Source organism: Gemmata sp. SH-PL17 (assembly GCF_001610855.1).
In the GTDB taxonomy this organism is placed as follows: Bacteria; Planctomycetota; Planctomycetia; order Gemmatales; family Gemmataceae; genus Gemmata; species Gemmata massiliana.
This window is the reverse complement of record NZ_CP011271.1, coordinates 1,323,739-1,380,746: the sequence shown is the minus strand read 5'-3', so window position 1 is coordinate 1,380,746 and position 57,008 is coordinate 1,323,739. Positions and strand designations below refer to the sequence as shown.

Below are 57,008 nucleotides of genomic sequence, written 5' to 3'. Positions count from 1 at the left end.
GCGCCCAGTGGGAGTCGAACCCACACATCCGCCTTGGCAAAGCGATAGGCTACCGCTACATCATGGGCGCGGATCAAACCGTCACAAACAGTGGAAGCGGTGGGAATCGAACCCACGTAAACCTGCTTAAGAGGCAGGCCCCTAGCCAACGTCGGACACACTTCCGTTTACCCGGTACCGGGTAGCGATCAACTGCGTCGAATTGATGTTTGGGGTTCTTGGTTTGGTGGCACGGGCCTCTGGCCTGTGTGAGTGCCTCCACAGGCCAGAGGCCCGTGCCACGAGCAAAACACCAATTTTCAACACAGCAGCGATCCCGAGGGGACTCGAACCCCCGTTCTTCTCCGTGACAGGGAGACGGCCACTCCACTGGCCCGCGGGACCATTCACAATCAGCAGGTGGGGGAGGAATCGAACCCCGCAGGACAAGCCGTCGGTTTTGGAGACCGAGCGCGTTCCCAGACGCAATCCCCACCTGTGTTTCAGTACCCCGTGCGGGAGTCGAACCCGACCTAAGCGGCTTGAAAGGCCACCGACCTCACCGGAAGTCGAACGGGGCATTTATCCGTCACCCGGGCGCCTCAAAACGAGAACCGGCCGGGGGTCACTTGTACCCCCGGCCGGCGCGGTTGCCATAACATGGCTCGCCAGGGGTCACCCACTCGTATCGCTCGTACCGCTCATGCCGGCTTCAAGCTCGACGCGCGCCGCGGTATCAAGATCCAGACCTAACGCATAACCCGTTTCCAGGCCGGCGGCGGTATAGAGCGTCTTCGCGGCGACCGTTGCGGTCGTCAGGTGAAGCTCGTTACTCGTGTGCCAGCGTGTCATGGTTGTATCGCGTGTATGTTGACTGCCGTGTTGGTGATTCACCCGCGGTTGTTGATTCCAACTCGCGGTGTACGCTAGATAGACGCGGGACTCATCAAAGGGTTCGCACAGAATCGAATTTATTTTGCGCGGTTATTGAGAACTGAACCGTGAACGATCTAGAACCCTGGATGCGACATGCCCTTACGCTCGCGGCGCGGGGGCGCGGATTCGTCGAACCGAACCCGATGGTTGGGGCCGTGGTGCTCGACGCGAGCGGCCAAATGGTGGGCGAGGGCTGGCACCAGAAGTTCGGCGGCCCGCACGCGGAAGTATTCGCGCTGGCCGCGGCTGGGGATCGTGCGCACGGCGGAACGCTCGTGGTCACCCTCGAACCGTGCTGTCACCACGGAAAAACGCCCCCCTGTACGGACGCGGTCCTGAAGGCCGGCGTTGCCCGCGTAGTGGTAGCGATGGCCGATCCGTTCCCGAAAGTCGCCGGCGGCGGGCTTTCTATTTTGCGGAACGCGGGGAAAGAGATTCACGTCGGACTGCTCGAATCAGATGCGCTCGCCCTCAACGCCCCTTATTTGAAGTTGATCCGGACCGGGCGCCCGTGGGTCCACGCGAAGTGGGCCATGACACTCGATGGGAAAATCGCCACGCGGACGGGTGATTCCAAATGGATCAGCGGTGAGGAGTCGCGTCGCCGGGTTCACGAACTGCGCGGGAGGCTGGACGCGATCATCGTGGGGCGCGGAACTGTTGTTGCTGATGACCCGCTACTTACGGTTCGCCCACCGGGGCCACGAACACCTGCGCGGGTGGTGATCTCGGCATCAGGTGAATTGCCGGAACGCAGCCAGCTTCGGAGTACCGCGCGGGAAGTGCCGGTTGTGGTGTACACGACCAGCGCGAACGCCCGGAGGCTCGACGGCTGGGTGGCGGACGGTGTGGAAGTAGTCGCGCTTCGTGAAGAAACGGTGACGCTCGACGCGGTTCTCGCGGACCTCGGTCGTCGGCGCTTTACGAGCGTGTTGATCGAAGGTGGGGCGGGGATACTCGGTTCTGCGTTCGACGAACGTGTTGTGGATGAATTTCACGTCTTCATTGCGCCGAAGGTGATTGGGGGAACTGAAGCCGCACCCCCATTAGGTGGGACCGGCGTTGCGAAAATGGCCGAGGCGCTCGCGTTGCAGGGCGTCACGTTCGCGCAATCCGGTGCAGACGTTTACGTCCACGGGTTCGCGCGCGGCATGTAATCGGTACAAACCGCCCGGTACCGGCGCGCGGCACGAAAGAAGTACGCCCCGAGGAGCGTAAGACTTGCAGTCGGTTTTCGCACCCGCTTATACTGTCGCTACTCAAACACCCTCAACACATTAGGTCTCCGCATGACGGCCCGGGCGGTTCACTGGCACGAGGGGATGTTCCTCCAGCCGCACCAGTTCCAGGCCGAGCACCGGTATCTAACGGCCCGGGCGCATCGTGCCAATAGCTGGCCCACGCACCACGTTTGGGGGCTGCGTACCGTCGAAGTCGATCCGGACGCGCTCGCGAACAACCGCTTCGTTGTGCGGTCGCTGCGTGCGGTGTTCCGTGACGGCACCCCGATCGAAGTCCCCACCGACGGTTTACTCCCCACACTCGAACTCAAGGGGCTGTTCGAGCCGGGGCAACCGCTGATGGTGTATCTGGCGACCCCCGCCCTTAACCTCGGCAAAGCGAACATCTCGGAAGACGTGCCGGACCCGAACGCCCGCTACCGGCTCGATACGCAGGAACTCGAAGACGAGAACACGGGCGTGAACCCGCAACCGATTCGAGTGCGGTTGCACAACTTGCGACTCCTCGTCGGCGATCAGGACCAAACGGGGTTCGCGACGCTCCCGCTCGTGCGGCTCGTGAAGTCCGCACTTGCGAACGCGCCGCCCGAAATTGACGTGTCGTACATCCCGCCGGTGCTGGCGTGTGACACGTGGCCCGCGTTGCACGGCGACATCCTGCAAGGGCTCTTCGACCGCATCGGGCGGAAGCGCGAACGGCTCGCGAGCGCGCTGGCGGCTCGGGGCGGGGCGCTCGTAGGGACCGACCCGCAGGACGCGGTTTCGGCCGCGCACCTTCGCGAACTGAACGAGTCCTACGCGGTGCTGAGCGTGATCGCGTTCACGCCGGGAATCCCGCCGCTCATGGCTTACACCGAGTTGTGCCGGCTCGTCGGGCAGCTCGCGATCTTCGACCGCTCCGGGCGCTGGCCCGCGATCCCGCCTTACGATCACGACGACCTCGGCGGGTGCTTCTACCGCGTGAAGGTCTACCTCGACACGCTCCTCGACATCCTGCCGGAGCCGGAATACAAGGAGCGGCCGTTCATCGGGATGGGTTTGCGGATGCAGGCCGCGATCGAACCGACGTGGCTCGATCCGGCGTGGGAACTGTACCTCGGGGTACGCTCCGAGATGGACCCGGACGAGATGATGCGGTTGCTCACAGTACCGGGGCAACTCGACATGAAGATCGGGTCCGGCGACCGCGTGGACGCGATCTATCAACTCGGTCAGGCGGGGCTCCGGTTCGAGCCGTGCCCCCGACCGGGCTTGCTCCCGGACCTCGCGGGGCAGCGCTACTGCCGCTTGAGCCGGTTGCCGGAACGCGAGTGGGGCGCCGTCACGCGGTCGCTTACGGTCGCTGTGCGGTTCAATGAGACGCGCGTGGTGGGTGCGATCCAGGGGCAGCGCACGGTCACGGTTCGCGCGGGCGGCGGGCGCACGAACACGATGCAGTTCACGCTGTACGCGGTGCCCGCGGGGTAGGGGACGAGAGATTCTCAGATGCTCGAAGACTGGCAAAAGCGATTCCCGAATTGTGAGCCGGTTGGACACTGGTTACGTGTCGCGTTTCCTGATCGCTGGGTGCGGTTCCACAGTTTACCGGAGTCGAAACGCTATCCAGAAGACGAAAGCGAGTACGAAACGGTACTGGAACGCCACAATTGTATTCTCGGCGAACTGACTGGGACTGAGCGGAGAATCGTTCTCCTGACTGCTGGATACTCGGAAGATTTGGTGGCGGTGCGAGGCCCCCGATTCGACGCAGTCGATCCGAACGCGACACTGTGGCGAAGTGTCGTGACGCACGAATTCGACGGTGATTCGTCCCCGCCGGGTTACTGGCACGTGTTCGCGAGTGTATGGGATTGGCGACCGAAGACGTTTGACCCAATCGTCCGATCGGTTGCTGATTGCACGCTCGCAAACGTGATGATCGTGGCGCCGGACTGCCGATGGCTTCTGCACCCCTACGACGGCGGTATGGATGTCATCACAGAATCGCCGACTAGTCGGGACCGGCTCAAAGCCGCTCATAAGGAGTGGCTTTCGGTGTACGACAGTGGTTTGTGACTCGGCGGAACGCAAAAGCGGAGAGCGTAGAACAAGCGAATGCGCGACCAACTGCTATCCGTGGTGAACCCGATCGTGCGCACGGCGCTAAAGTTGCGCGACGACTGGGCGACCGGTTCGGGACCGCCGTTTGACGCGGGGCGCGAGTTGCTCATCGCGCGGTTCCGCGAACTGCTGCTGACGTTCGCCCCGCCCTCCGCGCGGCCGGGGGTATCGAGCTTCGAGATCGACCTGTCCGCCGCGAGTCTCAGTTCGCCGGAAGCCCGTTACCTCGGCATCGGGTACGCGCTCGCGAGCTGGATCGATGAACTGTTCACGCTCAATTCGCCGGTCGCGGGTCAGTGGAACGAGCGGAAGTTCGAGGTCGAGTTCTACGAAACGAACGACCGCGCGTGGCGCTTCTGGATCCAGGCTCGCATGGCCGCCGAACGCGCCACTGACGACGACCTGGAAGTGTTTTACTTGTGTGCGGTGCTCGGGTTCCGCGGTGAATGGGTCGAAGACCAAGCGCAATTGCGGGCGTGGCTCGGTTCCACGCGCGAGCGCCTGGTGAAAGCTCTTCGCACCGAGTGGGTCGGCCCGCAAGCGCTGGAGCCGCCCGCGAGCGTGCCACCCCGATACGGCAAAGCGCGACTGGCGCGGATGGCCGCGTTCGCAGGGCTGTCCGTATTGGTGTGCATTCCGTTCGGGGCGCTTTTAGTGGCTCGGCAACTGATGAAGTGATGCCGCGTTTCCTCGGTCGTGTGAACAGGCCAGCAGAAAGAGATAATTTTACTGAATTTTGGTATACTAGTGGCGTATAATGCCATGTGAGCCGGTAGTCGCCGTAAGTGTCCAAACTGGCGCATCAATTGGAAGATGTGCTCCAGAAGGGTGAGAGGTTAGCGAGTGTTAGTCGATAATCGCCAGATTTGACAACGCGAGGTACACAAAACGTGGAAGTGACCGAAGCCGTTTTGGAAGGTTGCCTCGGTCAAAAGGTAGGCGATGTGGTTCAGCGGCTCGGCCTCGCAGAATGTCGATGGGGTTGGGCGGATGAACCGCCGTGTGTCCTGCGCGGGGCTTTCTATCGTCCTGCTGACAGCGTGAGGGTGGCGCTTTACGTTGCTACAGACGAGACACTATTTCGCCAGTTCAATGTGCGCCGCGACTGGGATTACGACGCCTTTTTGAAGTGCCGGGTTGGTGGCATTCAATACCGCTCTGGGGTGGCTTGTTTCGATGTTGGATCGGCTATTCCGTGGCAGTGGCGGCCTTGAAAGACGTTCCCAAAACCGAGTGGATATTAATACCGCGGCACACCCCGTGAGCCAATTGCCTGGAAATCTTGGTGCTTTTGCTACGAACGGCCCGGTTCTGAACCCTTATCGGGCCAGAATGTTAGCAATTGTTAGCCGGCATCGGACGGTTTTTTGACCTAAAGGCTTCGCCGAACAGGGTTTTCGTGCGGACGTGCATGCGCTCGGTCGTTCAGTAACACGCTACGAAGACAAAGTCACGTAATCGGACGCGGCATGTTCACAGACTTCTTCACTTGGCTCACGTCGCGCAAGGTGTTGCGCGTCATTGTGTGGACGTTACACATTCTGATCGTGATCCTAGTTACGCTCGGACTGTACGCGATCAACCAGCGATACCACCTCGAAACCGAACTGCTCTCGCCGTTCCCCGGACTGTACGCCTACTGGCTGCCGCTGCTGTTCCTGTTGATGTACACCGGCGCGTGGTTCGGGTACTGGTTCTTCCGGCTACTCACCGATCCGCGTGACGGTTCGCACCCCGACATCGACGATGCGTGGGCTGGGGCGCTCAAGGCACTCGACGCGGCCGGGATCGACCCGACCGAAGTACCGCTGTTCGTTGTGATCGGTAAGCCGCGAACCGATCTCGCCGACTTCTTCGCCGCGACGAAGCTCCCGTTCGCCGTGCGCGCGGAACCGCGCACGGTCGGCGCGCCGGTGCAAGTGTACGCGACACGCGACGCGGTGTTCGTGGTGTGTCCCGGCGCGTCGGTTTTGTGCCGACTGGCCGACATCTTCGTGAGCGAAGCCCGCGCCGCTGCGCCCCCACCGCCACCGGCCGGGTTCGACCTGCTCGACAGTACGGAGCGCCCGCTCGAAGTGCTGCCCGGCTCGGCGCTTGTCGTCGTACCCGAAGCCGGGAGCGCATCGATGGATGTGCTGGACGAGTGGCTCCCGCGTCCGGGCGTTTCGGACGTGCCCGCCGTGCCCGCGGACGAGGCGGAACGGCTCGCGGGCCGTTTGAAATACCTGTGCCGGCTGATCGCCGAGCGCCGGCGCCCGTACTGCCCCGCGAACGGGATCATCTGGCTGATTCCGGTGGCCGGTACGTCGTCCGAAGCGGTCGCGGACCGCACCGCGTTGGCGTGCCGCGACGACCTGCTCGCGGCCGAAGCCGGGCTGCAAGTTCACTGCCCGGCTGCCGCGGTGGTCTGTGACGCGCAAGACCTTCCCGGGTTCCGCGACCTGCTCCGCGGTTTGCCGGAACCGCTCGCTCGGGAACGGCTGCTCGGGCGGTCGTTCCCCCTCGTACCCGCGGTGCCGGCCGAAAAGCGCCCCGACGTGCTGTTCAACGGCATGGACTGGGTGGCGCGGAGCCTGCTGCCGGGCGTCGCGTACCAGCGGTTCGGCAGCGAAGCAGAGGGGAACGGCGAGCGCTGGTCGGGCGCGAACGCCCGGCTGTGGGCGCTTTTGTGCGAATTGCACTCCCGCCGAGCGGCTCTCGTGCGCTTGCTGGGACGCGGGATCACCGACGGCGCGGATCGGCTCCCCATGTTGGCGGGAGCGTACCTCGGGGGCACCGGTCCCGCGGAACAGGATCAAGCGTTTGTCGCGGGCGTGGTGCAGCAACTCATCGGCTTACAAAACAACGTCGGCTGGACCGCGACCGCGGTCGCCGAGGAACGCGACTACCGCCGCATGACCGCCATCGGGTACGCCGCGTCGCTCGCGCTCGTGATCGCCGTTGGGGTGTTTGCGTACCAGTCGTGGCTGAGGTGAACTCGGTGATTTCAACCCACGCGCTTCAGCAGTTCGTTTAGCACGTCGGCGTCGCTGGGGTAGTTGGTCGGTAAGAGCACGCGGAGCGGGATCGGTACTTCGTCCATGCGGTACGCGGTACCGGGGCGGTGGATACCGTACACGGCCGTGGTGAACCGTACCGCCGCCGGTACCGGAACTTCCGCACCGGGCGAATCGAGCGCGATCACCGGGATCTTCCGTAAGTGCTCCAGTGCCGCGGGCGGGAAGTCGGCGACCGTTTCGCTCCCGACCAGCAAGACCGCATCCGCTTCGCCGCGGGCGAGGATGTTCGGTCCGGTGAATTCACCCGGGTTGTACCGCGGGTATCCACGGCTGAGGTTCACACCGAACGGATAGCCGGTTTGCCACGCGAGTACGGAGTCTGCACCGGCCACGTCCCCGAACCGACGCATGCGGCGCGCGTAGAACCGCCCGCGGTCGTTCAGTTCGGAGACCAGTTGCAGCAGCGCCTCGACGGTGCGGTGCGCGAGTTTCCCGCGCGTGAGTCCGGAACCGAAGAAGAACATTCCGCACCGCGCGGATGAGATGCGGTCCGCGAGTTGGGAGAGCGCGGGTGAAGGGGTGAAGGGGGGAGTTTCGGTCTGCAACCCCTCCCCAACCCCTCTCCCCTTGGGGGAGGGGCTTAAGACTGATACTTGCGGCGCGGCTGTTTGTGTATTCGGTTCTGTTCCCCCTTCCTTCTTAGGGAAGGGGGGGAGGGGGTTAGGTTCTGTCTCCCCCCTCCCTTTAGGGAGGGGGGCCGGGGGGGTAGGTTGTCGCAACATCATTCGCAGGGTCCAGAGCGCGTCCCAGTTCCGGGCGCCCGGCACCTGCACAAAGAGGTCGGCGCGTTTCGCGGTCTCGGTTTCCTCTTCGTCCACCACGACCACGAACCGGTCGGCGCGCCCGTTGGGGAGCCAGCGCCCGACCGGATCGGCCGAATAGCGCTCCATGTGCCGCGGGTGCGTCACGACCGGGTCGCTGCCCCAGAACACGATGAGGTCCGCGCGGTTCTTGCCCTCGCCGAGCGTGCAGGTGGATTCGCCCACTTGCTGGAGCGCGACGATGGACGGCGCGTGACCGGTACTGGCGGTGGTGTCGATGGTCGCGCCGATCCGGTCCGCGAGCGCGACTGCGGCGCGCTGGCCCTCGGTTGTGCTGCGCGACAGCCCGTAGATGAGCGGGTAACGCGCGGTTCGCAGGATCTCCGCGGCGCGGTCGAACGCGGCTCCCGGTTCGGCCGGCTGACCGTCGAGTAGAACCGCGGAGGGAGACGTGGTGTTTTGTGCGCGGAACCACGGCTCCGCGAGACGGCACGCGCCGCGTGCTTCGGTGACGCGGCCCTGATCCACCGTCACCGTGAGATCGTCGCACACGCACCCGCACACGGTGCAGCCGACACTGGTGAAGGTTTGCATGGAGAGTTGTGAGGCGGACACCGCTCCGCGCCGCCTCATTTCGGTTGGTGTGGCGTGCCGGTACAGAAACCGGCCCGCCGATTGAGATTACTTCGAGAAGCCGCGGGGCTGGTCTTTGAACGGCTTCAGGAGGGCACCGTCGATGGTGAACACCGGATCGCTCGCGGGCAGCAAGCTCGTTTCACCGTAGTAAGTGGCGCCATTGTCCGGGCTGGCACCGAGCCGGAAGGTCGCGTTCCCGCCCGGCCACTCGAACCGGACATCGAAAAGTTCGTTCGGGTTGGCGAACCCGTGCTTGGCTTCGGGTTTACCCTTTTCGAGCGTCTTCACCTGGGCCTTGGTGACTATGTCAATGAACGCCGACACCTTGGCCGAATCGACCGGGAACCCGGCCAGGGTGTTCGGTGCGCCGGGCGCGGCCGGTGCCGCCACCCACACGCCGTCCTTGTTTTTCTCAAGGTTCAGCGTCGTTGGGACGCCGAGAACGCCGCCCCAGCCCTGCAGAACCACCTTGTTAACTGTGGCCGCGGGGACGGTGCGGAAAACGAGCCGGTCGCGGAGGTCGGGGTTCACGAACTTGTCGAGCACCGCTCGCGGGAGCGTGAACACCGCGGACCGACCGGGGATTTTTGCGTACACTTTGTCCGGGTCGTTGGGGTAGTCCTTACCGAACTCGAACGCGACCTGCTTCGGTTCCGAGTTCGGCGGCAGGTCGACGACCACCTTGAGGCGCGGCGGCGCAAGGCCGTACTCGGCGAGCTTCTCCGGCTTCGGATCCTCGTCCACGAACCGGCCGAACCGCGAATTCAGGTTCGCCAGGTTGTAGATCAGGTCGTTGCGCACGATACCCCCGTCGGCCACTTGGCCCTTTCGCGCGTCCGGCGCTTCAAAGCGCCACAACTGTTCCGGCGACTGGCCCGGTTTTTCGTCGCGCGCGAGGGTGTAGGTGCCCGCCCCAGTCACGGTGATGCGCACCGGGGTCGAATCGGAGAACGACGGCAAGTCCCGGTCGAGCAGGTCGAGGCGCGAGAGACCGACTGTGGTGGCCACGTCGACGGTCTCGGTGGCCGCACCGACCTTCATTTGGGCGGGGATGGTGAACTCGTCGGGCGGGAGCCCAAGGCGCGTGCGCCGGACGTAGATCGTGTCGCCGTCCTTGCGCCCGAACTCGAGTTTGGTCGGCTCGGTCTTGGGGTCGGTCGGGGCGGCGAACCCGTCGGCCCACACGGAGAGCGTCGCGGAGATCGCCGTGAAATTGGCCGGGTTCGGGGCCGGGAATTCCTTGATCGACCGGCGGGCCACGACGACGTCGAGCAGGCGCTCGACCGCGCTACCGAACGCGGGTTGCGGGGCGCCCGGTTCGCTGAGCAACCGCCACCGTTCCCCTCGGGACCGGCGGAGCTTCGTCGGCTTGTCGGCCGGTTGGCCCGCGAGCACGATGTCGATGCCGTCGATCTTCGTGCGGTCCGCGTTCACGAGGGCGCGATCGCGGAGCGGGGCGGGATCGAGCACAACGGCGCTCAGCCCGCTGAGGTCGCCCGCCGTGGCGCGGATCACCCCGGGTTGGCCCTCGACGCGCGCGTACACTTTGGCCCCCGGTGTGACCGGGGGCACTCCCGGCGCGGCCGCCTCGCGCTTGCCGAAGTACACGGTCGCGGTCTGGTTGTCCTTGGTCTTCATCTCGACCTTTACGAGGTCCGGGTTGCCCGCGTCCAGGCCGTACTCTTTGAGGTCTTTCGGGTCGTCGATGAAGTCGGCCGGGGTCGCCGCGGTCACGCTGGTGAGCGCGCCGAGCAACCGGCGCACACCGGTGAACGTGTTGGGCGCGCCGGCCGCGTCGCCCTCCACATCGGCGTCGCCCCACCCGGCGGGGCTATCGAATTTCCACGCGCCGCTCGGAGTGCGAGTCAGCGCGAGGGCGGCTTTCTTGTTCGGGAGCTCCAAGCGAACCGACGTGACGTCCTCGCCGGCGGCGCGAGCATCGGAAGGGAAGACGGCCGGCGAGCGGTAATCCGCGGTCCACTTCGCGAGGTCGCCCGCCTTGCCCCCGCCCCCGACCTGGTCCTGGCGGAAAAGGGCGTCGAGATCCCGGCGCCCGACCGCGACGGGGCGCTCGGGTTTGGCCGTCGTGGTTACGAACGCCACCGCTTCGCGCCCGCCGATGCTGACGTTACCAACGTTCAGCGCCGCGGACCGCTCCCCCTGGCGCAGCGTGACCTTCAAGCTCGGCGGCTGGAGGCCGTGGAACGCGGGGGTCGAACTCAGTTCCGCGAACACGGTCGGTTTGGCTTTGAGCAGGGACTCGACGACGGCTTTGACGGCGGCCCCGTTCGCCTTCGCGCGGATCGGTTCGACGATCTCCCAGTCGTCCCCGCTGACGCGCTTGAACTTGAGCGCGGTCTGCGCCTCGGGGCGCTCGATGACGACCTCGTCGATGTCCCCGGGCTTGGCGTCCCCGAGCCCGACCAAGAGCGTGTCGGGGGCCGGCGGTTCGATGAAGAACGTCCGAACGAGGAGCACGGCGCCGACGAGGAGCACCGTGCCGATCAGAACCGTTGTCAATCGGAAATTCATACCCCAGCTCCCAGTCGTTCGTCGGTGGTGCGGTCGGGTTCGCGGTCACGCCTGTTGTCGGCGGATGGCCCACACGCCCAACCCGAGCGAGGCGACCACGAGCAGCCCGAAGACGACGGGCACGTATTTGAGGCGGGTGCCGTCGATCGTCTTGGCCCCGGGCAGGGCGTACACCGCGTAGGTCTTGGATTCGACGCCCTGGGGGACCGGCGGGCGGTCCCGGAGCCAGTCGATGGTGGCCCCGAGCAGGTCGAACGCGGGCGGGCTCTCCGCCCCGAACTGACCGGCCAGGGCGTCGCACACCATGAGGCCGTTGCCGAACACCGCGACGCGCCCGGTGCCGCCCTCGGTGACGACGACGCCCACGGTCCGGCGCCGCGCGACGGGCGCGTTCCCCGGGCGCACGTTCGGGTTGGCCGGGAACTCGTCGGTGAGCCACGCCCCCCCCTCGGTGTCCGTCATCAGGAGCGGCGTGGCCGTCAGCCCCGGCGCCGTGGTCAGGGCCGTTACTTCACGGGGGAAGGGCATCTGGAGGCTGAGCCGGCGGAACAACCGGACGATCGGGTTCTTGGCGTCCGCCGCGGCCTGGGTGAACTCGACGGGCGGGGTCGTGACCGGGACGCGCCGGTCGGCGGACAGCGCGAACAGGTACTTGTCGCTCAGCCCGACGTTGAACTGCCCGAGCACCGGTTCGAGCCCGGTCGGGGACACCTTGCGCACGGTCGGGCCGGGTAGCGTCGCCCCGGCCAAGACGACCAATTTCCCCTTCCGCTCGGTCATGTACTTGCGGACCGCGTCCACGGACTTCGGACCGAGCGGCTTCTGCGGGTCGGCCACCACGAGCACGGCGCAGTCGTCCGGAACTTTCGGGCTCTCCCCGTCGAGAACCAGCGGCTGCACGTCCAGGTAGTTCTTTTCCAGGAACGCGCGGAGCCGGGTCGCCCCGCGCTCCGGGTCCGTCCGGGCGGTGAGGTCCAGCTCCTCGGTCCCCTGGGTGAAGTACACCTTCGGCTTCTGCTTGTTGTCCGCGAGGAACAGTAGTTCCTTGACCAGCCGGGCCTCGCCCGTGAAGACCGACCGCGGGGCGTCCCCACGCCCGCCCGATTCGGTGGTGAAGAACTCGTTCACCGGGATGAACGAGAACCGCTTCTTGTCGCTCGGGAACGTGAGGAGGACGCCCAGTTCGCCGTCCTGCACGGGCGGGTAGTTGGCCTTGAGTTCGGTGAGGTCAACGGTCCCGGAGACGGGGCTGATGAACTTGATCGTCAGCTTGTTCCGGCTCGTCTCCTGGAACCGCGTGAGCACGTCGCGGAGGTCGTTGACCTCGCGCTGCCCCGAGTCCGGGATGATGGCGTACACCTGGATCGGTTCCGGCAGGTCGCGCAGGTACTCCTCCGTCTGCGGGCTCATCGCGTAGAACCCGCTGCCGGTCATGTCGATCTTGTTCGACACGCGGTACGCGAACACTACGTTAGCGGCGATGAGGGTGACCAGCAGTACCAGTGCGGTGATCCCCAGGTTGGACCCGTACACGAGTTTGCGGAGGGACGGGTTGTTCCGCTCCTCGGCCCGGGCCGGGGCGACAGCGGCCAACCCCAGTGCGGCCCCGAACGCGACCGCCAGGACCGGGATCAGGACGTACCGGGCCTCCTCTTCCTGGTTCTTTTCGAGCCAGTTAACGATGCTCTCGCTCCACCGGTAGAAGAACAGGCCGCCGGCCGCGATGAGCACCAGCGCGAACCCGCCCCCGACCGCTAAGATGAGCGTGAGCGCCTCGGTGCGCTGCTGCGTTTCCGTCGGCTTGGGCAGGGCCGCGACCAGCCACCCGCCGCCGACCGCGGCGATCAAGAACGCGCCGAGGGTGGCGATCGCGCCCAATGCGTAATCGTTTTGCTTTGACAGCGCGACCCCTTTGGGCGGCTCCGGGCGCTCGGGGTCGAGCGGGTTCACCGCCGCGGGCTTGTCCGGTTCCGGCTCCGGGGGCTTCCGGAACCCTTTGACGCCCAGGTACCCGGCGAGCGCCAGGAACACGACCGCGAGGGTCGCCAGCACGATCCCCGTGTTCTGGCGCTGGGTGCGCACGTACTCAACGATCGGGAGCCCCGCGCTCGGGGGCGGGGTGCTCGGGACGGGTGCGGGTGGCGTCGGTTGCATGGTTGGTTCGCGATCCTACGGTGCGTCGGGGCGGTCGGGCCGTTAGTTCCACTTGCGGGTTTCAAGAACCTTCGTCGCCAGGAACAGCCAGAACACCGTCAGCGACAGGGCCAGGAGGAGGTTCCGGACCGGGAGCTGACCGGACAACGATTCGAGCCACGTGTGGTAGAAGGACAGGCGGTTCGCGACCGCCAGCAGCGCGTCCGGGAGGTCCAGCAAGAGGGGCTGGCGGCGCAGGAACGCGAACGCCAGCAGGACCAACAGAACGGCGAACGTGAGCACGGCGGACACGATTTGGTCCCGCGTCAGGGCCGAGAAGAACAGCCCCATCGCGAGGAACATCGCCCCCTGCGCGGCCAGCGCCAGGTAGAACCCGATCATTGGGCGGTAATCGAACGGGGCGTCACCGACGGTCCGAAGGGCGATGAGGAACAGCCCGGCCGGGACCCAGCAGAGCATGAAGAAGATCCACGTCCCCAGGAACTTGCTGGCGACCACCGGGATCTCGTTGACCGGGGCCGTCAGCAGCACTTCGAGCGTACCGGTCCGCTTCTCCTCCGCGAGCAGCCGCATCGTCAGGGCCGGGATCTGGAGGATGAACCCGATCAGGCTCAGGATGTGGATACCGTAGTCCTCGACGATCGGTTCGGGCATCGGCTGACCGCTCTGGAGCGTCGCGACGAACTGGACGTAAGACGTTCCCTGGACCAGGAGCATCCCGGCCAGGACGATGAACCCGATCGGGGAGGTGAAGTACGCGGCGAGTTCGCGGCGGACGAGGGTGACGAACTGGTTGTCCGAGCACACACCGAGTGAAACGGCGAGGTACACCAGCCCGATACCGCCCAGGACCGCACCGCTCGGGATCAGGAACGGCCGCGGGGCTATTGTCACGTAGGTGCCCGTGCTGCCCAAAACGAACACGGTTCCCACCACGAGCCCGGTCCCCGCGAGGACCGCGCGCAGCCACACCGGGAACTTGCCCAGCGCGCCCGTCCCCACCAGGATCAGAGAGGCAACCACTACGGCCACCCGCCCGGCGACCTTCCAGTAGTCGAGGGCCTGCGACGGTTTCCGCAGGGCCATCGGACCGTCAAACAGGACCGTTGGGAACACCGTGCGGGCGAACACGTAGAACAGGGCCGCACCGCCGAACGCGCCCAGGGCCACCGCGACCGTGTAGCCGATCCCGTCGTCGGTCCCGACTTGGCCCAAGTAAACGCTGAGGAAGCCCAAACCGAGAACCGCGAGTGCCAGACCCGGACCCGCGAGCCAGTCCGGGTTCAGCGCGCCCGCCACGAGAGCGCCGACGCACGAACCCGCTCCCAGCACCAACAGTACCCCGCCGCTGATCGTGCGGAGCAGTTCGTCCGTCTCGTGTCGCACGAACGGGATGGCGAACAGGATGGCCAGAATCGCCGCCCCGATCCCCCACGGCATAAAGAAGTAGCCCGCCGTTTGGGAGTCGGCTTTGAACGGCCCCGGTAGCACGGCCGCGACCACGGACAAGACCAGGAACGCTACGAACAGCATCCCGTACAGCCGCCGAATTTCTTGCTCGCCGTCGATTATCGCGTGGTAGAGCATCAGCGCGATGCCCACCCCGGAGAACAGGAACCCCCAGTTCTCCGGAACGATCCGCGCTTGCCCGGTGACGCGCGTGGCGACCACCACGACCGCGCCGAGGACCAGTAGGAACAGACCGAGGAACCCGACGAACCGGGCGAACATCGGCCCCTCGAGCTTGATCGCCGAGGGCGCGGTTTCGATCGGCGCGCGGAGCACTCCCACATCGGGCGCTGCGGGGACCGGGGCGGTCGTTACGGGCGGGGTACTGCTCATGGGTAGTTCGCGCTCTGATTTCAGGCGAGCGAGGGCACGTGCCCCGTTCTCATTGCCACTGGTCGCGTCGGGCGCTCGAACTTTTACCGGAATATGGCCGTCACGAACTCTCACCGGGGCGCGGCCCGTCGTACCCGGGCGCTCCCGCGTACATTACGCCGCCGGGGCCTTGTCCGGCTCGGGAGCCGGGGGTGGTGCTTCGGGCGGGGGCGCGACTTGAGATTCCGTTTCCTGGCGCCGGCGCACCACGTCGTTGAAGATCGCTTCGAGGCTGGGGCGCTGAATGTCTACGCGGCGCACCCCCCAGCCCCTTGCGGCGATCCGGGCGGTGAGCGCTTCGCGGTGGTCCTTGCGGTCGCGCACGCGCAACTCAAACCCGGTCAAATCGCTCTCGATCGGCCGGGCTTCGACGGAGGCCAGTTCCGGTTGGTCGCGCAAGAACGTGGCCACCGCGTCGGCCGGTCCGCGGACTTCCAGGAGGTACGATGCCTCGCGAGAGTCGATGGCCTTCTTGGTCTCGTCGAACTTGATGCGGCCCTTATCGATGATGATGACGCGATCGTAAACCTTCTCGACTTCCGGGAGGACGTGCGTCGAGAACAGGATCGTGTGCTGGCCGCCGAGTTCCTTGATGGTGGCGAGGGTCTCGCCGATCTGCACGGGGTCGAGGCCGCTGGTCGGTTCGTCGAGGATCAGAATGGGCGGGTCGGCGAGGAGCGTATCAGCCAGGCCCACGCGCTGCCGGTACCCCTTCGAGAGCGTGTTGAGGAGGCGGTTTTGTACCTCTTTCACGCGGCTCTTCGCCATGCAGTGGTCGATGCGGGCGCCGCGCCCGTGGCGCTCGACGCCCTTCAGCTTGGCGCGGTAGGCGAGGTACTCGCGGACCCGCATCTCGCCGTACACCGGCACGCTTTCGGGCAGGTACCCGATGTTCTTGCGGACCTCCATCGACTGGTACATCACGTCGTAGCCGTTGAGCCACGCATACCCGCTGGACGCGGGGAGCCAGGTCGTGAGGATGCGCATGCAAGTAGACTTGCCGGCCCCGTTCGGGCCGAGGAACCCGACCAGTTCGCCGCGCGCCACCTGGAAGGAGACGTCGTCGACGGCCTGGACGGGACCGTAGTTCTTGCAGAGGTTCTGAACGTTGATCGCCGGCGTCTGCATGTTCGACCGTTGGTGTCGCGACTTAGGTGCAGAACAGAGACTAGGATTTCGCCGATTGGACGAATCACAATGATATGACGCCGAACCGCCCCGACAAGTTGGCGCGATCGCGTAAACTCGCCCGGCAGTCGTCGCGAGGCGGGAACGGCCCTAAAAGAACTTCATGCACACACACACCTGGACCCCGCCCGCGGGCACGACCGGACTCATCTTTGACTGCGACGGCACGTTGGCGAACACCATGCCGGCTCACTACCGGGCGTGGACCGCGCTGCTCGGGCGGTTCGGCATCCCGTTCCCCGAGCCGCGGTTCTACGCGATGGGCGGGATGCCCACGGCGAGCATTATCCGCATTCTCGCCGGCGAAGTGGGCGTCGCCGTGCCCGATGTGGACGCGATGGTCCACGAGAAGGAGCAAACGTTCCTCACGCTTCTCGAAGCGGTCGTGCCCATTGAGCCGGTCGTGGGCATCGCGTCGGCGCACCGCGGGAAGTTGCCCATCGCGGTCGCGAGCGGCGGGTACCGCGACACCATCACGCGCACGCTGGACCGGCTCGCGATCCGCGACTGGTTCGACGCGATTGTAACGGCCGAAGACACTGCGCGCCACAAGCCGGACCCGGACGTGTTTCTGGAAGCCGCGAAGCGTCTGGGGGTCGAGTCGGCGAAGTGTGTGGTGTTCGAGGACACCGATATCGGCCTCGAAGCCGCGCGCCGAGCCGGGATGCTCGGCGTGGACGTGCGCCCGTGGGTTACGCGAGTTTGAGTACCAACGGGCGCCGATTCTCGGCGCCCTCCCGATATTCACGAGACTTTTGCACTGTTCGCATCTGCGGATTTCTCGGCCGGCGTTGGTGGTGCATCAATGGCCGGCTCGCTCCGAGCCACGAAGACCGCGGTCGTCAGGTCCGCGGTCACGTTCACCGTCGTGCGGCACATGTCGAGAATGCGGTCCACGCCCAGCACCAGAGCGATGGCCCCGGCGGGAACGTGTCCCTTCGTTGCGGTGACGATAATCATCCCGATGAGCGGGAGCGACCCGCCCGGGACGCCGGCCATGCCGGTCGCGGTCAAAATGCACAGCAGCAGTACCACAAGTTGGTCGCCGAGCGAGAGCGTGATTTCTGGCGGCAGAAACGCTTGCGCCAGGAACAGGACCGTCACCGACTCGAACAGCGCGGTGCCGTTGTGGTTCATGCTCGCACTCAGCGGCAATACGAACCGCGACACGCTCGGGGGCACGTTCAACTCTTCTTCGGCGCACTTCATCGCTGTGGGGAGCGTGGCACTGGACGAACTGGTACTGAATGCGGTCAACATTGTGCCCCGCGCCCGTTTGAAGAATTCGAGCGGGGACATTCCGCCCAGGTATTTCACCAGTACCGGCAGCACGACGCACAAATGGATCGCGAGTCCACCCAGAACCGTGAACACGAACGCGGCCAGTGCGACCAGGATGTCGTACCCGAGTTCGGCCGTGGTGGAGAAGATCAGACAGAACACCGCGTAGGGGGCAATGGACATCGCGAGTCGCAGGACGAAATCGGCGATCTGATTGATCCCTTCGAGTAGATCGATGATGAGGCCCGCCCGCTTCGATTCGATCCGGGTGAGCGCGATGCCGACCACGAGCGCGCTGAAGATGACCGCGAGCATGTCACTCTCTACGAACGCCTTCAGTGGGTAGCGCGGGACGATGTTTACGAACGTCTCGACACCGAACGCCCCTTTCTTCGCCAGTCGTTCGTCCGCCTTCGACCCGAACGTCGCCATCAACTTTTCTTTCTGCTCCGGTGGTACGCGCTCGCCCGGCCGGATCACGTTCACCAGCGTCAGGCCGATGGCCGCGGCGCACGCGGTGGTCACGATGAAGTACGTGATCGTCTTCAGCCCGATGCGGCCGACGTTGGCCCCGCCGCCGAGTCGCGTCACACCGACCGCGAGCGACGCGAACACGAGCGGGATGATCGCCATGTACAGCAAATTGATGAAGATGTCGCCGACGGGCTTAGTGACGTACTTCACCGCTCCGGCGACGACCGCGTGGTCCAGGGTGCCGTTTTCGACGAGTGCGTTCGCACCGCACCCGAGTGCGGCACCGCCGATCAATCCGGCCAGGATGTGCTTGTACGGGACCGTGTGTGCGGCGGCCATAGTGTGCCCGGAATGGTGGATCGGCAGAATAAACGAAGTGCTGTTGTACCGCATCTAACAGGGGCACGCCATCCCGCGCCGCGGGCGTGATTCAACTGGTCCGCGTGTCGGGTCAGCGGTATTGTTCTTCACAACCCTCTCAACACGGCGCGACTCTCTCATGTTCGACTACCTCATCCGCAACGGGCGCGTCGTTGACGGTACCGGGCTTCCGTGGATTGCGGCCGACGTGGGAATCACCGGTGACTGCATTGCGGCTGTGGGCGCCCTCGGCGGAGCGAGCGCGAAGCAGACGATCGACGCGACCGGAATGGTGGTGTGCCCTGGATTCGTGGACGCGCACGTTCACGGCGACTTACCGCTGCTTGCCGATCCCGTCCACGAACAGGGCGTCCGGCAGGGCGTAACGACACACGTCATCGGGCAGGACGGAGTCGCGTTCGCGCCCGCGTCGCCGGCAACGATGGCGTACATGCGTCGCTACACCGCAGGGTTCAATGGGAACCTCCCAACACCCGGGCACGACTGGCATTCGATTGGTGAGTTCCTCGCACAGTTCGACGGGCAGTCTTCCATCAACGCCTGTGTTCTGATTCCCAACGGCAACGTTCGGATGGAGGTGCTTGGGCTTGACCCCAGAAAGCCCACAGCGCGCGAACTTTCGTGGATGAAAGCGCTCGTGCGCGAAGGAATGGAACAGGGCGCGGTCGGCCTTTCCAGCGGATTGGACTACGTGCCGAGTATCTACGCGGACGAAGACGAACTGACGGCCCTGTGTGAAGAGATCGCGCCGTTCGGTGGCATGTACGTGACCCACATGCGCGGGTACAACCGCGAGAAGGCGCCGGCCGCGTTACAGGAAGTGTTCAATATCGGGAAACGTGCCCGGTGCGGGGTTCACGTGTCGCACTTCAACTGCCTCGCCGACCAAACGGTTCCGCTACTCGATGCCGCCCGTGCCGAAGGCGTAGACGTAACCTTCGATCTGTACTGCTACCTCTACGGCAGCACCATTGTCGCGATGCTCACGCTTCCGCCGGAAACGCTTGAAGGCGGTATCGAGGCCACCGTTGAGCGATTGAAACTTCCTGAAACGCGCAAGAAGCTCGAAGCCGCGTTCGCGAACCCACGATTTCCGATCGAAACGATCCGGCTCGCGAGTTTGCCGCACGACAAGTATCGCCATCTCGAAGGGCACACGCTGCCGCGGGCCGCGGAACTGTGCGGGCAGTCGGTGCTAGACTTCACGTGTGATCTGCTCATCGCGACCGATCTCGCGGCCGGGTGTGTGATTCGGCACTTCGCCGAGCGCCAGGAATCGGACATTTTGAAGTTGATGAAGCACCCGCTGATGATGGCCGGTAGTGACGGGATTTACGTGGGTGGAAAACCGCACCCGCGCGGAACCGGGTGCTTCGCCCGCTACCTCGGCCACCACGTGCGCAACGGCGACTGGACGCTCGAAGAGGCCGTGATGAAGTGCTCGTACCATGTCGCGCGCCGGTTCGGACTGAAGGACCGGGGCTTGATTCGCGAGGGGCTGGCGGCCGACGTGGTGGTGTTCGACGCGGGCACAATCGCGGACCGTTCCACATACGATGACGGCAAGGCGCTCGCGGTCGGCGTGGAACACGTATTTGTGAACGGTACGCCCGTGCTGCTCAATGGCGAGCGCACGAACGCGCGACCGGGGCGCGGGTTGAAGCGGGGTTAGGCGAACGGTTGGCTGCCGATCGATCGCTCGGAGAGCTATATGAAGCACTTGTTAGGGCTAGAAGGGATGTCGGCGGCGGGGCTGAACCGCCTTTTCGACGCAGCGGAGAAATTTGCCGGTGTTGGCGTGGGAGACGTGCCGAAACGCGATGACCTCAAAGGAAAGGTCGTCGTCAATTTGTTCTACGAGCCGTCCACGCGCACGCGGATGAGCTTCGGTCTGGCCGCGCGCCGGCTAGGCGCGGACGTGCTCGATTTCTCGCCGAGCGGATCGAGCACGTCCAAGGGTGAAACGTTCATAGACACCGCGAAGAACATTGAAGCGATGGGGATCGACATGGTGGTCGTGCGCCACTCGTCGCCGGGGGCGCCACACGTGCTCGCGAAGCATCTTGCACCACACGTTCGCGTTGTGAACGCGGGCGACGGCGCGCACGAACACCCCACGCAAGCGCTGCTCGACATTTTCACCATCCGCAAGAAGCTCGGCCGCGTGCAGGGCTTAACGGTGGGGTTGGTCGGAGACATCGCGCACAGCCGCGTGGCCCGAAGCAACATCCACGCACTTACAGCCCTCGGTGCGAAGGTAATCGTGTGCGGCCCGACCACGCTGGTCCCGTCGGAGGTGGCTCAGTTCGGAGTCGAGATCGCGGACAAGCTCGATGACGTGCTCCCGCGTTGTGACGTGCTGAACCTGCTCCGTGTGCAATTCGAGCGGCAACGGAGCGGGCTGTTCCCGTCCATTCGCGAGTACCGGTTGCTATTCGGTGTGGACGGCGAGCGCATGCGAAAGGCAAAATCGAACGTCCTGTTACTGGCTCCGGGGCCGATCAACCGTGGTGTCGAGATCACGCCCGAGGTCGCAGACGGACCGAACTCCGCGATTCTCGATCAGGTCACCAACGGCCTCGCGGTGCGAATGGCGGTTCTGAGCGAGTTGAGCAGGGCCGCATAATGCTGTCTTAAACGAACGCGGCCCCGGAAATACCGGGGCCGCATTTTTTGTTGTTTTGGTTCACGCAGTGGCGGCTTGCGGAGCAATTTCCTTCTCGCGAATCAGATCCTGGATGCGTGCCATTTTCGAGCCAATGAACAGCACGTTATTTAGCTCAAAGTCGAGGTTCGCGGGACCGCCCGTCTTCACGTGCAAGTCCCCACTCCCAAGACCTAGTAACCAGTGACGGAACAGGTCGTCGCGTTTTTTCTCAAGCAGCAACCCAGATGTATCGACGGCGAGTTCACCGTCGCCGATTTCCCGCCGGATACGTACTTGTCCGCGGCTGACGATGAGGTACGTGTAGTGGTCGTAAATGAACGTCGAGAACGCCCAAATGAGAAATAGCGGAATGCCGATCGCGAGGTAGCCGCCCGCGTTCATGCGCACGTCCACGCCCCCGAGCCAGAAGAGCACCTGGTCCCACCAGCCGAACAGCGCAACCACAAGCCCGAGGATGACTAGAATTGCGATGGCAATCACTGAAGCCAATCCGCGCAGAGTTAAGTTGGTGATTGTGACTACGAGGAGCAGGACGCCGGTAAACACGACGCCGTAGTTGTTGTTGGCCGCCACTCGAAGACGTGGCGACGGATCGCTGCTGGTAGCTGTTGCGGGCGGAACCGTTTCACCCGGAGGCGTTAAGAGTACGTCGCGCGTTTTGTCGGTCCCGGGAGCCGTTTGCCCCTGTTCGACCATCGTTCCCCGCGGAACGATCGCCATGACGTGTCCGTCGAGAAACGTCAGGCCGGCCATGAGGAACGCGACCGCCCAAACGGGCCACCAGTAGAAGAGGTTACTGTGTCCGTAAACGCGGATCTCTTCGTCCGGTACCGGTCCTCCGCTGAGTGGTACCGCTGCGGGGGCAACGCCAGGGGGGACGGAACCGACCGGGTATGTGGGAACTGCGGAACTCATTGTGCTTTCTCCGGGACGCGCTGCCGTGGGGCGCGGAAACCGAAGCGCCGCGGCTACTTGAAGACGCAGTTCACGCAACCGGCGTGCCACTTTGGACCGGACTATTCCCCCTCTCCGGCGCGGTCGCTAAACTGTTCCCACCTGATCGCCCGGCTGAATGGCGGTTCGGGGATCAGAGTGTTTCAGGAGGAAGCATCATGAAGCGGTTCCTGTTCGCGGTCGCGGTGGTAGCCCTGGCCGCGTCCGTTGGTGGCGCTGAGGACAAGCCCGCGGCCACCCCGCCGGCCACCGCGACCCCGGTCGTCGTGGGCGCGCCGAGCCCCCCGGTTGTCGAGTACGGATCAGCGACGACCGCGTCGCCCCGCCGCGGGCTGTTCGCGCGGCTCCGCAACCGCGGAACGACCACCTACACGACCGGTCCGGTCACCACCGTTCCGGCGACCAGCGCCACGCCGATGCCGTCGACCACCCCGCCGGCCCCGATGCCGATGCCGGGTGCGGGCAAGACCAGCGCGGCCCCGATGCCGGGCACCAAGGACGCGAACGTCGTTGTGGCGAGTGGTACGACCAGCGGCGCCGTCATGACGGCCAGCTACAGCGAGCCGACCAAGCAGCGCCGCGGGCTGTTCGCGCGGCTCCGCAACCGCTAAGCGGCTACACGGCAACCCACGCGACGCCGGGGGCCGCACGGGTGCGGTTTCCGGCGTTTTTTCGCGCAGACAAGTGGCGCCCTGCTGGGCGCGGTTCGTTTTCACCTCATTTGCGATTGAGACTTACGATGTCGACCCCACTCCACCTTCGTAACGGCCGCGTCATCGATCCGTCGCGCGACTTCGATCAGGTCACCGATTTGTGGCTCGCGGACGGCAAGATCGCGGGCACCGGGGCGCGGCCCGCGGGCATCACCGGTGACGTGAAAACGCTCGATTGCACCGGGCTGATTGTGTCGCCGGGCATCATCGACATGCACGTTCACCTGCGCGAACCGGGGCGCGAGGAAGACGAAACCATCGCGACGGGGACAGAAGCCGCGGTCGCGGGGGGCGTCACGTCGGTCGCGTGCATGCCGAACACCGAGCCGGGGCTCGACACGCGCATGGCCGTCGAGTTCGTGATCCATCAGGCTCAGCGTGCAGGATTTTGCAACGTATTCCCCATCGGAGCCGTTACGAAAGAGCGCGCCGGGAAGGAGTTGGCGGAACTCGGTGGACTGGCCGAGGGCGGTGCAGTCGCGTTCACGGACGACGGTGCGCCGGTGTATTCGGCCGAGATCATGCGGCGGGCGCTCGAATACTGCAAGATGTTCGACAAGGCCGTTCTGGTTCACGCCGAGATCCTCGAACTCACGCAGGGTGGCGTGATGAACGAGGGGCTGGTGAGCACGCAGCTCGGCCTCCGCGGGATGCCGGGAGTGGCGGAAGACATCATGATTTACCGCGACATCGTGCTTGCGGAACTGACCGGCGGGAAGGTTCACATCCTGCACGTTTCGACGGCCGGTGGCGTCGACCTCATTCGGCAGGGGCGCAAGAAAGCGGAATCGCTGAAGGCTGCCGGGAAGCCGTCGTTCTGGATCAGCGGCGAAGCGTGCCCGCACCACTTCATCCTGACGGACGAAACGCTCCGGTCGTTCGACAGCAACTACAAGATGTCGCCACCGTTGCGCACCGAAGCGGACCGTCAGGCGATTCTCGACGGACTCAAGGACGACACGCTCACGGTGCTGGCGACCGATCACGCGCCGCACGCTCCTGAAAAGAAGGAGCGCGAACTCGACCAGGCGCCGAACGGTATTCTGGGGTTGGAAACGTTTCTGCCGCTGTGCGTGACGCACCTGATCGAGCCGGGGCACCTCACGTGGCCGCGTATGCTGGCGAAGATGACGTGTAACCCCGCGGCGGTGCTCGGGATCGACCGCGGCACGCTGCAAACCGGGAAGCCCGCTGACGTAACGGTGATCGACCCCAAAGCGAAATGGACGATCGACAAGACTGAGTCGAAGTCGAAGAGCCGCAACACGCCGTTCCACGGCACCACGGTCACCGGTCGCGCGGTGGCTACGATCGTCGGTGGCGCGATCAAAATGAGCCGTTTGGGGTAAAGCGATGGTCAGTTGCGAACAGTGGGTGACACCAACGTTCGATGCTGAAAGTTGGGACACGTGCGTTGAATTGTGGCGCCTGGCGAGATACTTCGGCGCCCCCAACCGCCCCGCGTCCGTTTCGGAAGAGCGGAAGTTCCGCCTCCTCGTTGTCGCAGCGCTGCGGCTCGTGTGGGCGCACATTCCGAACGAACTCCGGGCTGTTGTAGAAGCGATCGAGCAGTTCGCGGATCACCAGGATTCTGCGCAACTTCGTGAATCGCATGCCGTTGCCGAACGGATATTTCGGGAAGGTGCGACCGCTACCGGTAACGTGGCTCAGCTCGTCATGAACGCCGCGGGTGATACGGTTGTGACGGCCTATCATCCGCGGTGGTACAAGTTCGTGTCTTTAACTGCGAACCTTTCAGTGGCCGATCTCGATCGCGAACAGGTTGAGTCGTTGCATCTGAAATTGTTTCGTGACATCGTTCCTAATCCCTTTCACCCACTCACGCTCGATCCCGCGTGGCTCACGTCTGACGTACTCGCACTGGCGCAGGGCATTTACGCTGACCGCGCCTTCGATCGGATGCCGATTCTGGCCGACGCCCTCCAAGACGCGGGTTGCGACAATGCCGACGTTCTGACTCACTGTCGCGGTCCGGGGCCGCACGTGCGCGGCTGTTGGGTTGTAGACCTCGTGCTCGGCAAGACGTAACCCGGTGGTATAATTCGCGCTACTGCGGAGGGTTGCGAATGCCGTCGCCATTTCCCGGGATGAACCCGTACATCGAACGGCCGGACGTGTGGAACGACTTCCACGACAGCTTCATCCCCGCCGTTCGTGAGGTGCTGACCGCGCAAGTTCAACCGCGATACTACGTTCGCATCGAAGAACACCTCTACATTCACGAGCCGGCCGCGAAGGAGCGATTCGCCCTGGGGCGGCCGGATCTCTCCGTTCATCCCAACCCACATTCTGTTGTCGCGACCAGCGGTACAGCGATTTCCGCTCCGGCTTACGTCGGCATGCCGGTAATCGTGGAAGAGGAACGGCTGCCGTATCTCGAAATCCGCGACCGCGTTAAGAACGAGGTCGTCACGATCATTGAACTGCTCAGCCCCGCGAACAAGGCGACGGGTGGGGGACGCGAACACTATCTGGCGAAGGTGCAACGAATCCTCGCGAGCAAAACGAACTTCGTCGAGATCGATCTCTTGCGGGGGCACGCCAAAATGCCGTGGGATCGGCTCCCGGAGTGCGACTACTACGCGCTCGTCAGTCGACACGCGGACCGACAAGGAGACGATCCCCGCGCCGCTATTTGGCCCTGGAAAGTCCGTGATCCACTACCAACGATCCCGATCCCGTTACGGACCGGCGAAGCCGAGCCAACGGTCGACCTTCAAGCGATTCTCCACCGCGTTTACGACGCCGCCGGCTACAGTATGTTCCTGTACGATTCCGACCCCGAACCGTCGTTGTCGGCATCGGATGCGGTGTGGGCGGCTCAGCTCCTGCACCCGCAACCACCGTCTTCGTGATATCTTACGTCGCGGGTTGCTTTTCGGGGTGCAGGTAGATGAAGCTCTTCCCGAGCCGGCCCCCGTAGTTGCCCGCGGAGATCGTGAGCAAGTCCGGCGTGTCCTTCGCGGCAGCGATCGCGGCCTGCGTCGCCTTCACGATGGTCGGCAGGTCCGCGCCGTTGATGATGATCTCCTGCACGCTCGTGACGCCTTCTGGCAATCGCGATGTGATCCCTTCCTTGCCGCGAAGCGTCGGGCAGTATTCCGCGAAAGTGCTCGCGATACTGAACTTGTACTTGCTCCCCGCCTTGCTCCCACTCGATGCGACGCCGCCCGGGAACGGCAGAATCACGCTGGCAACGGTACTGGCTGCGGCTGCGGCTTTTGTGGCCGCGTCGAGGGCAGCGTCGGCAGTTGCGCCGAAGAACCACAGATTGCCGCCCATCAGCCCGTCGGCGAACCCGCAGCGCCGTTCGATCACGAACTCGCCGCTGAGGATCGGCACCACCCAGCACCGGCGCCCGAACCGTTCCGCGGTGAACTGGTGCCCGTCGCCGAAGTACGCGGTCTTTCGTCCCAGTGGGAACCACTTCGCGCCCGGTTTCGGGGGCTGCGTGCTCGCGTACCAGTTCCCGTCCGCGGGTAGCACGTTGAACACGGTGGTGGTCGGGCACGTCATCACGTTCTGCGACACGCGGACCAGCACGCTGCGTTCGAGCCGGGCTTCGCGGTCCTTGTGGAATCGCGGCACGTGGAACTGAATGATCGCGCCCGATCGGTTATCGGGCGTTTCGCTCGGCTCGACGTATCGGTCCAGACCGGCTTCGCAGTCACAGAGGATGGTACTGCTTGCGTTGCCGGTACTTGCGTTGATGGCCTTATCGAGCCAATATCGGTCGCGTGCGGTAATGAGGACGCTCGCGTAGATGCTGCGGAACGCTTCGGCGTAGGTGTCATCAATCGTGGCTGGCATCGAGCGCTACCTCTCAAGGCACTTTTCGCGCTGCATTGTGGGCAAGAACGGGAAGTTGGGTCAATCGAAAGAATCACAAAGTTAGCAATGCGCGATTGTTGGGCATTTCAACTGTTGAGATGCGCGGTATATGTGCTTTCGGCATATTAGATCGTTTCCTTCTGAAAAATTCTTTTACTTCAAATCGCCTTATTTCAGTGGCCTTTGCGACTTCATGCCGCACTCGTGAACGGAATTGGCACGGCACTCGCTATTGCTTAATACGGCGAGAGCCAATTAACCGCACGGCTAACTGACAGAGGGAGAGGCTGTCAGTTAGTCGTGCGGTTCGATCATTTCTAGCGACCGCTCATTTCGCACTACCAAGTTCCAGAGTTCCCAATCCCAAGCCAACCAAACTTTGGCGCCGCGTGGCGGTATCCCGTCGTTGCTTCCGAGCCAAGAGTAACAATTGCTAACCTTTTGGGACCGAGAAGCCCCCGCTCGGTCTACAACCTGCGCGGATGTCGCGTTAAGTGGCGACATTTCAAAGCCTTGAGAGCTGCGATGCCGATCTTTTGCTGTTGGTGGCGACCAAATCGCTGCTAACATCAGCTACGAAAACTCCAAAAATCACGATTTCCGGCTAACATGAGAATTGGAAATCGACTCTAAACTGCCGAATTTGACGCAGTATTGGGTTCGATTTTTGTCTCGCGCCAACCCAATCCCCAACACGTGCCGCACCAACACCGATGTGTGGGTGTTGCCTGAATGTGGCCCGACCCGCTACACACCGCGCAGTCTGGTGCACTCGGTGGGCGGTCTGGAAGTAACACGCGGAGTTCAGGCGCAATTTCGGCGACTGCGGTTCGGGCGAGCAATTGCCAACCGGGATCGTGCTCCCGTCGGACCTCTATCGAGTCGTGATCCAAGCAGTAAACCTCGCCGTCGGCCGCTACCAAAAGGGTGCCACCCATATCAGCGTACACGGGCAACGCGACCAACTCGCGGACAACTCGATCGAGCAAATCGTTGTGGCGCGCGGTCGGCTGTGAGAGGTAAGCTTTTGCCTCGCGGGTGATTCGCTCACGCGCCCACGCCGGGATTTCCATGAAGCCTCCGATGGCCGGAACCGAGGTTTTGCAACCGTCCTACTTCGACCTCGCCAGAATTATACCTGAGTGCACGAAAGTTCACAAATGGAAATCGGAATTTAACTCCGAGATGCTCGTGCGTGGAAGTGGGCAGGCGCGGTCTTGGCGTGCATTAAATAGATCGTCGCTCGATCGTACTGCGCTCCACATCAACTTCGACGCGGCGTTGTGAGCGCTCGGTGGCGCTTACACCTCGGAACGGAGCCACAGGTCGTCACCGAACCGCGCCTGGAGTTTCTTCTTGAACCCGCGCGGGAGCGGATCGCGGCTTCCGAGCGTCAGTTTGGTGAGCTTGGCGAACGTGGGACTGGTGAGCAGTGCGTCGGCGTCGCCGTCCGTCAGGTCGGCGTCGTCGAGCCGGAGTTTACGCAGGTTCGCGAGGTGCGGGCACGCGATCACGTCGGCCAGCTTCACCCGCACGCGGAGCGTCAGTTCGGTGAGTTTGGAGAGGTTCGGTGCGGCCAGGAACTCCTCTGTGCCGAACTTCTCGGCCGTAGGGCCGCTGACCTCGAGTACGGTGAGCGCTGGGAGCCGCGGGCTGTTCAGGAGCGCGAGAATCCCGGCGGCGGTGAACTTGGCCTTCGTGTACAGCAGTGGGCTCGCGTTCGTGATGGCGAACTTTCGCACCCGCGAGGTGTCGGTGGTTCGCGCAAACGCTTTCAGCCCCGAGTCGCTGATCTTGACCTGAGTGAACTCGATCGCGCTGATGTGAGCGAGGTGCGGAGAGGTACCGAACGCCTCTAATGCTGCATCGCCGACAGTGGGACACCCCATTCGGGCGACCCACCGGAATGCCGGCGACGCGGGCAACTCATGGACCCGCTTTGCCGAGGTGTAGAAGGACAGGGCTTCCAGCCCCACCGCCGCGAGCGCGTCCGGAAAGACCTTCTGATACTTCGCCTGAACGAACTTCGCGGCCTCGACGTAGAGTTCCCTGAGTAACCCGCGCTCGAATAACTCGAAATAGGAACTGCGGCCGATCAACTTCGGATCGGTCGATAGTTGATGAACGAACGCGGTGAGTGGGGCGAGCCACGCCGCGTGGTGCTCGTTGGCCAACTTCCCCGCGGCGCTCTCCAGTTTCTTCCGCTTCTTGTCGCGCTCGGGCAGTCGTGCGGCTTCGACCTGAAGGCGGATGAACTCGGCGCGCGCCCGGTCGTGCTCGTCGCCGTGCTCTTGGAGCCAGTCGGCGAACACGAGGCGCGGGGTGTCATCGTCCGGGTTCGCGATCATCGCGACCATCAGTGCGCGGCGCTCGTCCACGGGCGTAACTCCTCTCTGTTGCACCTGTGACCGTAGGGCGGCTCATCATAACCGCTGTGGCCTCTCTATGTGCAGGCTGACCCGTGACGAGTGTGGGGCCGTTGAGCGCGTTCTGTAGCCGGCCTCTGTCAACAGATTGCAAACGTGAAGCACACGAATTTTTTTGACTGTGCCCTCTCCGGCCCGGGGTTGAAACCCCGGGCTATTACCGGTGACCCCATTTGGGGTCACAAAGGCATTGCGTGCCAGGGGAGCGCCAACACCGTGCGTTGTTTTTGGACCCCGATAGGGGTCACCGGTAATAGCCCGGGGTTTCAACCCCGGGTGTGTATTTCTGCTTTAAACGGCCACGAAACCGGATTGAACTTCGGCGCGACTGTTTCTTCGAGCAGAGTCCGAAACTGAGAGCCTGAAACGGTCTGCGGCCGTTAGAATACGTACATGAAACTCAGCTCCGCCCTTGAGACTTTGGCGATCGATCCGCACGCACCGATTGACATCGCGCGCGTGGCGCTGCTCGTCGCACGCGACGCCTACAGTCAGATGAACCCGCGCGTGTACCTCCGCCGCATCGACCGGCTCGCGGACCAACTCCGCCCGCGGTTGCGCGGGTCGCTCGCCGCACGCACCGCCGAACTCTCGACGTTTCTCTTTGAAGAGTGCGGGTTCGCGGGGAACACCGAGAACTACTACGACCCGCGCAACAGTTATCTCAACAAGGTTCTGGACCGTCAGGTGGGGCTGCCGATCTCACTCTCGGCCCTGGCAATGGCGGTCGGCACGCGGGCGGGCTTGAACGTGGTCGGTGTCGGCTTGCCCGGCCACTTCATCGCGAAGGTAGTGGACGGGAATGAAGAGGTACTTTTCGACCCGTTCAACGGCGGGCAGTTCCTCGACATCGAAGCGTGTGAACTGCTGGTGAGCGGGGTGACCGGTCGGCCCTTCGAGGCGACGCCGGACGCGCTCGCCGCCACACCACCGGGGGCGATTGTCGCGCGGATGCTCCAGAACCTGAAGACCGCGTACCTCGCGGACCGGTCGTACACGCGGGCCGCTCGCGTCACGCGCAGGCTCACGCAGCTCGTGCCCGGCGACGCGACGCAGCACCGCGACCTCGGTGTGCTGCTCGTGCGCGCGGAACAACCGGGCCGGGCGATCGACCCGCTGCGTGCGTACCTGCGGGCCGAACCTCAAGCCGAAGACGCACGCGACGTCGAGCTGTTCCTGACCCAAGCGCTCACCGAGATCGCGCGCTGGAACTGATTCGCGCGACGCGCGGACCCTCCGCCGCGCACTATACGGCGGACATTCACTCGGAGGGGTCGGCTCATGTCCCGTTCCGCAGTCGCGCTCGCACGTTCCATCGTTCCGCGAATCGTGCCCGCGCCCGATGCCGCGCTACTGAAGACGTTCATCGCGTCCCGGACGGACGATGCGTTCGCCGAACTGGTCCGGCGATACGGCCCGATGGTGCTCGCGGTGTGCAATCGCGTGCTGGCGGACGAGCACGATGCGGAAGACGCATTTCAAGCGGTGTTCATCGTTCTCGCGCGCAAAGCGGGGACCATTCGCGGGACGAATTTGGCCGCGTGGCTACACGGAGTCGCGACCCGAACCGCAAAGGGAGTGCGCGTCACACGCAAGCGCCGGCGGAAGTACGAACGCGCGACCCGCGAGCGCCCACCCACAGAAGCTCCCGCGGATCACGAACTCGCTGGGGTCATTGACGAGGAACTCGCGAACCTTTCTGAAGCGTACCGCGAAGCGATCGTTCTGTGCGAACTGCGCGGGCTGTCGCGTAAGCGGGCCGCGGTCGAACTCGGTATCCCCGAGGGTACGCTGTCCAGTCGACTCGCAGGCGCGAAGCGCAAACTCGCCGAGCGCCTTTCTGCTCGCGGCCTTGCTCCGTCGATTGTGGTCGGCACACTTCTCGCGCCACACGCGGTTTCCGCGCAACTGCTTCAAGCAACTGCGGTCGCCGTTCGTGGAGCCGCTGGGAGTGCTGCGAGCGCGACCGCCGCGACCGTGGTCAAGGCGATGCTGTTCGACCAACTCCGGCCCGCTGTGCTGGCCGCTGCGGTGTGCCTCGTGATCGTTTGTGGCGGGCTGGCGTTTACTCACTCGTCCGATGCGCCTCCCGACGAAAGTGCTCACGTTCCCGTTGCGCGACTCGTCGCTGATCCAGGCGATCTGGTGAAGATGCTCGGCAGCGACGATTTCGCCGCACGCGAAGCGGCTCACAAGCGTCTGCGTGCAGTGGGGTTGAAAGCCGAACCCGCGCTCCGGACCGGACTGAAGTCCGAAGACCCCGAAATCCGCACGCGGTGCGCGGAACTCCTCACCGCGATCCGCAAAGACGCGCTCGATGCGCTGGTGAAGGACTTCGATCCGGCCAAAGACACCGAGCCGGATCACCCCATCTGGGCGCGGTTCAAGACGATCGCGGGGGCTGATCGGGCGGCTCGCGCGCTGTTCGCGGAACTCATTGCCGACCCGCACCGGCGCCAGTTGCTCGATGCCGCCGACCGTGACCCCGCCGGTGCGGGCAAGCTCTACGCGGCCGAGGTGAAGGCGTATTACGTGTACGTGCAGAAATTGTGGCAAAAACAGTTGGACCGGGTGAACAACTCAAAGATGCCGACGCCGCAGGAGCGACCGTGGGCCGACGAACTCGTTGTGCTGTATCTGGGAACGTATTCTCAGAGCGCCCGAGCGGTTCCCGATAACTTGGAGAACCAGCTCTTTCGCAAGTGGGACGCGGCACTCACGGGACCGGCCGGACCCGCAGTGCGCCGGGTGTTTACTGCATGGTTCGCGCTGCGGGACCACGAACTCGTTATTGAGGGCGGCTTGAATGCGATCGGGCGTGATCGCGTGGCCGAAGCACTGCCGCTATTGCGGAAATTGGTCGCGGACGAGAAGGCCGATCCGGACCGGCGCGCGCAAGCGATTCTGACCATCGGGATGATCGGCACCAGGGACGATCTTTCGCTCCTGCGTCGGGTCGCGGAAGCGCCGGCGGCGAACAAACCGCACACGAAGTGGAGTGTGATCCTGAAGGGCCGCGAGGAACTCGACTTCTTGTGGCACGGTGTCAAGTTCGGCGAGAAGGTATCGCAGGAACAGTGGGCCGAGGCGTGGAGGAAGGCCGACGTGCGTGAGGGCGACCGCAGCCTCGCGGACTGTGCGTGGGCCGCGGCCGTGAAGCTCGCGGGCGGCAAACCGGCGGAACTCGGCTTCCTGCACCCGCACATCCTCGACGGCGGGAAGCCCGACCCGGACTGGTTCTACTCCCCGCGCATCCACGGGTTCCCCGACGCGAAGGCGCGGGCCGTCGCGCACAAGAAGGCCCGCGAGTGGCTCGACGAGAAAAAGTAGTGGCGTTCCGCTACTCCAATCGCCGGCGGGCGCACGCGGCCGTATAAGTCGACTCCAGGTCGATGGGTAAGCACATTTCTGCGTTGAGTGCGAGTGGAAGCGTTGGCAATTCGCGCCCGACGGCGAGCGGCTCCGGCCATATCTCGATGACTTCCGCCCCGTCACGAACCACCGGGCGATACGCCACAGCGTACAACTCGGTTCCGTCGGGTAAGCTGGTGTCAGTGGGGCGGTCCAGCAAGCGCAAAATGTCCGCGTGCAAGTTCCCGGAGCGGCTCGTCACCACATCGACCACGATCACCGCAATCCCCTGAGCCAGATAGCCCGCGCACTTCGTTGTGAACGCCCGACGATGGGATTCGCGGTCCTTGTTCGCGGGGCTGACCAACTCCAGTGCCGCAACCAAACGTGCTCCCCCTTCCGCTTCGTAAACGCGGACCTCGAACTCATCTGTTTGCGTCACGTCGCCCGGCTCGGTCCTCGCGCCGATACGTGCGTATTCTTCGGAGTAGTAACCTTTCGGGAGTAGCGCCGTGTTTAGCGCATCGGCGATCGTGCCGGCCCAAGTGACGAAGAACGAATCCCAGTGCCGGCGCGGGCACAGCGGCGAATGGAAATGATCCAAGAGTGGCACGGCACGTCCTCAAGTGATTCTCCCGAATTGTAACCTCGATACGAACCAGATACGGCTGCTACCGCCCCTTCTCGGATTGGAGGAGATTTCGGTCGGTAACCGTCAGTAGAATGTCGCCATGTGGCCCAACCGCGAAGAAACCGACCGGTTGCTCGATCGCGCCCGTAGCGGCGAGCCGGGCGCCGTGGACCAGCTCCTCGGGGAGTTCCGCGGCCCGCTCCGTCAGGTCGTGGACCTGCGGCTCGACCCGGCCGTGGCGCGCCGCGTGGATGCGTCCGACATCGTTCAGGACGTGCTCGTGGAAGCGAACCAGCGGCTCACGGAGTACCTGAAGAAGCCGGACATGCCGTTCCACCTGTGGTTGCGGCACTTGGCCCAGGACCGCATCATCGACACGCACCGGCGGCACCGGCTCGCCCAGCGGCGCAGCGTGGACCGCGAACAGGCCATCGCCCGCCCCGCGTGGGCCGACGAGTCGAGCGCGTCACTGGTCGCGCACCTCATCGACCCCGAGCGCACCCCCGGGTCCGAGGCGATCCGGCTCGAACTCCAGCGCCGACTCACCACGGCAATCAACCAACTTTCGGACGACGACCGCGAAATCATTCTGATGCGGCACCACGAGGGGCTTTCCAACCAGGACGTGGCCCACGCGCTCCAACTCACCGAGGCCGCGGCCTCGATGCGCTACTTGCGCGCCCTGCGCCGGCTGAAAACGGTACTGGTTCCCGACGGGCAGGAGCCGACCGATGGGATCTGAATCCGCAGCCCCACCAGAACGCGCCTTCGCGTACTGGAACGGGTGGCACGCCGTCGGCTGTTCGGTGTTGTTCTTCGGCCTGCTCGGTTCGATCGGCGTCTCGCTGTTCCCGGCCGGGTACGAGAAGGTCCAGAGCGGGCAGTTGCCGACCGGCATCGCGCTCATGGTGATGGGGGTGTTCGGCGTCCCCACATTGCTCATGTCGTTCTGGTCGCTGTGGACCGGCGTGCGCGACACGCTGAGCCCGCCGCGCGTGCGCGTAACAACAACGAGCCTGTTCCTCCCAACCGGCGCACGCGGCGAGCCGCCCCAAGACGAACACGGCGAGCCGATCTCGCACGAACCGCCGCACCCGGCAACGATCCCGCTCGCCGCGATTCGCAGCGTGCGGCGCGCCGGCCCGGTGCATAATCTTGTTTTGGAAGTATTACACGACGCGAGCGCGGTGCCGCTCCGCCTCTCGCAGCACATGATGCGCAAGACCGACTTCGACGATCTCGAAGCCGTTCTGCGCGCCGCGATTCCCGGCGCATTCGCCGCGCCCTGACCCGACCGAGCGACCTCAACTGTTCTCAAGGAATCCCCGTGCTCGTTTACGAATCTGCCGATCAACTGCTCGCCGAACCGGACGCCCGACGGTTCCTGCACGTCGTCATCCTGAACGCGATCCGCGACAAGGCCACGCAGCTCGAAGTGCGGTTCGGTGACGCGGGCGGGCTGCTCTACTACCGCGTGGAGGGGCGCGACTGGGAACTCGCGCCTCCATCGGACGACGTGTACCCGCTGCTCAAGGACACCGTGCGCGACGCAGCGCAGTTGGTGTCGCCCGAGCGCCCGGAACTCACGGTAATCGCGGGCGTCCCCGGCGCCCGCTACGAGCCGCTCGAAGCGGGCTGGCTCACGTACCAACTCGGCGGGCGCTGGATCGACCTCGCGGTCCGCATCGACCCGCGCGAACCCTTCGGCTACATCCGGTTCGACATTGATGACGCCGAAGACTTCGTCGAAGCCGCTGGTGAAGCGCTCGCGGACTACGCGACGCGCTTGGCCACAGAGGAGGATGAAGAATGAAATACCGCCACGGATAAACACAGATAAACACGGATTTAAATACACGAGAAGAATGGAGACAGGGCAGAGGAGTGACTGAACGCTCGTCTTGCCTGGTTATTTCGTACTGGCATTTTCCGTTCTGATCCGTGCTTATCTGTGTTTATCCGTGGCGGTATTTCTCTTCCTGACTTATGCCCCACGACCGCGACGAACAGTTGGCCGCCCTCATTGACCGGCTCGCGGGCGAGCAGCGGGCCGGGCGCGTTGCGGACGTCGAGGCCGCGGCGCGCGAGCACCCGGACCTCGCGTCGGAGTTGCGCGAACTGTGGGCCGTCGCCCAATTCGCGCACATGGTCCGGCTGCCACCTCCACCAGCCCCGGCCCAGACGGTCACGGTCGCACGCACCGGGCCGCTCACGCCGTCGTTCAACGCGGACCACACCGCGCATACAACCTCCGTGCTCCCGCGCGACTTCGGCGACTTCGAGTTGCTCGAAGAGGTCGGGCGCGGGGGGATGGGGGTCGTGTACCGCGCGCGGCAAAAGAGCCTGGACCGCACCGTCGCGCTGAAGATGGTGCGCGAGGCCCATCTCGCGACCGACGCCGACCGCGCGCGGTTCCGCACCGAGGCCGAGTCCGCCGCGCGCCTCAAGCACCCGAACATCGTGACGGTGTACGAGGTCGGGTCCGCCGGCGGGCAAGCGTACCTCTGTATGGAGTTCGTCGGCGGGCAGACGCTCGCGGAAAAGGTCCGCTCCGGCGGGCCGCTCCCGCCGCGCGAGGCCGCCCGGCTCGCCGCTGTGATCGCGCGGGCCGTCGAACACGCACACGAATTCGGGATCATTCACCGCGACCTGAAGCCGTCGAACATTCTTCTTTTGGCGAACGGCCGGTGTGAGCCGGCCGGTGAATCCGGCGCCTCGTCGCTCTCGCATCGGCCGCTCGCCCTCGAACCAAAAGTCGGGGACTTCGGCCTCGCGAAGAAGATCGACAACTCCGAGAGCCTCACGCGAACGGGCGCCGTGGTCGGTACGCCGAGCTACATGGCGCCCGAACAGGCCGCGGGGCGCAAGGAGCTCACGCCCGCCGCGGACGTGTACGCGCTCGGGCGATCCTGTACGAACTGCTCACCGGGCGCCCGCCGTTCCAGGCCGCGCACCCGGTCGACACGTTGCTGCTTGTGCTCGAACAAGAGCCGGTGCCGCCGCGGCAACTGAACGCGACCGTGGACCGCGAACTCGAACTGATCTGCCTGAAGTGCCTCCAGAAACCCGCGGAGATGCGGTACCCGTCCGCCGGCGCGCTCGCGGCCGACCTCGAAGCCTACGCCGCCGGGCAGCCGGTCGCCGCGGCCCCGAGCGGACTGCGGTTCTTCATCGCGCGCCTGTTCCGCGAAACGCACCACGCCGACGTCCTCGAAAACTGGGGCATGCTGTGGATCTTCCACAGCATAATGATCTTCCTGCTGTGCCTGCTCACGCAGGTCATGAGTTGGGAGGGCCTGCGCGATCACGTGTGGTACATGAGCGTGTGGTCGGTGGGGCTGGTGACGTGGGGCGCCGCGTTGTGGCAACTGCGCAAGGCGGCCGGTCCCGTGTTGTTCGTCGAGCGGCAGATCGCGCACGCATGGGCGGCCGGGGTGTGCGCCAGTATCGCCATGTTCTGGATCGAGTGGCTGATCCCGCTCGAAGCCCTGACACTCTCACCGGCCGTGGCGGTCGCGGCCGGGATGGTGATGGTGTTCAAGGCGGGCATCCTCTCCGGCCGCTTTTACGGCTGGGCGGCGCTCAACTTTGCGGCGGCTATCATCATGCCGCTGGTACCCCGCGTGAGCATCCTCTTGTTCGGGGCGGTATCGGCGCTGTCGTTCTTCGTGCCCGGGGTGAAGTACTACCGCCAGCGGAAGGCCCGTATTACGTGAGGGCCGTGTCGCAGGTGCGTGAACCCCGCCCTTGCGGGCGGCGGGTGCTCTCCCGTGGTTGCTCGCCCACCGCTGCTCACCCACCGCCCTTGCGGGCGGGGTTCACCAGGAAGGGTTGCAATGAGTCGCAGGAAGCGTCGGGTGCTGTGGGTTCTGGCCGCGCTCGGGTCGTTCGTGCTGCTGGTGGTCGGGCTGTTCGCGCTAAACGGGCTGGTGCTCGCGGACCGGCAGACCCCGCGCATGCGCCACTTCGCGGACGTACACGTCGCGCCGACGCGGTCCGCGCCCGGTGAGGTCACGTTCATCAGTTACAACATCGCGAAGGGGTTCGCGCACAAGGGCGGGGTGCGCTTCGAGTCGCGCGAGTTCGTGGAGAACAAGCTCAAGCGGATGGCGGAAGTTCTCCGTGCTGAGCAGGCCGACGTGGTGTTCCTGTCGGAAGCGCTCACCGAACTTTCGGCGTGCGACATCGATCAGGTCGCGTACCTGGCGCGCGAGTGCGGGCTACCGTTCGTCGCGACCGGCGAGAACTACAACCTCGGGTTGCCGTTCTACCGCGTCGTCGGCGGGAACGCGGTGCTCTCGCGCACGCCGCTCACGCCCGTCGCGAACTTCGACCTCGCGGGGCGCCAGCCGTTCTGGGTGTCGAAGAACAACCGGCGCGCGCTGTTCGTGTCGGCGGAGTTCGGCGGCAAGCCCGTGCTGATGGGGGCGCTGCACAACGACTCGTTCGACATGCGGAACAACACGGTGCAGATGCAGCAGTTGCTCGATTTCATCGGCGACCGCCCCGCGATCCTGGCGGGCGACTTCAACAACCGCCCGAAGGACCGCTCCATCGCGCTCGTGCGCGACTCGGGCAAGTTCGCCGGTGAGTTCGACGGCGCCCCGTCGTTCTTCGAGGGCAAGCGGGCCGAGCGCCTCGACTACATCCTCGTCCCCGCCGGGTGGGAACTGATCGAGTCGCGCGTGATCCCCGATGACACCTCCGATCACCGACCCGTCGTGGGGCGGTTCAAGGTGAAGCTATGAATGAAGAAGAATGGCTTACGTGTGTCGATCCCAGCAGACTGGCCTACAGCGGTATCAAATCGAGTGATCGGCAATGGCGTTTGGCCGTGTGTGCTTGCGCGCGGCGAATCTGGGCGTTGATGGAAGACGAGCGAAGTCGGCGAGCAATCGAGGCATCGGAACACGTTGCCGACGGATTGGTACCTGCTCACACTCTCACTTCAATTACTGACGACGCAGAAAAGGCGTGGTATGAGATCAGCCGCAAGTACGAGGACGGTGCCGAACGAGCGGCGGCGGCAACGGCGTTTTATGTTTCGGGGCTTAACTGCTACCCAAACAGCGTTAGCAATGCAATGGGTGCGGGGACGGAAGCCGTTCCAGAGTCAGCAGAGGCCGAACGACTCGTTCAAGTGAGTGTGATCCGCGATATCTTCGGGAACCCGTTTCGGCCGGTCGTGTTCTCGGCTTCGTGGCGCACCGATACGGTGGTATCGCTAGCGCAACAGATGTACGAGTCGCGCGACTTCGGCGCGATGCCGATTCTGGCCGACGCCCTTCAGGACGCCGGGTGCAATAACGACGACATCCTGACGCACTGCCGCACGCCGGGCGAACACGTGCGCGGGTGCTGGGTCGTGGACCTCGTGTTGGGTAAGGAGTGACGCGGAGGTTCGTGGTTCGGGGAATCGAAAAACGCCCGTTGCGGTTCACACCGATTGCAACGCGCGGCGCTTGCGCCAGAGCCGCGTGCCCCACAGTCCGGCCAAAACGAGCGCCCCGGCGCCTATCTGTTGCGAGCGGCCCCGCTTTTGCTCGATCGCCGCCCGCTCGGTCACCATGTCCTGGTCGGCCAGGGCAATGTCGAAGTACCCGTTGAACATTTCGTCCCGCGTCTGTTCGCCCGTGCGCACGGTCACCGACGGGTCGGGGTTGAACGGGTTATCGGCCGAATTGTCGTACACGGCGGTACAGCGGATCACCGTACCGGCCGGCAACCGCTTCGGTTCGGCCAGTTCGTACAGGTGCTGCCAGTTGAAGTCGTACCGGGGGACGTCGAGCAGGATCTCGGTCGTCCCGTCCGGGTACTCGGCCGCGTACCGGAACGATTTCCCGCGCACGTGCATGTGCGGGAGCAGCGAGAGGAGCAGAACGTCTTGCGGCGCGGTCCACGTCCGCTCGGCCCGGTGGTTGGCGGTGTGCGGCGGGATCGCCAGGTCTTCGACGAGCAGGAGCTTCGTCGCCACTTCCTTTCGCACCGCGGTCGCGTCGAGGAACCGGAGCCCGATCTCGGTGCGGTCGGTTTGGGGCGAGCCGACGGGGGCGTAGTGGACGACGATGTGGAGCCACCACCCGGCCGGGACGCGCTTCGCCATCCCCGCGGGCAGTTGCACCGGCCCCACGCCCGGAACGAACCCGACGAGGAAGAACGACCCGAGCGCGCCCGTCTCGAACATCTCGTCCTTACCAGCGGCGCTCGGCGGCTGGAGGTACACGCTACAGTGGTGAACGACGCGCCGGTTCCCGGGCCGGACCTCGACCGCGTTCACCCACCTGTCGGTTGTGAACCCCGGGTCCACGAAGAAGTGCTGGTACTCGACCACGCCCTCGGCCGGCACCACGAAGTCGCGGGGAATTCGGAACACCGCGTCCGGCGTTCCGATGTGCCAGTCGGTCGGCGCGGGTGCGGGTTCGGAGGGCAGTGGTCGCCCCTCCGGGCACCCGAGTCGAACCCACTCAGCAATCAGGCGCTTCTGATCGTCACTCAAGAGCCGTTCGTTGCGGAACCGTCCGTGCTTCGGGTCCGCGTGCCACGGGGGCATAGTGCCGGTCTCGACGACCTCCGCGATGGTTCCGGCATGGGCTACCGCGTCCGAGTACGATAGCAGCGAAAACGGCCCGATCTCGCCGGGGCGGTGGCACGTCCGGCACTGGGCTGCCAGAATCGGCGCGATGTCGCGGGCGTAGGTCACACCGGGCGGAGGAGCTGTGCGACGCGGCTTGTCGATCACGCACCCGGTGCATTCCGTTCGGGGTACCGATACCGGGCGCCCCGCAAGTACGTCCCGCACGGCTTCGGCCAAATCTTCGCGCGTGGGTGCGCCGCGGTTCTTTCCGCCCGCCGCGTACTGGTCGTCGATCCGACCCCGATACCGGATTCGGCGCTGGGCGTCCAAAACAAACGCTTGTGGGGTCCGCGAGGCTCCCAAAAGCTCTGCAACGTGCCCGTCCGCGTCTTTGACGTATGGGAACGCGAGCGGGTGCTCGCGTAAGAACGCGGCCATTGAGGAAAGATCGTCTCCGGCGTTTGCGTTGATTGCCAGAAAGGTGACCGAACCGGCCGGGAACCGACCGGTCATTTCTTTCAAGCGAACCGAATACAACCGCGCCATCGGGCAGTCCGTACCCAAGAACACGATCACCATCGGGCGCGCGTCCGGGCCGGTGGGTGGGCGGATTGTGGCCCCGGTTGTGTCCCGAAGTTCAAATTCTGGAACCGGGAGCGCAGCAATCGCCGCGGTGAAGATCAGCTCAAACAGCAGAGCCATCGACAGGTCTCGCGGGTGGAAAAAGCCCGCAAGTGTAGAACACATTTCACGCCTGGGCCGAACGACGACCGTAGCGGGCGCTCAGACAATTCGCAACGATCGACACGCTTGGGTGTAGGTGAATTCGAGTTCCAGCGGTACAGCGAGATCGCGCCCGAGCCACAGCGGAACGGTGGGTAACTCGAAACCGGTGTTCAACTGGTACGGGGTTACTTCAATCGCCAGTGCCGAGTTCGTGCCGTCTGTGACGCGCGTGGGGCGGTATACGACGACCGACAATCCGGTGGGCGACGTCCACCGCAACGAATCGGCCCCGTCGATCAGGTCGCACAACTTGTCGTGCAGATCGGCCGAATAGGTCGTCACGGTGTCCACAACGACGACCGAGATACCCTTTTGAAGATAGTTGCCGCACTTCACAACGAACGCCCGGCGACTTTCTTCTCGGTCCTTGTTCGCTTCGCTCACCAACTCGATCGCCGCGACCAGTTCCCACCCGCCCGCGCCTCGGTACACCTTGACCTCGAACAGATCCGGGTCGGTGAACCCGACGGTCGCGGAAAGAGTGGTTGCGGGCGGCGAGAAGACTTCTGCGGTCGCGACGCCCCCCCCACTCTCGCTCAAACCCGCGAACAGTGACCCGCGTTCCGTGCGTTCGAGCGTGGCGACGTCGGCTTCGATTTGTGCCCCGAAGTGGCGCCCCGATTGTGCCTTGTACTTGGCGGAGAGCCGGTCCCCGTTCAGCCGGTCAACGATCTTGGTGGCCCAGTTCCCGTGGAAGACCGACCACGGGGTGTCGTTACTGAGCGGCGGGCGGAAGTGGTCGCGGAGCGGCATTGAGGCGCCTTTACTACGTTGAAGTCGGAGAGAAGAGTTTTTGACAGGATGAACAGGATCGACAGGATTCAAAAGGCGACGTTGCATTCGGTCTTGATCCGGTTGATCCTGTTCATCCTGTCAAAAACTCTTCTCCCTCGGCAACAGCCAGAGCGATTGCACCGAGTAACTTCCTCACCCAATGCGAAGGGATTCGCAGGTGCTCGTGTACGTCAGTTCGAGTTCGAGCGGCACCGCGAGGTTCGGCTCGAGCCAGAGCGGGACCGTGGGTAACGAGGCCCCGATGGTGAGTTGGTGCGGCCACACTTCCAACCGCTCCTTGCCGTCAACGCGCAAGAGGCGGTAGCACATCGCGCTCAACCCGGTCGGGGAGGACCAGTCGAACGTGTCCGGCAGGCGGAGCGCGTTGGCGACGTCTTCGTGCAGGTTCGCGTTTCGTTCCGTTACCACGTCGATCGTGACAACGGACACGCCCTGTTGCAGGTACGACGCCATTTTGGTCGCGAACGCGCGGCGCGCCGTGGAGCGGTCCTTGTTTCGCGGGCTGACCAGTTCGACCGCGGCGACCAACTTCCAGCCGCCCTCCTGTTTGTAGACGTTGATCTCGAACGTGTCCGCGTCGGCCATAACCACTTCGCCCGCGAGTGCCGCTACGGGCGGGGTGTAGGTCTGGGGGTGTGTCGCCACCCCGCCCCCGTTGTGCCCGTTCGCGCCGAACATCGGTAAATTGCGGTCTTCTTCGTAGGCCGCGAGATCAATTTCGATCTGCGAACCGTGATGAACCTTGGGCTCCGACTCGAATCGCGCGGAGAGCAGCGCGCCATTTAATCGCGTAACCATCATCACTGCCCAGGCGCTGTGAATGCTCTCCCACGATTTGCGTAACGAGAGCGGTGAGTGAAAGTGATCGTAGAGCGGCATCGGGTGAACCTCCGCATTCATGCTACCCGATGCCGCGTGCAAAGAAAAACGCCGGAGGTCTACGCACTTCGTCGCGCGCGGATTCGGGTTGTGGGCGGGATTGAATGTGGACGGACGTTACGAGATGAGCGCCGGTGACGGGCGAGAAAAGATGTGTGGTTGTGATCTGCCTGGTGAGTTCTGGCCCGACCGCGGATCAGCCGCGCGGGTCGTGAACGTACCCGGTTACGGTGACCGGCTCCGGGTCTTCGAGTTCGCTCCCGGGGAGCAGTTCGGCCATCGCCCGCACGATCTCTTCGCGGATGCCCAGGAACGCCGTGGCACACATCGGGTCAAACTGCTTACCGGCCTGGCGCTCCACTTCGGCGAACGCCCACGACGGCGGCTTGCCCTTCTTGTTCTCGTGGTACGGCCGGTTCGAGGTCATCGCGTCGAATGCGTCCGCGACCGCCACGATGCGCGCCAGCAGCGGGATCTCTTCCGCGATGAGGCCGTCCGGGTACCCGGCGCCGTCCCAGCGCTCGTGGTGGCTCCGCACGATCGGGATGATCGGTCCCATTTCCGGGATCGACGAAAGGATCTCGGCCCCCTTCGTCGTGTGCGTCTTCATGCACTCGTACTCTTCGCCCGTGAGCCGCCCCGGTTTGCGCAAGATCGAGTCGTCGATCCCGATCTTGCCGATGTCGTGGAGCGGGCCGCCGATCTTGATGAGTTCGAGCTGGTCGTCGGGCAGTTCGAGTTTTTCGCCGAGCATGGTCGCGTAGCGCGTCACGCGCTGCGTGTGGTTGCCCGTGTAGTCGTCCCGGAGTTCGACCGCCTGGGCGAGCACCGTGACCGTCTTGAGGAACTGTTCCTTTTGCCGGCGCAAAAGTTGCGCGCTCTCGATCGCCGCGGACACGTGCGCCGCCAGTGCGTCGGCGAGGTGCAGGTCGTCTTCGGTGAACGGGTTCTGCCAGAAGCTCCGGTCGAGGTGCAGCACGCCCAGGCGCTTGCGCGGGGTGCGGAGCAGCACGCACAGCACACTGGCCATCGCGCCGTCCGCGATGCTCTGGGTGAGCTTCGATTCCTCGGCGTCGGTGAGGGTGCTGTAGAGCAGCGAGACGCCGCTCGCGAAGCAGCGCTGGGTGAGCTTCTTCGAGTAGTGGAACCGCCCCGGCGGTTCGCCCTGGCCGACCGCCAGCGCCCGCAGGCGCATCTTGGGTTCGGGGGCGTCGCTCTCGGCCAGCACGATCGCGCCGCGCTGGGCTTCGAGTACGCTGACCGCGTCGTTGAGGACCGCGTCGAGGAGCTGGTCCTCGCTCTGCGTGTTGACGAAGTGGTGCCCGGCCCGGAGGAGCGCGAACATCTGCTCGCCGGCGCGGGGCATGTGGTTGCGGTCGAACGCGATCCGGCGCAGTCCTTCGTCGAAGCTCGACACGGCCGCGGCGACCACGTGCTGGTTCGACGGCGGACCGTCGACCGTCGCGTCCACCAGTTCGACGATGACCGCCACTTTACCGAACTGAACGATGTCGCGGGCTTTTAACGGCTGGTCGCCCTGGCCGATGCGCACGCCGTTAACGTAAGTCCCGTTCGTACTCTCCAGGTCGCGCACGAACCACCCGTCGTCGCCGCGCCGCACTTCCGCGTGGCGCCGGCTCACGGAGCTGTCGTCGAGCACGATTTCGAGCGACCCGAGGCGGCCGGCGCGCAAGAGCGAGTCCGATTCCCAGACCTGCCCTTTGATTTCGCCGCTGATGCCGCGGAGTCGTAGGGGACGTTTCACGACGCAACTCCTTCGTCGGACCGGGCCGCCCGGTCCGATATAGTTGGCCAAGTGTATCATGCGCCGCGACCGCGCGAAGGGGTGGAATGCTGTGAAATACAGCTTTCTGCTTAGTACAGTTTCTGTTGATACCTCAATCCGAGCGCTGCGCCTGCAGGAAATGAATTTGGTGGGGCGATAAGGGCGAATTTAGTTCTTCGATTAGTGCGTCACGTTTTGTTTTCCGTTTTTAGTTCAAATCGACTCGCGCCTTCTCGGTGCTCACGGTCGGTCGCCGGGGCGCCCGAGGACCGCGTCGGTGCGGCTGGCGCCCGCGCTCACCTGGCCGAATAAGTTGCGGTAGATGTCGTCGCCGCCCGGCCCGACGAGCGCCGACGTCGTGGGGCGCACGTTCCCGCCCACGAAGAGCACGTTCATGCAGCCCGAGTGCGGCGAAACCGGCCCGGCGAACGGGGCCGCGCTCGCGGTGGGGAAGTCGGCGGCGATCGGCATCAGGTCGTGTTCTTCGCCCGCGGGCGCCATCGCATCGGCCCGGCGCAGCCCGAGGATCTCGTCGTTCGGGGTGCGGAAGCCGAGCGTGTAGGCGTAAGCGATGTAGTCCGCGGCGGCGGGGCACCCGGGGCGGAACCCGGCCGGCAAGTGGCCCTGGTCGCTCAGCGACGCAGCGAACGTATCCGCGGTCGGGTGCGCGGGCGTTCCGATTTGCGGGTACCGCCCCTGCGGGTCGGAGTCCGCATAGCCGGCCAGCCCGACGTGCAGCGTGCGGAGGCTGTTCTGACAGGCGTATATCCGCTGTTGCTGCCGGGCCTTCGCGATCCCGGACGAAACCAGCCCGAACCCGACGAACGCGATGCACGCGGCCACGAGCAGGTCGGCGCGGAACCGGCGGCTGGGTTGCGGGTCCGGGCCGTCGCTTACGGGCGGGGCCGGGCGGGGTGTTCGTGGTGCGCCCGGCACCTTTGCGCGGGTGCCCGAGCCGAATTCGAGTTCGGTGGGGGGGCTGGAAGAGAACTCACGCAGGAACGCGGAGATCGCGTCGGAACCCGTCGGTTCGGGCGCACGCGGCTCGTGTTCCACGACGTGTTGCGCGACGCGGGCGAGCGCACGCAGTGCCAGACCCGGGGGCGGGGCGGGCATGTCTTCGCGCTCGGCTTCTGCGGTCGCGAGCACCGGGGCGACGCTGGCCCGGAGTTGTTCCAGGCGCGCGGCCGTGTGCGGGTCGGCGCTGATGCGCGCGGCCACCAGACTCCGGTCGGCCGGGTCGAGCACGTCAAACAGGTAGTCGATTAGGTCTGCGTCCGACATGGCTTTCGTATCCCGCTCCTGCTGGTCAGGGCTTCGCGTATAGAGGGCGCGGGCGGTGCTGGGTTAGACGTTCGGAATCTGAACCGCTTCCTGGGTGCCGGTCCCCGACTCCTGGCTCGCGTTCCAGTCTTCTGTGAGTCGTGCGAGGGCCGCGTGCAACCGCGACTTCACCGTGCCCACCGGGATGTCCAGCGCGTCGGCCACGTCGCGGTACTTCAGCCCCTGAAAGTACGCGAGAACGACCACCTGACGCAACAGGTCCGGGAGCCGGTCCACGGCGGCGCGAACTAACTCCCGCTGCTCGGCGCGGTCGGCCGACTCGGGCGGGCCGTCGCCGGGCGTCGGGAGCAGCTCGAACAGCGGCCGGTTCTGCCCGTCCTCGTCGGACGTCGTCACCGCGTCGGCGCGCTGGTCGGCCCGCCGGTTGCGCCGGCGCAAGGCGTCGATGGCCTGGTTCGTGGCGATCGCGTAGAGCCACGGGCGCACGGGGCGCCCGGGTTCGTACTGCTGGATCTTCAAATACACTTGTACGAAAGTGTTCTGGAACACGTCGTCCGCGAGATCGTCGTCACCGAGGTAGCGGCGCAGGTACCCGAACAGCTCGCGCTCGTACCGGCGCACCAGGGCGCCGAACACGTCCCGTTCCCCGGCGCGCAACCGGGCGAGGAGTTGTTCGTCGGTATCCGGCGGGAGGCGTATTGGGTCCAGCACAGCCCTGATACCTATACGTTGCGGGGCGCGGGAGCGTTCGCGCGATCAGTAGAACTGAGCGAGTTGTCGCGGAGCGAACGATTTTAGAAGTGTATCATACCGGACCGGGATCGTGGGGAATTGTCCCCACGCCCGCACTATCGCGGAATGCGCTTCGGTCCGCAAGCGTTGTGTGACCAAAGAGATCAGGCGAACCCGGCCCGCAAGGGCCGCGGGTAATGTTGCGGAGGGAACTGGACCCGCGGCCCGCAAGGGCCGGGTTCGCCTGCGACAAGGCACTGAGTGAACCCGGCCCGCAAGGGCCACGGGTGTTCGTGTTTGCGGTCGCGGCTCGTTGGCCCACCGGTTGGGCGAACCCGGCCCGCAAGGGCCGCGGGTAACGTTGTGAAGGGGCCGTGGGTTGTTCGTGCTGCGAGCGCTGTCGGAACTAGACCCGCGGCCCTTGCAGGCCGGGTTCGCCCAACCGGTGGGAATTACACCCGGCGCTGTTCGAGCCCGAACACGTTCCGCAACCCGATGTAGAGGATCATGCTCATCGACCGGGCGGCTTCCTTTTTGTTGACCTTGCTCACCCCCGCGCGGCGGTTCTCGAACAGGATCGGGTATTCGCCGAGCTTCGCCCCGGACTTATAGCACCGGAACAGCACTTCCTGCTGGAACGAGTACCCCCGCGAGCGCACGCGGTCCAGTTCCGCGTCGCGCAGCATGCTCACGCGGTAGCACCGGAAGGCGCCGCTGGCGTCCTTCACCGGCATCCGGAACGTGAGCCGCACGAGGGCGTTGACGGACTGGCTGATGACCCGGCGCGGCAGCGGCCAGTTCTCGGTCCCGCCGCCGTGAACGTACCGCGACCCGATCATCACATCGTTCTTGCTCATCCCGGCGAGGATGCCGGGGAGGTAGCGGGGCGGGTGGCTGAAGTCCGCGTCCATGTTCAGGAGGTAGTCGTAGTCCCGCGCCATCGCGAACTTCATCGCGGCGAGGGTCGCGGTGCCCAGCCCGAGTTTGCCCGGGCGGTGGAGCACCTGGATGCGCGGGTCCGATCCCGCGAGTTCGGCGACGATGCGCCCGGTCCCGTCCGGGGAGTTGTCGTCGATCACCAGCACGTCCGCGTGAGGCACGACCTTGTGAATATCCGCGATCAGCGCCGCGATGTTCCCGGCCTCGTTGTACGTGGCCAGTGAGATGAGGAGGCGCGGTTCCCCGGTGCGGGGCGAAGCGGCGGGCGCGGTCTGCGCGGGGGTGGGATCGATCGCGCCGGTGGCGGGCATCTCGAAACTCGGGTTATCGGACGCGAAGGTCACGGGCGGCTCAAGAGTGGCTTGCGACACAGCGGCACCGGGGAAGTTTGGGTTCAAGTTTCGGGTTCGGGTTCCGGGCGAGCGAACAGTTACAGTCAGAACCGGGCCGCGTCCGGCGGGTTCCAGGGGCGCTCACGTCGTGTTTGGAAATCGGAATTTGAACCCTGAAACTTGGAACTTTGCATTCCCCGCCTCTGGTAGAGTGCCGAGCGGATACGCTATTTTCTAGGATACTGATCCCATCCCGGCCGATTTTATGCCCGCGCGTTCGGGTTTTCGTCGCCAGGTCCGCCGGAAAAGGTCGAATCACTGCGTTGCAGCCGAGAGAACGAGGGGCGCTTATGCCGACCGTAACTGAGATCCCGTGCCCGAATTGCGACACGACGCTCAAGGTGCCGGACACGGTGCTGGGCAAGAAGATCAAATGCAAACACTGCGGCCACCCGTTCGTGGCGGAGGAGCCGGAGCCGGCCCGACCCGCGAAGAGCGCGAAGCCGGCGAAGCCCGGTGGAGTGGGGGTTCAGGCCAAGAAGCCGGAGCCGAAGAAAGAGGAACCGAAGCCCGCGGACGCCCCGTACAAGTTCCAGGACGATGACGACGATGACGGCGGCGCGAAGCCGAACCCGCTCGGCGTGATCGCCGAATCCGACGTGGCCCGGTGCCCGCACTGCGCCCAAGAACTCGACCCGCCCGACGCGAAGGTGTGCATCCACTGCGGGTTCAACAACGTGACCCGCGAGAAGGCTGAGCAGAAGAAGGTGTGGGCGCCGGAGTTCGGCGACTACATGAACCACCTGGGGCCGGGCATCATCGGGCTCATCATTTGTGTCGCGCTCATCGTGCTGGACGCCATTTGTCTGCTCAACATGCGCGACTGGATGACGGGCACGTTCCTGGAGTCCGATCAAGCGGACCCGACCGACCCCTCGCGTAAGGCGATGCTCGTGAAACCGGGGGCGTTCATCACGCTCATCTGGGCAGCCACAATCATGCCGATCATCCGAACCGGCCGGTTCGCCATCAAACGCCTCGCGATCGACAACAAGCCGATGGAGCGCCTCAAGAAGTAGTTGGCGGAATTGGCATTGGGCAAGCGGCCGGTTGTCTTGCGCCTGATGAAAAGGCAATTTTTGACAGGATTAACAGGATCGACAAGATTAAGAATGCAATTTGCATTTGGTTCTGATCCGGTTGATCCTGTTAATCCTGTCAAAAACGCTTCTTGTTTTCGCTTCGTTCATACCGGCCGTTCGCCCGTACCGGTGCATTGGAGCTGAACCGGATCACTTGCGGCTGATTTTGACACTCGCAATTCTGCGGGCTTTCGCACATCATATTGCATTCGGCGCTGGGGACTCACCGAAGGCAATCCATGCTCGCCCAATTGAACACATTCGCGCTGCTCGGGATCGATGCGGTTCCGGTTCAGGTCGAGGTCGATACGTCGCCGGCCCAGCAGCCCCGAACGGTGATCGTCGGGCTGCCGGAAATGGCGGTGCGGGAGAGTATTCACCGCATCGAACGGGCGCTGGTGAACCTCGGCTACCGACTGCCGACGGGCCGCACCGTTGTCAATTTGGCGCCCGCGGACTTGCGGAAGGATGCAGGGGCGTTTGATCTCCCTATCGCGCTCGGTCTGATCACTTCGTTGGGGCAAATCGTCGCCGACCGGATCGAAACGTTCGCCATCGTCGGGGAACTCGCGCTCGACGGGACCGTGCGCCCGATTGTTGGCGCGCTGTCGGTGGCAATGGAGGCACGTGCCCGCGGGATCAGCAAGCTGATTGTGCCGTCGGCGAACGCGCGAGAAGCGTCCGTCGTGCGCGAGGTGGAGGTGTACGGCGTCGGTTCGCTCGCGGAGGCTGTGGGCATCGTGACGGGGTTGGCGCCGATCGACCCGGTTTCGCCCCCAACCGACGACATCGAAGCGAACCTCAACAAGTACGCGATCGACTTCGCGGACGTGAAGGGGCAGGAATTCGCGAAACGCGCGCTGACCGTTGCCGCGAGCGGCGGGCATAACGTTCTTATGCTCGGGTCTCCCGGCAGCGGAAAGACGATGCTCGCGCGCCGGCTGCCCACGATTCTGCCGCCGCTCACGCCGAACGAGAGCCTGGAGACGACGCGGGTGTACTCCGCGGTGGGGAAACTCCAGCCGGGCGAAGCGCTGCTCTGCACGCGGCCGTTCCGCAGCCCGCACCACACGATCAGCGACGCGGGGATGGTCGGCGGTGGGGGCGTCCCGCAACCGGGCGAGATCTCGCTCGCGCACCACGGCGTGCTGTTTCTCGACGAGCTGCCCGAGTTCAACCGACGGAGCCTCGAAGCGCTGCGTCAGCCGCTCGAAGAGGGCCGCGTGACGATCAGTCGCGCCGCACACTCGACCACGTTCCCGGCCGACTTCGTGCTCTGCGCCGCGATGAACCCGTGCCCTTGTGGTTTCCTGGGCGATCCGAAGAAGCCGTGTAAATGTGCCCCGATTGCCGTCGAGAAGTACATGGGGCGGGTCTCAGGCCCTCTATTGGACCGGATTGACCTCCACATCGAAGTGCCGCCGGTTCCCTTTGAAGACCTCTCGAAACCCGGCGACGGCACCGGGAGCGCGGCGATGCGCGAGCAGGTGTTCGCGGCGCGTGCGATTCAGGCTCAGCGGTTCGGCAGTAAGGCCGGCGGACTGAACGGGCGCATGACCTCGAAGCAGATTCGTACCTACTGTGTGCTCGACGCCGACGGCCAAACCACGTTGAAGGAAGCGATGGAGGCGCTGGGGCTATCCGCGCGTGCCCACGACCGCATCTTGCGCGTCGCGCGCACCATCGCCGACCTCGCGGCGAGCGAGCGCATCACGCAGGACCACGTCGCCGAAGCGATTGGCTTCCGGGCGCTGGACCGCAAACTGTGGGAGCGCTGATGCAATTTGAGGGCGTCTACAGCCAAACATTTATCAGCGGAGTCTGTTCCCGGTGCTCGATTCGTTCCATCCGCTTGCCCCCACAGTGCTCTGTTGCGAGGGCAAGCATCTCCTGAGCCTGTTCGTCACTTCACGGTCGCCCCGTTCGTATTCTTGATCCGGTTATAGATGCAACGTCCCGCGTTGTGCTCGTTCCCAGACTCGTACTTAATGTCCTTTACATCAATCAGTACTTTTCCACTAAATGTGAAACTGTATTTTGCCGTAATCACGCCGTTAATGTTGGAGTCGTGAGTTCCGACCTCGGCACCAGCTTCGTAGTTTTTCTTGCGGATTCGAGCCTTGAAGGAGTACTTGATAACCCCTTCTCCAGATTCCCCCGGATCAGTCACTTCAAGCGTTCCAGGGTAGGTTAGCGTGTTGTACGTAGTGCCTCCGCTCGGAGGGAACGTGCTGCCCTTACTACCCTCTGTGCCTTCATCGACGGTGTCCTTGATTGTCAGAATGCTGACTAGCTTGTCTTTCCACACTTTGGGAGGCTGTAGGCTCTCCATCACCGGTGAACTGGTCAGTGACGCCGCTGCAGTAATCGCATAAAGGGCTGCAAACATGCCTTCCTCCTCGGCCTTGGGTTGCGGACTGACTCTTTAGTTGAAATTCAACTCCGTAAGAGTCATTAACCCTATGCAACAGCCATTGCCGTGCCGCTCAGTGGTCAGATGGGGTTTCATTTGTAAATTCTGTTGTTTAGGGCAGTTGTACCTGGGCTGTTGCTTAATGCTCCGAGCCGGTGGCGAGATGAAATGACTCATGAGGTGGGCAGGGTGTGCGACTGTGGCACTATGGAGCCAATCTTCGTTCCGCTGCGCGCTGCCGAATGGATTCTCGCAGGAGATTGGGGCGAGTTGGATTTGACGAACCCTGCCAGCAGACGGAAGGTTGTCTTCAGACCAGTTTGCTCCGTGACATCTTCGGCAACCCCTTTCGTCCTGTCGCACTCGAACCTTCTTGGCTTACCTCGGTCGTTTGCGCCCTTGCCGAAGGCATTTACCAAGATCGTGCCTTTGACCTGATGCCGATCCTGGCCGACGCCCTCCAAGACGCCGGTTGTGATAACGATGACATCCTCAATCACTGCCGGCAGCCCGGTGAGCACGCCCGGGGCTGTTGGGTCGTCGATCTGGTTTTGGGCAAGGAGTAGCGCGTCGAAGAGATCATCGAAGTCCGTGACACGCGCCCGGTTCCCATAGAGCCGGGCGCCCGACGATTCGCGTCACTTCGCCTTCGGCACCCGTACCTCGTTCACGATCCCGTACAGCTTCATCGCCACCAGCATGTCGATCAACTGATTGTGGAGCTTCTGGTCGGCTTCCCCGGTCAACTTGATCCGCTCCCCGGTGCTTTCCGCCTTCACAGTGAACAGCGCTTTCGGATCAGTGGCTATCACTTTGCGGAACGCTTCGACGTATTCGCCCGCTTTCGCCGCTTCGTACTTCCCGCCCGGGGCGACGGTGTCGAGGAGAGCTTTCATTCGCTCCTTGTGAGCCGGGTTCAGGGCGATCGCGGTGTAGGTCTTCGGGTCGCGGGGCTTTGCCGCTCGGTCCTTCGCGAGCTTCTCCCGGAGTGCGACCAGCGCGGCCTGGTGGGTGGTCCAATACTTCACCGCTCCCTTCGCGATCGCCGCCGCTTCCTTCTTCGGGTACTCGGGCCGGGTCGAGAGGTCGTCGAAGTCTCGGTTGGTCATGAACCCGGATTCGGCGATGGTTCCCGGGATCGGTGTCTCCCGAAGAATGTGGTAGCTGCCCTTGATGAGCGCCCGCTTCGGTCCGGGGACCGCTCCGTCGAGGGCCTCGTTCACCCCTCGGGCGATCGCTTCATACAAGGTGTCGTCGGCCGCGTTGTGCTTGTACAGGGCCGTGTGACCGGTCGCGCTCGCGGCGCCCGCGTTGTGGTGAACGGACAGGAAGAAGTGGCACTCGTGGTGCTCGAAGAAGTCGATCCGGGCGTGAAGCTCGTCGGAGTTGCTCGACCCTTCCGGGCTGAGCCGGTGGTCGCCCACGCGGGTCAGGTGGACCGTTGCCCCTTGGTCCTGAAGGATCTTCGCGAGTTCGAGCCCGACTTTGAGATTGAGTTCACCTTCGGTCATCTTCGAGTGCACGCCCCGAGTTCCGCCGGTGTAACTCTTCGAGTACCCCTGGCCCCCGTGCCCCGGGTCGACCACGATCACCGCGCCCTTGAGCGGCGGGTCGGCGGCGAACGCACTTGAGGGGGCGATGATCGAAACCAGAGCCAGGAGCGGGAGCAGCGATCCGCGCAGCATCAATTGGTCCTCGTCCGTTAGCAACTGTCGGGGTCACCCCGTAAAGGCGTCCCTACCTCATAGCAGCCTGAAATTACTGTATTCACGGTGCACGCGACAGACGGGACGTCTGCGGTCCCAGGAAACGCGCCGGGCGGCACTCTCAAGAGTGCCGCCCGGCGCATTTCACTTCAATCAACCGATCGCGTTACTCGCTCAGGCCGAAGTCGATCGGGAGCCGGCGCCACGCACTGTGGATGTGGTTCGCCTGATTCTTCGCGCTGTCGGCCTGCACGTTCAGGAACTCGACGACGAAATCCGGCGCCTGCACGCGGTACGTGTACCCCTCGCCCGGCTTCGGGCTGCCGCTGTAGGCGAAGAACAGCTTCGTATCAGGCGTCGCCTTCACCTTCTTCATTTCGGTGTCGGCGAGTTCGTCCGGCATGCGCCCGGCGTAGGCTTGCAGCAGCTTCACGAGCGTCGCCTTCTGGTCCGCGGTGAGCTTGTCCGCGGTGATGCCGACCGGGGCGCCCACGTCCGCCTTGGCCTGCCCCTCCTTGATTTCCGGGAACGCTTTCGGTTGTTTCGCGATCTTGTCCTGCTCCTCGGTGAGTGATTTGATGAGCGCGCGGACGTGATCCTCGATCTCCGGCAGCGGGCGCAGCCCCTTCTTCGCCCCGTCCTTCACTTCGGCCGGGTTCGATGCGAACAGGATCGGCGCGCCGGCCACCACCTCGCCCTTATCGAGCGTGTAGTTCACCGACAGGTGGTGCCCCTCGAACCGCCAGCCCCACTTCCCGGTGCTCGACGGCTCCCCGAACACGCTCACGAAGTACCACGAGGGGTTGCGCGTCATCGCGCTCTTCGGCCCTTCGAGTTCAAGCAACAGGTTCTCCAGCCCGATGATCGTGGTGGCCTGCTCGTACCCCTTCGCGGAGAGGCCGGACTTCAGCAATTCCATCGCGGCCTTTTTCTGCTCCGCGGTCATCTCTTCGAGGCGCGCGCCCTTGCGCGTGAACTTCTTCTCCCCGTCCTGGCGCGGGGTGAAGAACCACGCGGCGCGGTGCGGGTCGGTGAAATCGAAACTGGCCTTCTTCTTCAGTTCCGGCGACAGCGACCCGAGGAACGCGGTCGCGGACGCGGTCATCCGGCTACCGGTCGTTGCGGGCGCGGAGGTACCGACGAGTGCGGCACTCACAACGGCAGCAAAAGTGAGTGCGATAACGGAAATGCGAACACGGGTCATTGGAGAGTGGCTCCTTTCGAGGCAGGTAGGAAACATGTTAATCGGTGCCTCGCCCCGGGGCACCGCTAAACTAACGGAACCGCACTCGTTTTGCGAAGGAACCGCTTTTATGTCCGCCCCGGCCGAACCGCTCCAGATCCTCGTGATCGACGACGACAAGACGCACGCCGAAACGGTGGCCGAGAGCCTGGAGCGCCGCGGGCACGCCTGCACCATCGCGACCGGGGGAAAGGCCGGCGTCGCGAAGCTGGAGCAGACGCCGTTCGACGTGGTGCTCACCGACCTGAAGATGGCCGACCTACACGGGTTGGAGGTCGTGGAGCGGTGCAAGCAACTGCGCCCGGATGTCGACGTGTACGTCATCACCGGGTTCGCGGAGATCGAAACCGCGGTCGAGGCCATGAAGCGCGGGGCGGCCCACTACCTGCGCAAGCCACTGAACCTGGCGGAACTGCGTGCGGTGGTCGAGAACTCCGCCAAGCGCGTGGGCACGCTGCGCGACCTGCGCCGGCAGATCGACGAGAAGTTCGGCTTCGAGGGCGTAGTCGGCAACAGCCCGAACATGCAGAAGGTGCTGAAGGCGCTACGGGCTTACGCGCCCTCGTCCGCGTCCGTTGTCATTTTGGGCGAGAACGGAACCGGCAAAGAACTGGTCGCCCGCTCGCTCCACACCAACAGCCCGCGCAAGGCCAAGCCGTTCACCGCGATGAACTGCGCCGCGCTCAACGAGAACCTCCTCGACGACGAGATGTTCGGCCACGAGGACGGCGCGTACACCGGGTCCAAGGGCGCGCGCAAGGGCCGGTTCGAGCACGCGCACGGGGGGACGCTGTTCCTCGACGAAATCGGCGACATGCCGCTCGCGCTCCAGGCGAAACTGCTCCGCGCGCTGGAGAACGGCGAAATCGTGCGTATCGGAGCCAATGACCCGATCAAAGTGGACGTGCGCATCATCGCGGCCACGAACAAAGACCTCCAGAAAGAAGTGGACGCGGGACGGTTCCGGCAGGATCTCTACTTCCGGCTGAAGGTCGGCACAATCAAACTTCCCCCGCTGCGAGAGCACCGCGAAGATGTCCCGCAACTGGTTTCGCACTTCCTGAAGGACTTCGCCAGGCGCGACAACAAGCCGGTGCCGAAGGTGTCGCCCGGTGTGTGGAAAGCCTTCGAGGGCTATGACTGGCCCGGGAACGTGCGCGAGTTGCGGAACCTGCTCGACAGCATGATGGTCCTCGATCTCGACGGTGAACTCACGCCCGACGACTTCCCGGACGACGCGGGTGTGAAACCGCCCGGCGCGGGCGGCACAACCGTGTCAAGCGGTCCGGACCACCTGATCGGGCGCCCGCTCGACGAGGTCGAGCGCTTCTACATGGAAAAGGCGCTGGAGCTGACCGGTGGGAACCGGGAAGAGGCGGCCAAAATGCTCAAAATCAGCGAGCGCACGATGTACCGCAAGCTGCAAGAATGGAAGAAAGAGAGTGAGAAACCGGCCGAGTGACCGAACTCGCAAATCCGCGAGCGCGGCAACCGGCTTCCAATCACAAGTGCTTACGCCGGTATAATGCTCGTATGGCAAGCGACACCCCTTCCGAAATTCTGATCCTCGTCCGCCGCGGGCACGCTTACACGCGGCGCGGCGAGTACGGGAAAGCGGTCGAGGCGTTCTCCGGGGCCGTCGATCTCGAACCGGCCGACGCCGAACTGTACTTCCACCGCGGGAACGCGCTCGCCGCCGCCGGGAAACACGACGATGCGGTCGCCGACTTCACTCAAGCCATCGAACTGCGGCCGGACTATGCCGAAGCGTACCACAACCGCGCCACCGCCCACGTCGATAGCGGCGACCTCGATTCCGCGCTCGCCGACTACACACGGGCCATCGAACTCGACCCGGACGACCCGGACGCTGTGAACGGCCGCGCGGCCGTGTACAGCCGGCAGAAGAACTACGACGCGGCCTTTGTGGATTACGAAGTGGCGGCGAAGTTAGCCCCCAACACGTTCCGCGTGTTCTTCAACCGCGGGAATGCGTACTCGGCGCTCAACCAGCATGAAGAAGCCGTCGTCGATTACGGCACCGCACTCCGGATCAACCCGCGCCACGGGCGGGCCTACCTCTACCGCGCGATGTCGCTCGACGCGCTCGGCCGGACAGACGAGGCACTCAGTGACCTGAGCACGGCCCTGCGGCTCCAGCCGATGAGCACGGAAGCGTTCTGGCAGCGGGCGCGCGTTTACGCCGAGCGCGACGAGCACGCGAAAGCGGTCTCCGACTTCACCTGGGTGCTGAAGATCGACCCGAAGCACTCGGACGCATTGAACCTGCGCGGCGTCTCCTACGCGGAACTCGAAGACCACGTCAAAGCGATCTCGGACTTCACCAAGGCCATCACGATCGATCCTGCCGACGCCGCGCCGTGGTTCAATCGTGGTCTGTCGCACCTGCGGCTCCGGAACACGCAGCCCGCGATCGAAGACTTCACGGAAGTGATCCGACTCACGCCCGACGACCCGGCCCCGTTCGTACAGCGCGGGTACGCTTTCCACGAACTGCGTGACACCGCGCGGGCGATCGAAGACTTTACCCAGGCGATCGCGCTGCGTCCGGATAGCGCGCGGGCGTACTTCGGCCGCGCGCTCGCGAACCGGCGCGGGGGCGATCTTCACGCCGCGCTCTCCGACGCATCGGCCGTGATCGAGCGGAACCCGCAATCGGACTCCGCGTACAACCTTCGCGCGTCGCTCCGGTACCAGCTCGGTGATTTCGCACCGGCGCTCGCGGACCACCTGAAAGCGGCCGAAATCGACCCGAACGACGCGGCTACACTCAACCACGTTGCCTGGGTGCGCGCGACCTGTCCGCAGGATGATCTGCGAGACGGCTCCGCGGCCCTCCGCGACGCGCTCCGGGCGTGCGAACTCACCAACCACGAGGCGCCCGGCTACGTGGACACGCTCGCGGCGGCCTACGCGGAACTCGGCCGGTTCGAGGACGCAGTGAAATGGCAACAAAAGGCGGTGGAACTGGTTCCAGACGCGAGCAAGCCCGACTACGAAACGCGACTGGCGCTTTACCGCGAGAACAAACCGTTCCGCGATCGGATCGAAATACCGCCCCCGCCGCCAGTATAACGCCGGACCGTTTACGGTTTCGGCTTCGGTTTGCTGAACGCTTCCAGAAACTCGTTCAGTTCGTCCGGGGTGAGTTCGGGCTTGTCCGGCTCCTGTGGAGGTG

At 64.5% G+C, this 57,008-nt stretch carries 50 protein-coding genes and 4 tRNA genes (2 of these 54 only partly in view); 27 read left to right on the top strand and 27 right to left on the bottom strand.

What is annotated here, in order from left to right:
- The 5 genes from VT84_RS05620 to VT84_RS38115 form a co-directional block, all read right to left on the bottom strand.
- A tRNA-Gly gene (locus tag VT84_RS05620) sits at positions 1-70 on the bottom strand; it reaches 1 nt to the left of the window's first position.
- Positions 71-91: 21 nt separating this feature from the next.
- Positions 92-165, bottom strand: a tRNA-Lys gene (locus VT84_RS05615).
- A gap of 146 nt (positions 166-311) precedes the next feature.
- Positions 312-384 (bottom strand) — tRNA-Asp (locus VT84_RS05610).
- Between the two features lie 102 nt (positions 385-486).
- Positions 487-559 (bottom strand) — tRNA-Glu (locus VT84_RS38120).
- Between the two features lie 95 nt (positions 560-654).
- A complete protein-coding gene (locus VT84_RS38115) occupies positions 655-831 on the bottom strand; it encodes a hypothetical protein (RefSeq protein WP_157469209.1) in 177 nt (58 codons plus the stop codon).
- Positions 832-1,001: 170 nt separating this feature from the next.
- Between VT84_RS38115 and ribD the strand changes: the two genes are divergently transcribed.
- The 6 genes from ribD (at position 1,002) to VT84_RS05585 (ending at position 7,231) form a co-directional block, all read left to right on the top strand.
- Positions 1,002-2,072, top strand: coding sequence for a bifunctional diaminohydroxyphosphoribosylaminopyrimidine deaminase/5-amino-6-(5-phosphoribosylamino)uracil reductase RibD (gene ribD, locus VT84_RS05605; RefSeq protein ID WP_082838804.1), 1,071 nt, complete (start codon positions 1,002-1,004; stop codon positions 2,070-2,072).
- Positions 2,073-2,204: 132 nt separating this feature from the next.
- Positions 2,205-3,623, top strand: a complete 1,419-nt coding sequence (tssK, locus tag VT84_RS05600) for a type VI secretion system baseplate subunit TssK (RefSeq protein WP_082838803.1) — start codon at positions 2,205-2,207, stop codon at positions 3,621-3,623.
- A gap of 18 nt (positions 3,624-3,641) precedes the next feature.
- Positions 3,642-4,211 carry a hypothetical protein gene (locus VT84_RS05595; protein WP_082838802.1) on the top strand — a complete coding sequence of 190 codons (570 nt, stop codon included), beginning with the start codon at positions 3,642-3,644 and terminating at the stop codon, positions 4,209-4,211.
- 39 nt (positions 4,212-4,250) lie between these two features.
- Positions 4,251-4,934, top strand: a complete 684-nt coding sequence (locus VT84_RS05590; protein ID WP_052560679.1) for a DotU family type IV/VI secretion system protein — start codon at positions 4,251-4,253, stop codon at positions 4,932-4,934.
- Between the two features lie 212 nt (positions 4,935-5,146).
- On the top strand, positions 5,147-5,470 hold the full coding sequence (locus tag VT84_RS38110; protein ID WP_157469207.1) for a hypothetical protein: 324 nt from the start codon (positions 5,147-5,149) through the stop codon (positions 5,468-5,470).
- A 255-nt stretch (positions 5,471-5,725) separates the two neighbouring features.
- Positions 5,726-7,231 carry a type VI secretion protein IcmF/TssM N-terminal domain-containing protein gene (locus VT84_RS05585; RefSeq protein WP_082838801.1) on the top strand — a complete coding sequence of 502 codons (1,506 nt, stop codon included), beginning with the start codon at positions 5,726-5,728 and terminating at the stop codon, positions 7,229-7,231.
- Between the two features lie 11 nt (positions 7,232-7,242).
- Here VT84_RS05585 and VT84_RS05580 read toward each other — a convergent pair whose 3' ends face one another.
- The 5 genes from VT84_RS05580 to VT84_RS05560 all read right to left on the bottom strand — a co-directional run bounded on the left by VT84_RS05580 (position 7,243) and on the right by VT84_RS05560 (position 16,407).
- Positions 7,243-8,670 (bottom strand): formylmethanofuran dehydrogenase subunit B, encoded by a 1,428-nt coding sequence (locus VT84_RS05580; protein WP_082838800.1) that lies wholly within the window; start codon positions 8,668-8,670, stop codon positions 7,243-7,245.
- Between the two features lie 87 nt (positions 8,671-8,757).
- The gene (locus tag VT84_RS05575; protein WP_082838799.1) at positions 8,758-11,244 is read right to left on the bottom strand and encodes a DUF4340 domain-containing protein; all 2,487 of its coding nucleotides are present in this window, start codon (positions 11,242-11,244) and stop codon (positions 8,758-8,760) included.
- Between the two features lie 45 nt (positions 11,245-11,289).
- A complete protein-coding gene (locus VT84_RS05570; protein ID WP_082838798.1) occupies positions 11,290-13,398 on the bottom strand; it encodes a Gldg family protein in 2,109 nt (702 codons plus the stop codon).
- 42 nt (positions 13,399-13,440) lie between these two features.
- A complete protein-coding gene (locus VT84_RS05565; protein ID WP_082838797.1) occupies positions 13,441-15,240 on the bottom strand; it encodes an ABC transporter permease in 1,800 nt (599 codons plus the stop codon).
- Positions 15,241-15,393: 153 nt separating this feature from the next.
- The gene (locus VT84_RS05560) at positions 15,394-16,407 is read right to left on the bottom strand and encodes an ABC transporter ATP-binding protein (RefSeq protein ID WP_082838796.1); all 1,014 of its coding nucleotides are present in this window, start codon (positions 16,405-16,407) and stop codon (positions 15,394-15,396) included.
- Positions 16,408-16,570: 163 nt separating this feature from the next.
- Between VT84_RS05560 and VT84_RS05555 the strand changes: the two genes are divergently transcribed.
- On the top strand, positions 16,571-17,173 hold the full coding sequence (locus VT84_RS05555; RefSeq protein ID WP_052560675.1) for an HAD family hydrolase: 603 nt from the start codon (positions 16,571-16,573) through the stop codon (positions 17,171-17,173).
- Between the two features lie 38 nt (positions 17,174-17,211).
- Here VT84_RS05555 and VT84_RS05550 read toward each other — a convergent pair whose 3' ends face one another.
- Positions 17,212-18,561: a dicarboxylate/amino acid:cation symporter gene (locus tag VT84_RS05550; protein ID WP_162271602.1), complete on the bottom strand. Its 1,350-nt coding sequence runs from the start codon at positions 18,559-18,561 to the stop codon at positions 17,212-17,214.
- A gap of 160 nt (positions 18,562-18,721) precedes the next feature.
- On the opposite strand from VT84_RS05550, the gene VT84_RS05545 reads away from it, so the two are divergent.
- Together VT84_RS05545 and VT84_RS05540 are read left to right on the top strand one after the other, a co-directional pair.
- Entirely contained in the window at positions 18,722-20,275 is a 1,554-nt protein-coding gene (locus VT84_RS05545; RefSeq protein WP_082838794.1) for an N-acyl-D-amino-acid deacylase family protein, read from the top strand.
- Positions 20,276-20,314: 39 nt separating this feature from the next.
- Positions 20,315-21,229 (top strand): aspartate carbamoyltransferase catalytic subunit, encoded by a 915-nt coding sequence (locus VT84_RS05540; protein ID WP_052560672.1) that lies wholly within the window; start codon positions 20,315-20,317, stop codon positions 21,227-21,229.
- 60 nt (positions 21,230-21,289) lie between these two features.
- Here VT84_RS05540 and VT84_RS05535 read toward each other — a convergent pair whose 3' ends face one another.
- Positions 21,290-22,186, bottom strand: coding sequence for a hypothetical protein (locus VT84_RS05535; protein ID WP_052560671.1), 897 nt, complete (start codon positions 22,184-22,186; stop codon positions 21,290-21,292).
- A gap of 197 nt (positions 22,187-22,383) precedes the next feature.
- On the opposite strand from VT84_RS05535, the gene VT84_RS05530 reads away from it, so the two are divergent.
- The 4 genes from VT84_RS05530 (at position 22,384) to VT84_RS05515 (ending at position 25,814) form a co-directional block, all read left to right on the top strand.
- Positions 22,384-22,836 carry a hypothetical protein gene (locus tag VT84_RS05530; protein ID WP_052560670.1) on the top strand — a complete coding sequence of 151 codons (453 nt, stop codon included), beginning with the start codon at positions 22,384-22,386 and terminating at the stop codon, positions 22,834-22,836.
- Positions 22,837-22,964: 128 nt separating this feature from the next.
- Positions 22,965-24,287 (top strand): dihydroorotase, encoded by a 1,323-nt coding sequence (locus tag VT84_RS05525; RefSeq protein ID WP_052560669.1) that lies wholly within the window; start codon positions 22,965-22,967, stop codon positions 24,285-24,287.
- A gap of 4 nt (positions 24,288-24,291) precedes the next feature.
- A complete protein-coding gene (locus VT84_RS40530; protein ID WP_239465700.1) occupies positions 24,292-24,987 on the top strand; it encodes a hypothetical protein in 696 nt (231 codons plus the stop codon).
- Between the two features lie 38 nt (positions 24,988-25,025).
- A complete protein-coding gene (locus tag VT84_RS05515; RefSeq protein WP_052560667.1) occupies positions 25,026-25,814 on the top strand; it encodes a DUF4058 family protein in 789 nt (262 codons plus the stop codon).
- 4 nt (positions 25,815-25,818) lie between these two features.
- Here the strand turns inward: VT84_RS05515 and fhcD are convergent, their stop codons facing one another.
- Positions 25,819-26,769, bottom strand: coding sequence for a formylmethanofuran--tetrahydromethanopterin N-formyltransferase (fhcD, locus tag VT84_RS05510; protein ID WP_082838793.1), 951 nt, complete (start codon positions 26,767-26,769; stop codon positions 25,819-25,821).
- 863 nt (positions 26,770-27,632) lie between these two features.
- Here fhcD and VT84_RS38105 point away from each other — a divergent pair.
- Complete coding sequence (locus VT84_RS38105) at positions 27,633-27,806, top strand: hypothetical protein (RefSeq protein ID WP_157469205.1); 174 nt, start codon at positions 27,633-27,635, stop codon at positions 27,804-27,806.
- Positions 27,807-28,091: 285 nt separating this feature from the next.
- Here the strand turns inward: VT84_RS38105 and VT84_RS05505 are convergent, their stop codons facing one another.
- Positions 28,092-29,168 carry a TIGR02996 domain-containing protein gene (locus VT84_RS05505; protein ID WP_082838792.1) on the bottom strand — a complete coding sequence of 359 codons (1,077 nt, stop codon included), beginning with the start codon at positions 29,166-29,168 and terminating at the stop codon, positions 28,092-28,094.
- Between the two features lie 441 nt (positions 29,169-29,609).
- Here VT84_RS05505 and VT84_RS05500 point away from each other — a divergent pair, with 441 nt between their 5' ends.
- On the top strand, positions 29,610-30,431 hold the full coding sequence (locus tag VT84_RS05500) for a SirB1 family protein (protein WP_082838791.1): 822 nt from the start codon (positions 29,610-29,612) through the stop codon (positions 30,429-30,431).
- Positions 30,432-30,497: 66 nt separating this feature from the next.
- Positions 30,498-32,546, top strand: coding sequence for a sigma-70 family RNA polymerase sigma factor (locus VT84_RS05495; protein WP_082838790.1), 2,049 nt, complete (start codon positions 30,498-30,500; stop codon positions 32,544-32,546).
- A gap of 10 nt (positions 32,547-32,556) precedes the next feature.
- On the opposite strand, the gene VT84_RS05490 is transcribed toward VT84_RS05495, so the two are convergent.
- The gene (locus VT84_RS05490) at positions 32,557-33,180 is read right to left on the bottom strand and encodes a hypothetical protein (protein WP_082838789.1); all 624 of its coding nucleotides are present in this window, start codon (positions 33,178-33,180) and stop codon (positions 32,557-32,559) included.
- 118 nt (positions 33,181-33,298) lie between these two features.
- Here VT84_RS05490 and VT84_RS05485 point away from each other — a divergent pair, with 118 nt between their 5' ends.
- The 7 genes from VT84_RS05485 to VT84_RS05460 all read left to right on the top strand — a co-directional run bounded on the left by VT84_RS05485 (position 33,299) and on the right by VT84_RS05460 (position 38,590).
- Complete coding sequence (locus VT84_RS05485; RefSeq protein ID WP_052560661.1) at positions 33,299-33,940, top strand: sigma-70 family RNA polymerase sigma factor; 642 nt, start codon at positions 33,299-33,301, stop codon at positions 33,938-33,940.
- Positions 33,930-34,487 (top strand): hypothetical protein, encoded by a 558-nt coding sequence (locus tag VT84_RS05480; protein WP_082838788.1) that lies wholly within the window; start codon positions 33,930-33,932, stop codon positions 34,485-34,487. Before VT84_RS05485 ends, VT84_RS05480 begins: the two co-directional genes overlap by 11 nt.
- A 38-nt stretch (positions 34,488-34,525) precedes the next feature.
- A complete protein-coding gene (locus VT84_RS05475; RefSeq protein WP_082838787.1) occupies positions 34,526-35,011 on the top strand; it encodes a hypothetical protein in 486 nt (161 codons plus the stop codon).
- A gap of 173 nt (positions 35,012-35,184) precedes the next feature.
- Entirely contained in the window at positions 35,185-36,210 is a 1,026-nt protein-coding gene (locus VT84_RS40525; protein ID WP_239465698.1) for a serine/threonine-protein kinase, read from the top strand.
- A complete protein-coding gene (locus tag VT84_RS40520) occupies positions 36,192-36,914 on the top strand; it encodes a hypothetical protein (protein ID WP_239465696.1) in 723 nt (240 codons plus the stop codon). Before VT84_RS40525 ends, VT84_RS40520 begins: the two co-directional genes overlap by 19 nt.
- 120 nt (positions 36,915-37,034) lie before the next feature.
- Positions 37,035-37,946 carry an endonuclease/exonuclease/phosphatase family protein gene (locus VT84_RS05465; RefSeq protein ID WP_082838786.1) on the top strand — a complete coding sequence of 304 codons (912 nt, stop codon included), beginning with the start codon at positions 37,035-37,037 and terminating at the stop codon, positions 37,944-37,946.
- A 392-nt stretch (positions 37,947-38,338) separates the two neighbouring features.
- Entirely contained in the window at positions 38,339-38,590 is a 252-nt protein-coding gene (locus VT84_RS05460) for a hypothetical protein (protein ID WP_082843222.1), read from the top strand.
- 45 nt (positions 38,591-38,635) lie between these two features.
- Here VT84_RS05460 and VT84_RS05455 read toward each other — a convergent pair whose 3' ends face one another.
- From VT84_RS05455 to VT84_RS05425, 7 genes are all read right to left on the bottom strand, one after another.
- Positions 38,636-40,474 carry a redoxin domain-containing protein gene (locus VT84_RS05455; RefSeq protein ID WP_162271601.1) on the bottom strand — a complete coding sequence of 613 codons (1,839 nt, stop codon included), beginning with the start codon at positions 40,472-40,474 and terminating at the stop codon, positions 38,636-38,638.
- Positions 40,475-40,555: 81 nt separating this feature from the next.
- A complete protein-coding gene (locus VT84_RS05450) occupies positions 40,556-41,311 on the bottom strand; it encodes a hypothetical protein (RefSeq protein ID WP_082838784.1) in 756 nt (251 codons plus the stop codon).
- A gap of 174 nt (positions 41,312-41,485) precedes the next feature.
- The gene (locus tag VT84_RS05445; RefSeq protein ID WP_052560653.1) at positions 41,486-42,232 is read right to left on the bottom strand and encodes a DUF4058 family protein; all 747 of its coding nucleotides are present in this window, start codon (positions 42,230-42,232) and stop codon (positions 41,486-41,488) included.
- A 196-nt stretch (positions 42,233-42,428) separates the two neighbouring features.
- The gene (locus tag VT84_RS05440; protein ID WP_052560652.1) at positions 42,429-43,997 is read right to left on the bottom strand and encodes an HD domain-containing phosphohydrolase; all 1,569 of its coding nucleotides are present in this window, start codon (positions 43,995-43,997) and stop codon (positions 42,429-42,431) included.
- A gap of 261 nt (positions 43,998-44,258) precedes the next feature.
- The gene (locus VT84_RS05435; RefSeq protein ID WP_082838783.1) at positions 44,259-45,302 is read right to left on the bottom strand and encodes an anti-sigma factor family protein; all 1,044 of its coding nucleotides are present in this window, start codon (positions 45,300-45,302) and stop codon (positions 44,259-44,261) included.
- Between the two features lie 63 nt (positions 45,303-45,365).
- Positions 45,366-46,013: an RNA polymerase sigma factor gene (locus tag VT84_RS05430; protein WP_239465694.1), complete on the bottom strand. Its 648-nt coding sequence runs from the start codon at positions 46,011-46,013 to the stop codon at positions 45,366-45,368.
- A 473-nt stretch (positions 46,014-46,486) separates the two neighbouring features.
- Positions 46,487-47,317, bottom strand: a complete 831-nt coding sequence (locus VT84_RS05425; RefSeq protein ID WP_239465693.1) for a polyprenol monophosphomannose synthase — start codon at positions 47,315-47,317, stop codon at positions 46,487-46,489.
- 338 nt (positions 47,318-47,655) lie between these two features.
- On the opposite strand from VT84_RS05425, the gene VT84_RS05420 reads away from it, so the two are divergent.
- Complete coding sequence (locus VT84_RS05420; RefSeq protein ID WP_082838781.1) at positions 47,656-48,384, top strand: zinc-ribbon domain-containing protein; 729 nt, start codon at positions 47,656-47,658, stop codon at positions 48,382-48,384.
- Positions 48,385-48,686: 302 nt separating this feature from the next.
- Positions 48,687-50,225, top strand: coding sequence for a YifB family Mg chelatase-like AAA ATPase (locus VT84_RS05415; protein WP_082838780.1), 1,539 nt, complete (start codon positions 48,687-48,689; stop codon positions 50,223-50,225).
- A 125-nt stretch (positions 50,226-50,350) separates the two neighbouring features.
- Here the strand turns inward: VT84_RS05415 and VT84_RS05410 are convergent, their stop codons facing one another.
- The 4 genes from VT84_RS05410 to VT84_RS05395 form a co-directional block, all read right to left on the bottom strand.
- Positions 50,351-50,836 carry a hypothetical protein gene (locus tag VT84_RS05410; RefSeq protein ID WP_082838779.1) on the bottom strand — a complete coding sequence of 162 codons (486 nt, stop codon included), beginning with the start codon at positions 50,834-50,836 and terminating at the stop codon, positions 50,351-50,353.
- Between the two features lie 197 nt (positions 50,837-51,033).
- Positions 51,034-51,381 (bottom strand): hypothetical protein, encoded by a 348-nt coding sequence (locus tag VT84_RS38100; protein WP_157469202.1) that lies wholly within the window; start codon positions 51,379-51,381, stop codon positions 51,034-51,036.
- Between the two features lie 117 nt (positions 51,382-51,498).
- Positions 51,499-52,545, bottom strand: coding sequence for an N-acetylmuramoyl-L-alanine amidase (locus tag VT84_RS05400; protein ID WP_082838778.1), 1,047 nt, complete (start codon positions 52,543-52,545; stop codon positions 51,499-51,501).
- 187 nt (positions 52,546-52,732) lie between these two features.
- Complete coding sequence (locus VT84_RS05395; protein WP_162271600.1) at positions 52,733-53,770, bottom strand: DUF3500 domain-containing protein; 1,038 nt, start codon at positions 53,768-53,770, stop codon at positions 52,733-52,735.
- 109 nt (positions 53,771-53,879) lie between these two features.
- On the opposite strand from VT84_RS05395, the gene VT84_RS05390 reads away from it, so the two are divergent.
- On the top strand, positions 53,880-55,271 hold the full coding sequence (locus VT84_RS05390; RefSeq protein WP_052560597.1) for a sigma-54-dependent transcriptional regulator: 1,392 nt from the start codon (positions 53,880-53,882) through the stop codon (positions 55,269-55,271).
- Between the two features lie 71 nt (positions 55,272-55,342).
- Positions 55,343-56,905 (top strand): tetratricopeptide repeat protein, encoded by a 1,563-nt coding sequence (locus tag VT84_RS05385; protein ID WP_082838776.1) that lies wholly within the window; start codon positions 55,343-55,345, stop codon positions 56,903-56,905.
- Positions 56,906-56,916: 11 nt separating this feature from the next.
- Here VT84_RS05385 and VT84_RS05380 read toward each other — a convergent pair whose 3' ends face one another.
- A protein-coding gene (locus VT84_RS05380; protein ID WP_162271599.1) for an NYN domain-containing protein crosses the window boundary here: on the bottom strand, positions 56,917-57,008 show its 3' end. It continues 412 nt past the right edge of the window; 92 of the gene's 504 nt are visible here — the last part of the coding sequence; its start codon lies beyond the right edge, outside the window; the stop codon is at positions 56,917-56,919.

What these genes read in the sequence shown, in the direction of transcription:
- VT84_RS38115 (WP_157469209.1), bottom strand. Translation starts at nt 831, where the DNA reads ATGACACGCTGGCACACGAGTAACGAGCTTCACCTGACGACCGCAACG.
- ribD (WP_082838804.1), top strand. Translation starts at nt 1,002, where the DNA reads ATGCGACATGCCCTTACGCTCGCGGCGCGGGGGCGCGGATTCGTCGAA.
- tssK (WP_082838803.1), top strand. Translation starts at nt 2,205, where the DNA reads ATGACGGCCCGGGCGGTTCACTGGCACGAGGGGATGTTCCTCCAGCCG.
- VT84_RS05595 (WP_082838802.1), top strand. Translation starts at nt 3,642, where the DNA reads ATGCTCGAAGACTGGCAAAAGCGATTCCCGAATTGTGAGCCGGTTGGA.
- VT84_RS05590 (WP_052560679.1), top strand. Translation starts at nt 4,251, where the DNA reads ATGCGCGACCAACTGCTATCCGTGGTGAACCCGATCGTGCGCACGGCG.
- VT84_RS05585 (WP_082838801.1), top strand. Translation starts at nt 5,726, where the DNA reads ATGTTCACAGACTTCTTCACTTGGCTCACGTCGCGCAAGGTGTTGCGC.
- VT84_RS05580 (WP_082838800.1), bottom strand. Translation starts at nt 8,670, where the DNA reads ATGCAAACCTTCACCAGTGTCGGCTGCACCGTGTGCGGGTGCGTGTGC.
- VT84_RS05575 (WP_082838799.1), bottom strand. Translation starts at nt 11,244, where the DNA reads ATGAATTTCCGATTGACAACGGTTCTGATCGGCACGGTGCTCCTCGTC.
- VT84_RS05570 (WP_082838798.1), bottom strand. Translation starts at nt 13,398, where the DNA reads ATGCAACCGACGCCACCCGCACCCGTCCCGAGCACCCCGCCCCCGAGC.
- VT84_RS05565 (WP_082838797.1), bottom strand. Translation starts at nt 15,240, where the DNA reads ATGAGCAGTACCCCGCCCGTAACGACCGCCCCGGTCCCCGCAGCGCCC.
- VT84_RS05560 (WP_082838796.1), bottom strand. Translation starts at nt 16,407, where the DNA reads ATGCAGACGCCGGCGATCAACGTTCAGAACCTCTGCAAGAACTACGGT.
- VT84_RS05555 (WP_052560675.1), top strand. Translation starts at nt 16,571, where the DNA reads ATGCACACACACACCTGGACCCCGCCCGCGGGCACGACCGGACTCATC.
- VT84_RS05550 (WP_162271602.1), bottom strand. Translation starts at nt 18,561, where the DNA reads ATGGCCGCCGCACACACGGTCCCGTACAAGCACATCCTGGCCGGATTG.
- VT84_RS05545 (WP_082838794.1), top strand. Translation starts at nt 18,722, where the DNA reads ATGTTCGACTACCTCATCCGCAACGGGCGCGTCGTTGACGGTACCGGG.
- VT84_RS05540 (WP_052560672.1), top strand. Translation starts at nt 20,315, where the DNA reads ATGAAGCACTTGTTAGGGCTAGAAGGGATGTCGGCGGCGGGGCTGAAC.
- VT84_RS05535 (WP_052560671.1), bottom strand. Translation starts at nt 22,186, where the DNA reads ATGAGTTCCGCAGTTCCCACATACCCGGTCGGTTCCGTCCCCCCTGGC.
- VT84_RS05530 (WP_052560670.1), top strand. Translation starts at nt 22,384, where the DNA reads ATGAAGCGGTTCCTGTTCGCGGTCGCGGTGGTAGCCCTGGCCGCGTCC.
- VT84_RS05525 (WP_052560669.1), top strand. Translation starts at nt 22,965, where the DNA reads ATGTCGACCCCACTCCACCTTCGTAACGGCCGCGTCATCGATCCGTCG.
- VT84_RS40530 (WP_239465700.1), top strand. Translation starts at nt 24,292, where the DNA reads ATGGTCAGTTGCGAACAGTGGGTGACACCAACGTTCGATGCTGAAAGT.
- VT84_RS05515 (WP_052560667.1), top strand. Translation starts at nt 25,026, where the DNA reads ATGCCGTCGCCATTTCCCGGGATGAACCCGTACATCGAACGGCCGGAC.
- fhcD (WP_082838793.1), bottom strand. Translation starts at nt 26,769, where the DNA reads ATGCCAGCCACGATTGATGACACCTACGCCGAAGCGTTCCGCAGCATC.
- VT84_RS05500 (WP_082838791.1), top strand. Translation starts at nt 29,610, where the DNA reads ATGAAACTCAGCTCCGCCCTTGAGACTTTGGCGATCGATCCGCACGCA.
- VT84_RS05495 (WP_082838790.1), top strand. Translation starts at nt 30,498, where the DNA reads ATGTCCCGTTCCGCAGTCGCGCTCGCACGTTCCATCGTTCCGCGAATC.
- VT84_RS05485 (WP_052560661.1), top strand. Translation starts at nt 33,299, where the DNA reads ATGTGGCCCAACCGCGAAGAAACCGACCGGTTGCTCGATCGCGCCCGT.
- VT84_RS05480 (WP_082838788.1), top strand. Translation starts at nt 33,930, where the DNA reads ATGGGATCTGAATCCGCAGCCCCACCAGAACGCGCCTTCGCGTACTGG.
- VT84_RS40525 (WP_239465698.1), top strand. Translation starts at nt 35,185, where the DNA reads ATGCCCCACGACCGCGACGAACAGTTGGCCGCCCTCATTGACCGGCTC.
- VT84_RS05465 (WP_082838786.1), top strand. Translation starts at nt 37,035, where the DNA reads ATGAGTCGCAGGAAGCGTCGGGTGCTGTGGGTTCTGGCCGCGCTCGGG.
- VT84_RS05455 (WP_162271601.1), bottom strand. Translation starts at nt 40,474, where the DNA reads ATGGCTCTGCTGTTTGAGCTGATCTTCACCGCGGCGATTGCTGCGCTC.
- VT84_RS05450 (WP_082838784.1), bottom strand. Translation starts at nt 41,311, where the DNA reads ATGCCGCTCCGCGACCACTTCCGCCCGCCGCTCAGTAACGACACCCCG.
- VT84_RS05445 (WP_052560653.1), bottom strand. Translation starts at nt 42,232, where the DNA reads ATGCCGCTCTACGATCACTTTCACTCACCGCTCTCGTTACGCAAATCG.
- VT84_RS05435 (WP_082838783.1), bottom strand. Translation starts at nt 45,302, where the DNA reads ATGTCGGACGCAGACCTAATCGACTACCTGTTTGACGTGCTCGACCCG.
- VT84_RS05420 (WP_082838781.1), top strand. Translation starts at nt 47,656, where the DNA reads ATGCCGACCGTAACTGAGATCCCGTGCCCGAATTGCGACACGACGCTC.
- VT84_RS05415 (WP_082838780.1), top strand. Translation starts at nt 48,687, where the DNA reads ATGCTCGCCCAATTGAACACATTCGCGCTGCTCGGGATCGATGCGGTT.
- VT84_RS05410 (WP_082838779.1), bottom strand. Translation starts at nt 50,836, where the DNA reads ATGTTTGCAGCCCTTTATGCGATTACTGCAGCGGCGTCACTGACCAGT.
- VT84_RS05400 (WP_082838778.1), bottom strand. Translation starts at nt 52,545, where the DNA reads ATGCTGCGCGGATCGCTGCTCCCGCTCCTGGCTCTGGTTTCGATCATC.
- VT84_RS05395 (WP_162271600.1), bottom strand. Translation starts at nt 53,770, where the DNA reads ATGACCCGTGTTCGCATTTCCGTTATCGCACTCACTTTTGCTGCCGTT.
- VT84_RS05390 (WP_052560597.1), top strand. Translation starts at nt 53,880, where the DNA reads ATGTCCGCCCCGGCCGAACCGCTCCAGATCCTCGTGATCGACGACGAC.
- VT84_RS05385 (WP_082838776.1), top strand. Translation starts at nt 55,343, where the DNA reads ATGGCAAGCGACACCCCTTCCGAAATTCTGATCCTCGTCCGCCGCGGG.